Below are 56987 nucleotides of genomic sequence, written 5' to 3'. Positions count from 1 at the left end.
CGGCGCATTCCCGAAAGCGCGTCGGCAGCCCCCTCGACCTCGGGGTGCGCGCACTCAACACCTTCCTCACCTGCTGCCGCGGCCAGCGGCTCGGCATCTTCGCCGGCTCCGGTGTCGGCAAATCGGTGCTGCTCTCGATGCTGGCGCGCAACGTTGACGCGGACATCACCGTCATCGGCCTGGTCGGCGAACGTGGCCGCGAGGTGCAGGAGTTCCTGCAGGACGATCTCGGCGAAGAAGGTCTCAAACGCTCGGTCGTGGTGGTCGCGACCTCCGACGAGCCGGCACTGATGCGCCGCCAGGCCGCTTATCTGACGCTTGCGATTGCCGAATACTTCCGTGACGAGAACAAGGACGTGCTCTGTCTGATGGACTCGGTGACGCGCTTTGCCATGGCCCAGCGTGAGATCGGCCTGTCCGCGGGCGAACCGCCGACCGCCAAGGGTTACACGCCGACCGTGTTCACGGAATTGCCCAAATTGCTGGAGCGCGCCGGCCCCGGCACCGGCATTGGTTCCATCACCGCGATCTTCACCGTACTGGTCGACGGCGACGATCACAATGAGCCGATCGCGGACGCCGTGCGCGGCATTCTCGATGGCCATATCGTGATGGAGCGCGCGATCGCCGAGCGCGGCCGCTACCCCGCCATCAACATCCTCAAATCGGTGTCGCGCACCATGCCGAAAGCGGCCGACCCGGCCTTTTTGCCCGTCATCATGAAGGCGCGCCAGGTGATGGCGACCTATGCCGACATGGAGGAACTGATCCGGCTCGGCGCCTATCGCCCGGGATCGAGCAAGGAAGTCGACCGTGCCATCCGGTTGCATGAGCCGCTGGAAACCTTCCTGCGCCAGGCCAAGGACGAGGCCTCCGGCCTGCAAGACGGCTATCGCAGACTTGAACAGATCCTCAAGGATTTGGAAACGGAACGCTAACTTTGTCAGGCCATCATTCACCCCAAGTGTTTTTGGCGGGGGCCCCTGCGGCAACCCGCTTCGTCCCGCGTGTGAATTGGGACTTCTGGGGAGTATGAGTCGATGAAGTCACGCGAAACGCTGATCCGCCTGAAGAAATTTCAGGTCGACGAGAAGCGCCGGAGAGTTGCACAGATTGAAAGCATGATCGCCGATTTCCAGCGCATGTCGGCCGATCTCGAGCGCGAGATCCTGACCGAGCAGGAGCGCGCGGGCATCAATGATCCCTCGCATTTCGCCTATCCGACCTATGCGAAGGCCGCGATCCAGCGCCGCGAGAACCTGCTGCGCTCGGCCGAGGAGCTGCGCACCCAGCTCGATGAGGCCAAGGGCCTGCTCGGCGAAGCCTTCGAGGAATTGAAGAAGGTCGAACTGCTCGACGAGCGCGACCAGGCCCGCGAGCGCGCCGAGGAGAACGCGCGCGAGCAGGCGGATCTCGACAGCATCGGCTTGATGCGCGCCCGCCTCGGCGTCATCGCCTGATCGCCGGCCCAATCAATCGCACCATTCAGGAAGCCCGGACCCGCAAGGTCCGGGCTTCTTGCGCAATTGGGCCATCCACAACCAGGAGGCCCGGGCAACCGTAGCCTTGGTGCCGCCAGCGACGGCAGGATATGCTAGCCATACGCTCAGGCGGAGAGGTGAACCGCGTGCCGCGCTGGGTTACTAATCTCGGTCAAAGGACGGCTCGCACCTGTATGACGCGAATGGGGCAGCGCGGTTGGGGGGACGCCTGAGATGACGCCGGCAGAGCTGGTCTGGCTGATCGCGGCGGTCGCGAAGGGAGACGAGGCGGCTTTCGAGCGCCTCTATGCCGCGACGCGCGCGAAACTCTACGGCGTCGTGCTGCGTATCTTGCGCCGACAGGATCTCGCAGAGGAGGTCATTCAGGAGACCTATGTCAAGATCTGGAACAGCGCAGGCCAGTTCAATCCGGCGCTGGCGTCGCCAATCACGTGGATGGCATCGATTGCACGCAATCGTGCCATCGATGTGGTGCGCAAGAAGAGCGAGCTCTCTCTTGAAGACGAGCCCGATGCGATGGAAGTCGCAGCCGACAGTCCCGATCCACTGGCGCGCCGCGAAATGACGGAGGAGCTGAAGCGCCTCCTGGAATGTGTCGGCCGGCTCGAGCCGGACCGGCAGAAGCTCGTGCTTCTCGCCTACTACAACGGCTGGAGCCGCGAGCAGCTCGCCGAGAAGTTTGCAAGCCCCGTCAACACGATCAAGACCTGGCTGCGTCGCAGCATGCTGGATATTCGTGAGTGCCTTGGACTTTGAATGATGGCCCATAGCGAAGACGATATCGCGCTTGCTGCGGAATATGCGCTCGGTACGCTCGAGGCGGACGAGCGCGCGCGGGCCGAGAGCATGATGGCGGCGGATGAGGCGTTCGCCGGTCTCGTGCACGCCTGGGAGTGGCGGCTTGGCGTCTTGAACCAGATGGTCGGCCTGGTCGAGCCGCGTCCGATCGTGTGGGAGAATATCAAGGCAGCGATTGCCCAATCCGTGCCGCAAGCGCCGCAGGTCGCGCCCGCTGCACCGCCGTCGCTGCCGCCGACGGAAGAAGCTGTAGTGGCGCCGGTCGCGGTGCCGCCCGAGTCCGCCGCGCCGTCGCCCGAGCCTGGACCGCTGCGGCCCGAACCCGTGGTGCGGCCCGCAGAGGTTGCGCCCGTTGTCGATGAGTCAAACGTCATCCCCCTCAGCACCGAGGCGCGGCGCTGGCGCGGCGTCGCCCGCGTGGCCTCGGCGCTCGCAGCCGCACTGATCGCCATGCTCGGGTTGCAGATCTTCGCGCCCGACTACCTGCCGGATGTGCTGCGCCCGGCGGCGCGGACCAAGGTGGTGCAGGTAAGGACACCGGCGACACCGACGACGCCCGCCGCGCAATATGTCGCACTGCTGCAGGGGCAGGGCGGCGGCCCCGCCTTCATTCTCACCGTCGACGGCGCGACCAGGACTTTCACCGTGCGTAAAGTGGACGCGGCGCCGGCCGATGCTGGCAAGTCCTACGAGCTCTGGCTGATCTCCGACAAGCTCGGCCGCCCGCGTTCGCTGGGCGTGATCGGCGCCACCGACTTCACCATACGTCCGGCGCTCGCCTCCTACGACCCTGATATCATCAGCAACGCGACCTATGCCGTCACCGTCGAGCAGGCCGGCGGCTCCCCCGACGGTGCCCCGCATTCGACGCCGGTCTATACCGGCAAGCTGATCGAGACCGTGCCGCCGCCGGCAGCGGTGCAACAGCAACAGAAGCGATAGCAGCGAAGTGCCGAACTTCTCCCTTGCTCCGCTTGCGAGCTAAGGGATCTCACCCGCTCGCCTTGCAGCTGACCGGGCCGTTGTCGAGCATGATCTCGTTGCCACCGCTATCGGTCAGGATCTGTCCGTCATAGGTGGCCTTCCCCTTGCCGCGCTGCGCCGAGATCACGACCCGCACCCGCGATTTCGATGCCTCGTCCATGGCGACCAAAAGAAGATTGTCGTCCCGGAAACTGAACTGCGTCACCTTCGAGGGGTAATCGAACTCGATCGGCGGTATGCCGCCGAGCTTTTTCGGCACGTCGAAGGTCAGTTGTTGTGCGTTGGCATAAGTGCAGGTGATCGATTTCGCCGTTGCCGCGGTGGCGAGCTGGTGAAAGGCAATGAGCGAAGCAATGCAGAGCGTGGCAAATCTCATGGATAAAAATTCCGTTGTGATCCCGCTTCTGTCGCGCCAGGCCGGCGTTGCGTTCAGCGCGTGCAGTCTAACGGAGCGGACGCTCCCCCTTGGCTACCCAAACGTCTTGCTGGTCGCCCGCAGGCGCTGCGCCAGCACCCGCATCACCTTCAGGGCGAAATAGGGCGTCTGGCCTACCATGAACAAAAACTGCTTTTCGCTCACCGGCACCAGCTCGACATCGGTGACCGCGATTGCGGTCGCGCTGCGGGGCTCGTTGTCGATCAGGGCCATCTCGCCAAAGATGGCGTCGGCGGAAAGCTCCGCCAGCGTGCGGTTGCCGAGCTGGATCCGCACCTGGCCGCTCCTGATCACAAACATCTCGTTCGCCGCATCGCCTTGATGAAAGATGATGCTGCCGGCCTTGAAGAACCGCGTCTCCACATTGTTGCCGGTCAGCACGCCAAAGTTTGTGTCTTGCATCAGGAAAGGCCCCATATGACAGTTCTGCGACATGGTAAGGCGACGCCGCGGGCAGGGCAAGAAATAGCCGTGAAGAGGGTGCTAGGTTTTGTGGCTTCGCCCGGATTGGCAACTCACGCAGCGCAAAGGCAAATCGGATGCGCCCGATCTTACTGGCGGGCTTGTTGCTTCCAGCGCAAATCCTCGTCGCGCTTGCGGCGCAGGCCGTGGACCAAACCATAACCCCCGCTCCACCCACCGCACTGGCGCCGGGGCAAGCGCCGCCTTTGCCCACGCCGGGGCTTTTGGCTGAGCCGCGATCGTCGGCACAGGCGGGCTTTCCCACAAGTCTGACCGCGTCGGTCGTTCCGCCGGGTACTCAGACGCCTGCGATTCTGGCTCTGGGCGAAAAACTGTTCTTCGAACCGCGTCTTTCGGGTGACGGCACGGTCGCCTGCGCCACCTGCCACGATCCGGCGCGCGCTTTCACCGACGGCCGATCCATGTCGGTCGGCATCCACGGCCACACCGGTCAACGCAATGCGCCGACCATCCTCAATGCACTGTACAACAAGACCCAGTTCTGGGACGGCCGCGTCGACACGCTGGAAGAGCAGGCAGCCCTCCCGATCACCAATCCCGACGAGATGGGCGCGGTCGGTCTCGATCAGGCGGTATCCGCCATCGCGGGCGACAAGGACTATCAGAGCGCGTTCATGCAGGCATTCGGCCGCGCCGCGAACACGCAGGACATGCTGAGCGCGATGGCCGCCTATGAACGCAGCCTCGTCTCATTCGATGCACCTTTCGACCATTTCATCGCGGGCGATGCCAACGCCATTCCCGACTCCGCCAGGCGTGGCTGGGAATTGTTCAACACCAAGGCGCGCTGCAACCTCTGTCATGCCCTGCTCGACAATCAGCGCGACGTGACGCTCTTTACCGATAACGACTTCCACGACATCGGCATCGGAATCCTGAAAGCAGGTGTGGGTACCTTGGCGAGCCATGCCCAGAGCATTCTGAAGCAGCAGGCTCCGCTGGATGTCGATAAAGCCGCGATCTCCGGTGAAGTGTCAGTATTGGGACGCTTCCTCGTCACCAGAAAGACGGGCGATATCGCCGCGTTCAGGACGCCGGACCTGCGCAACGTTCTGGTCACCGGTCCTTACTTCCATGACGGATCGATGCAGACGCTCTGGGATGTGCTCGATCATTACAACAAGGGGGATGGCATCACCGACCCCTGGCTCGATCAGGACATGCAGCCGCTGGCGCTGACGGAGACCGAGATCGACGACCTCGTGGTCTTTCTCGCCTCGCTGACAAGCCCGCAATACAAAAAGTTCGGCGAAGAGGAATATGGACGCCAGCTGGCCCTGTCCCGGACGACCCGCCCACAAAGGGATACCGCGCGTGCTTTCGCCCCGAAGCATCCGCAAGCGCCGCCGCCGTTCTGATGATCCCTTGCGGGCGCATCGCTTGGCGGGTTGCTCGTGATCTCGACCAGCGCGACGCGTGCGCGGTAGCGCAGGGATAGCCGCATCCAGATGGTCAGCGCACCATCACCCAGGCAGGCTGCAGCCATGGATAGGCGATCAGGCCGATCACGGCGGTTAGCGCGATCGGGGCTACTTGTTTCTCAAGCGTTGGAGAGTAAGGCGAGCGATGGCGGAGGGGGCCTCATCTGGGACTGCGAAAACGGAGCTTACGTTGATTTCGCAAAGCACATAGGTGTCTTCGCCCATGGTATTCCTTGGCCCATATAGAAAGTCTGCGTCCCAGATGATGGGAAGTGAATCTCTCTCAAGCCCGAGAACTTCCATCATCCGCGGCGTCCACTCCGCCTCCATCTTGGTCCGTAGGGCCTGAAATTGCGATGCATCGGGCCCATGCATATTGCGCGGGCCGGGCTGCGCAGCAAGTGCGTCCGGTCCTTCGGGCGGAGGCGGGATCAGCGCCTTTATTTTCTGATGTCCGAAGCCGACGACCTTGTCGACGCCCATGTAACAGCGAATCATCCCATCGGGCAGCCGGGACTGAAAGGGTTGATCGATGATGCACCCGCCCCAACCGAAATAGGCTTCGCAGCGCGATATGAAGTTTTCAAGCGGCAAGGTTTCAGGCATGCTGCCGCGGCGCGCCTCCAGTACTGTAATAACAGATGCGGTGCTGGCCGTCCGCTCGAGCCATTCGACCTTCCAGACGCCCTGACCGGCATTGCCGCGATTCTGCTTGATGACGCGTGGGCCTGCCGTGTGGAGCTGCTTCGGAAAGCTGTCACGAAATTCTTTGGCGCTGCGGTAGAGATGCGTGTCGGTGCCCCAGCCGAGATGTTTCGTTCGGTGCAAGACCTCCTTGACACCCATTCGCAGGATTACGTCGGGATGCGCGCTAATAAGGCGTCCCGTTGCCGCCACGTCGCGTAACAGCGCATCCAAATTCTCCCGCGTGCGGTCGCCTTCGAGTGGATTGACCCAGACCAATGCGCCCTCGGTCGTCATGAGCTGCGCGCGAAACTCGTCCTGCACCTCCTCGCAGTAGACGGCGGGTTCTGCCGTGATGCCGAGCTTGAGAAGCTCGGAAAAGATTTCGTGATAGCGATTGTTCTCAGGCGTTGCGGCCGCCCGCGAAGCGGGATCTCCCCGCCAGACAATCGCTATTTGGTGCCTCATGATTGCGTCTCCAGATAGGTGTGAGGATACGCAAGTTGAAAGCCATACACGCGCTTATCTCCTCAATGGTGATGAAGTCATCAATGAGTGGCACGACCGTCGAGAAATCGAAGTGGAAAGCCAAATGTCAGCCCGGCGCGCAGCTCGTTCACCGGGTGTCCGCCCATGAGTGCGTGCCGGAATGCGAGGTCGAAACTCAGATTGTCGCGCACTTGCCAGATGAGGCCAATCAGACCTGATATCGTTTCCTCCCTGCCGAACTCGTTCTCGTAGAAGATTTCAGCGACCGGCCTCACCGTCCATTTCGACGGCCCTTCCAGAATGGTGCTGAAAAAGACGTCGCCGTGATGGTCGCGGGTGACCGCGGTTTCTGCGTTGAAGTGGATCGTCCCCCAATCCCATCGCTGCGACACGATGCCGGCAATGCTCGCGCCAACGCCTGAATCGCCGGTACTGTCCGGAAGCAGCACACCGAACTCCGTCGCAACGCTTGGCCCGGTCTTATCCTGCAAGCTTCCAGGCACCACGACATGCTTGAGAAAGGCCCCCGCCGCCGTCAGGCTCGTGGGGCCGGAGGACGATAGCGGCGTTTCCCCCTGGCCTTCGAGAACAGCTTCCCAGCCCTCGCTCAATCCGTAGTTGAAGACGGTCGCCGGTGCGATAAGGGTCGTGCCTCCGACGTCACGCCGTGGTCCAGCGGGCTGCAGCTCGATTTCAACTTCTCCTGGAGCTGCGACGGCGGCATCGGTGCCGTCGAAAGGGCGGTAGGCCCACGCAGAGGAAGACCAGGCCGCCAAGCCAAACATGATCGCGGTGCCCGACATAAGAAGTTTTTGGAGACGCCCTTGCAAGCACTGGTTGGGTGTGGACATGTGCCTGTCTCACGGCCACGGGTTCTACGGAAGTGGGCGGAATACCAAGATCGCTGCCGGCTCGACGGAAGTCGCGCGAACGGCGACGAGCAGTCGATCCAGCTCCGGAGCAAAGAACGACGTGCGGGCGCCTGGAGCGGTTGGTATGCGGCTCATCCGGCGGTAGGCGGCGCCGCTAGTTTCGAACACATCGACGAAACCAGCGCCGCAACTGACATAGACGCGGTTGCGCTTTTGATCGATGAAGAGATCGTCGACGTCGCCGCAAGCATCGACGGCCGCAATTCGTTTCCCGTCTGTCATCGCAAAGACGGCGAGCTGAGGCGGGCTGCGGAAGACCACGAGAAGCTGGTTACGATCGCGATCGACGGCCATTGCAAAGTTGCCGCCCTTGTCCATCGGCCAGCTTGCCAGCTGTTTCCCGGACGTGCCGTCCACCACCACGACCGCACGGGCATTAGGCAGGTTGACGAAAATCCTGCCGCTGTTGGAGTCGAGCTGGAAGCTTTCAGGATGCGCCTTCAGGGCAACGTTTTGGACCTTGTTGCGGGTTGCAGAGTCAAGCACCGCAAGGCCCCCCTCTCCGTAACCGATGATGACGCGCTTGGCAGCCGCATCAATGCGAATATTGTCGGCATCGCTGCCAAGATCGATACCTCCGGCTGCCTTATAGGTGTCTCCTTCGAAGAACTTCACCGATCCATCGCGCGCATTGGCAACAAAGAGCGTGTCGCTTGATGGCTCGTAGCCAACGCCCTGCGGCTCCCTCAATCCTGTAATTCTCTGAATTACGCGATGTTTGGCAAGATCGACGACGCTCACCGTATCGTTGCCGAGCTCGGCCACGATCAGTCGCTGCCGCTTCGAATCGATCGCCATGTGGTCAATTCGACCGTGCACGTCGCCCAGCAAAATCTTGGCTTCGACCTGCAGGACATCGTTTTCGGTCGACTGAGGAAAGGCCGGTGTAGCGGCCAACATAGTGACGCAAATTGAGACTGCCGGGATCATTCGGAACGGATATTTCATCACGTCCCCCTACTTGTTCTTCCTAATGCACCATTACCCAGGTCGGCTGCAGCAACGGATATGCAAGGAGGCCAACAACAGCGGTCGCTGCGATCAGCAAGGGATTGCTGACCTTCCAGCGGAACAGCACGGCAAGCGACACCACGCCGATCAGCGCTGTGAGCCAGTCGCCGATTGCGATGCGGCCGAGCAGGATGCAGGCGCCCAGAATGGTCCCGATCGCAGCCGCATAGGCGCCTTTGACGAATCCCTGCACATTGAGGTTGCCGCGATGACGCGCCAGCAAGGGCGCTGCGATCAGCACGAGCAGGAACGACGGCAGGAAAATGCCGATGGTCGAGACGAGCGAGCCCCAGAAGCCGGCGACGAGATAGCCGACAAAGGTCGCGGTGATCACCACCGGCCCTGGGCTGATCATGCCGATTGCAACCGCAATCAGGAATTGGCGCTCGTCGAGCCAGCCGAACTGCTGCACCAGCCCTTGCTCAAGGAACGGCACGATCACGAGACCGCTGCCGAAGGTGAGGGAGCCGGCCTTGAGAAAGAACAGCAGAAGCTTGCCGAGAATTCCTGAGATCATCGAGCCGGAGGCGGTCGGCGCGATCTGGGCCAGTACAGGCGTCGCGACGGCAGGCAGCACGGGCGGCGTGCGCTTGAACAGGCTGCCGTAATAGAGAATGCCGACGATGCCGGCGCCGATGAAGAGCAGCGCCACTTCGGCCTGCAGGATCACGGTCACTGCAAGGCAGACCGCGGCGATTGTCCATTGCAGCCAGTCTTCCATGCCGAGCCTGGCGAGCCGGTAGCAGGAATGCAGGATCAGTGCGATCACCGCGGGGCTGACGCCATAGAAGATCGCGGTGACCGGCTGCAGGTCGCCCAGATAGACGTAGAGTGCGCCGAGCGCTGCGACGATTGCGAAATTCGGTAGGATGAACGCCCAGCCGCCGGCCCATGCGCCCCAGAAGCCGCCGCGCAAATAGGAAATATAGATGCCGACCTGGATCGCGAGCGGTCCCGGAAGCGACTGGCAGATGGCGATGGCCTCGCGCATCTGCTCCTTGCTGAGCCATTTCTTGCCGTCGACCAGCTCCCGCTCCATCTGGCCGACAAGCGCGACCGGTCCGCCAAAGCCGAGACAGCCGAGCCGCAGGAAATAGCGCACCAGCTCGCTGATCCGGCCACCGTGAATTGTCGTCGTTGTCGTGGTCAAGCCGCAACCTCTCTTGCGTGCGCCATCCCGGCCGCGTTGGCCTAGGCTTCTCGGCTATATTGCTCGTACAGCCTGGCGGCGTTGTCCCATCGGATCGCTTCCATGTAGACGTCGACATAGCGCGCCGCCGCGGCACCGTAGTCCATGTGATAGGCATGCTCATACATATCGAGCACGAGCACCGGACGACCGCCCGCAAGCGTCGTCGTGTGGTCGGCCGCCCATTGGTTGACCAGCCGCTTGTCGCGCGGCGAGTAGGCAAGGATCACCCAGCCCGAACCGCCGCCTTCGGCTTTGCCCATCGCGGCGAACTCGGCCCGCCAGCGCTCCATGCTACCAAAATCGCGCGCGATGGCGTCGGCCAGCGGGCTGCTCGGCTTGCTGCCACCGCCGAGCCCATCGAAATAGATCTCGTGAAGGATCATCGAGTTCGAGGCGATCAGCTCTTCGCGCTTCAGGCCGTTGACCATGAAGTTCGGCGCTTTCGCGAAATCGAGCTCGGCAAGCTGCGTGCCGATCGCATTGAGGCGTTTCACCGCGCCGACATAGTTGTTCTCATAATGGCTGACCAGCACCTTCTCCGAGATGCCGGTGATGGATTTCGGATCGAACGACATCGGCTTGGGCTGATAGGACATCACGTTGCCTCCTGCCTGCGGATTGCTCTCGGAGCGTGCTTGCGTGCCCGCAAGCATCGCCGCTGACGCTGCGATTGCACCAACGCTCTTGATGAAATCGCGGCGTTCGGTATTCGCACTCATTGGTTTCTCCACTTGTTTTCGCCCCGGGATGAGAAGGCAGGCCCCGTGCTCAGCTCTTCGTGCTTGCGGTCTTGTCGAGCGCGGCACGCAGCAGCCGCCCAGCGCCAAGGCCGCCTTGATCGTGAATCCCTCAAGCGTGACCGAGAGATCGGTGCCGTGATCCATGGAATGGTGCGCATTGTTGCGTCTCCTTGCTCGATTGTGGTGCAAGCTGTTGCCGAGGCAGAAAACGCGAGGCTTATTCCTGCGTGAGACCGACGATGGTCTTCGCACCGCCGCTGTTTTCCACGGTGACCTCGACCTGATCGCCAAAGCGAACCGAGTTGAACACGAGGCCATCTCGAACCTTGAAGTCCTCGACCTTGAAGTCCTCGCTCTCGTCGTTCGGCAGTCGTAACGTAATCCGGTCGTTGCGCTCGTCGATAGCGGTGACCATGCCTCGAACCGTTTGCTTGGGGTGGGCCGCCAGTGCCGCAAGAGTAGGTATTAGATCGTCGATATGGCGGGTGATCACATCGCGCGCCGCGGCATAGTCCTTGGTGGCAGGTGGGACGTCGGACCAGTAGCTCACCTCGGCGACGCCTCTGTTGTCGTCGGGCACCGAATCGAAAGCGACGACCTTGATGGCGCGGCCGGCTTCGGCGGCCGTCAGCGGACGCGGGACTTCGTCCGTCGGCGCGAGCCCGTCGGAGTTCAGGCGGTTCCTGATGCTTGCGGGTATTGCGGCATCGACTTCGATGCCGCGCGAAACGGCCGTGTAGGGAAGACCGCGTTCCCTGGCGAGTCTGTTGAAATAGGCCGCGGCTATCTGGCTCTTCACCGAGCCATGGACACATACGAATACGATCGTTTTGTCTTCGGGCTCGATGCTGGCAGCATAGGCCGGTGGCGCCAACTGCAGCACGACGCCCAGCGTGAGTACCGTGAAGAGGTGTTTCATCGTTTTTCCTCCCTTCACGGCTTCACTTTGTTGGTCGGCCAGTTGTGGGTCTCCTTGGTCGCGTCGCGGCACCAGCGGTAGAACGCGTCGTAGAGCGGGAGGCCGGCATCAAGCTGCCTGAGGTCGTCGTCATACATCCGCGACAGGCCGAGTGAGGCTGCGAGCAGGCCCGGCGCCTCGGGCGAAAGGTCAAGCCGCGCGGTGTCCGCCGCGCGCACCATGGTCGCCAGCCGTTCCAGCGCCGGCGTCGACAGGCCGAACTCCTTCACCATCACATCGAAGGTGCAGAGCTCGCCGCGATGGCTCCAGAACACGTTCTCGATGTCGAACGGCGCGGCGTTGAAGCGCTCGGCAACGGCCTCGACTTCGGGCGAGGCGACAAACAGGAAAACGGCGGTCGGATCGACGAAGCGCCGGATCAGCCAGGGGCAGGCGATGCGATCGATCTTCGGCCGTTCCCGCGTAACCCAGACGGTGCGACCGCGCCCGTCGCGCTGTGGAACTTTGTCGGCTGGAACGGTCGGTAGCCCCGCCTCTCTCCAAGCGGCGTGACCGCCTTCAAGGGTCTCGGCGGCGATATTGCCGTGTCGAAGCCAGGCTGCGGTTCCTTCGCTGAGCTTCTGCCCCTTCTGGCAGATGACGACGACAGAGCGGCCGGCGAGGCCTTGCGCCCAGTCCTCTACATCGAGATGCGAGCGCCGCCTTGCGCCGGGGATCAGGCGCGGATCGGCGGCGAAGTCCTCGTCGAGGCGGACATCGATGAGAACCGGCGCATGAGCGGTGCCAATCAGTCGAGACAATTTGTCGGGAGAAATCGAGGTATATGAAGACATGCTGCGTCCCTCCGTAGAAGCAGGACGCGATTCTTGGGCATGTCGCCTCGCGGGGGGATCGCAAGCCCCCGTGCCACAAGTAAACTGCCAGCGGCCTCGGCTGTCAACGGTCTCTGCCGATCACAAAGATTGGAAATGATTTTCCTTGAGCGGCCCAATTGAGAAACCGGGTGGCGCGAACGATGGCAGGCTCAATCGTCACATTTGTTGTAGTAGCTTCTCGACTGCCGGTAGTGCGCACCTGACAACGTAAACTCCTCGTGGAGGCAAAGACCCGCCTCTCGATACATTGGCCTTCCTTCGCAATTGAAGTGCTCAAAATGCAGTTTCACTATTCTCGCATGATCGAGGTAGGTCGCAAAATAGTGCGCTGCGTCCGGCCTGGTCCTGCACTGTGAAGCACGGAGTCCCGGATTTCCGGCGGGAGACTGTCGATGTGCTCCGGATTCCACGGACTGTCGTGCGATAGCCCGCCGCTGCGCGCAAGAACGTTCGACTGAGTACAAGCGACGAGCAGGAGAACGCACGTAGCAGCAAATCTGTTAAACCGGTGCGGATTTCCAGCGGTCATGGCGCGCCGCCTCCACGGGCCTAAGCTACCAACAGCAAGTGCTCAAAGCCAGCGGCGAGATCGCGCCTGGCAGGCTCTCCATCTCGCAATTGCAACAGGGTTGCGGAGGGAGGCTCCGACTCCAGAACGCAATCAGGTGGGCGCGGCGCAAAAAGCGTCCTCGCCCACCTGCGGACTGGATGTCGGGTTAGCGGAGTTCAGTATGGTTTGGCTGAAGAGGCGTGCCGCGAGTGACGCGGCTGCACCGCCAGTCTCAAGCCGCCGACGTTCCGATCCGGCGATAGCTGAGCGGCCATCGCGTCGGTGGGCCGCGGAGGGTTCAGCACGTCGGCATTTGGATGGAAGAACGCGTAATTGCCGGGCTCGTCGATCACGGCTTGCGCGAGCACGGGCGTTGCGAACTGCGCAGACACGATCAGGGCTGCGCGAACGAGTGTGTGGCTTATCGTCATCGATCTTCTCCTGTCAGCGGCCCCTGGCTGCATGCAGCGCGACCGCCTGTGGACTGGACCGATCTTTGTGCGCCGGCATTCCCGCCAGCGGAGCAACGCTCATCACTGTTCGGCGAGCGAAACGTTATCGCTTGCATGATGAGCAGGCAGCTCTCGCTTCGTGATTTGCCCGACGGGTGCCCATCACAAAGCCTTGTCAATCCTCGTTCCCAAAAATATTTCTGTTTTCCGTAAAGAAGAATCAGTCGTAGATCACCGCCTGTACCTGTGGTTTTCGCGCTCGCGGAAATTCCTTTTGCGCGGGAGCCCCGGGTGCAGCGGCCCCCCGGCCTTCCCTGCGCCCTCTGACTTTGGTGAGGGTGTTAAGAGATGCAAAGCTCGGGCGCAACGCGTCGCGTGAATGCGAACGTGTATCTCCAAGCCACTTCGAGGCTCATGCTTCGAGATGCAGCCTGTCGCCGCCCCTCAGACATCAGGCGTGGCTCGTTGCGCGAAGCTTATTGCGGCAAGGCGCGTCAGCGCGTTCGCAAACCGTGAGGCCCGTAAGTGGACGATGAACAACGTTTGGCTGTTTGAATGTTCAATCTGGAATGTTGCGTGCCAGGCGCGCACGGTGCCCCCAAAAAGAAAACGGCCCCCAAAAAGAAAACGCCCGTGGGGAGCGGGCGTTTTCCGTAGTCGACTTGGGGGTAGTTGGGTCTTCTACATATCCACGGGGCGACTTTGGGGGGCTGGTAAAGAGCCTCGTGAATTCCTTGAAACTCCTCTTTGACTTCTCCTTAGCGAACCATCGAGGTGTTTGAACTCGTGACCGTGACCGGCTTGCCGGCCTTGATGACGTGCGCGGTCTGCGTGTAGCCGTCATCGGAAGTGGACAGGCGGGCGGAGATCGACAGCCCCGTGACTGCCACCGCGGCAACCAGAGCCACGACCACGATCTTCAGATGAGTCGCCCGATCGGCGCTGTAGATCGAATGGTTCATGGAAGTCTCCTGCCGCCTTTCTAGTTTTTGCTCGGGAATCTGCGCCCTACATTTGGTCGAACAGTTCAACCAGAAGGTTCAACTCTTCGCACGTCACAAACGTAGGAACCGAGCATCCAGTTCCCAATATGCAATCACAAAGCAGTGATAATACGTGAATGGTCGCGAGTTACCGTGTGCGCCGCGGCGATAAATCAATCAATTGATTCAATTAATTAACAGAAATTCATCCGGTGCGGGTCGTTGCCGGGCCGATGCCAGCCAAAAGCACAGAAATCGGTTGCCTGTGGCGCAAAAGCACGGTCGTAAAAACTGCTTCGCGATCAAGCGGCTACACGCTGCCGACCGTCTTCAACCGGGCGCGGGGGTGGATTTCGGCCTGCGAGAGCACCGTGGTTTGGGCGCGGAACCGCTCGACCAGCGAGCGGACATAGGGACGGATGCCGGCCGAGGTCACGAGCACCGGCGATTCGCCCTCGCGGGCGGCGCGCTCGAAGGCGTCGCGCACCGCAGTCATGAACTCCGAGAGCTTGGTGGGCTGCATCGCCAATGTCCGCTCGTCGCCCTGGCCGACCAGCGCCTCCGCGAAGGCCTGCTCCCACTTCGCCGACAGTGCGATCAGCGGCAGATAGCCGTTGTAGGAGGTATTTTGCGCGCAGATCTGGCGTGCCAGGCGGGCGCGGACATGTTCGACCATGGTGGTCGGGTTGCGCGAGACCGCCAGCGCGTCGGCCACGCCCTCGAGTATGGTCGAGAGGTCGCGGATCGAGATGCGCTCGGCGAGCAGGAGTTGCAGCACGCGCTGGATGCCGGAGACCGTGATCTGGCTTGGCGAGATATCCTTGACGAGCTCGGCCTGCTCCTTGGGCAGCTCTTTCAGGAGCTTCTGCACCTCGCCATAGGAGAGCAGCTCGCTCATGTTGTTCTTCAAGAGCTCGGTCAGATGGGTCGACAGCACGGTCGCGGCATCGACGACGGTGTAGCCCTTGAGCGAGGCCTCTTCCTTGAGGCTTGCATCGACCCAGGTGGCCGGCAGGCCAAAGGTCGGCTCGGTGGTGTGGATGCCAGGGATCGAGACCTGGTTACCGGCGGGGTCCATGACCATGAACTGGTTCGGCCAGATCTTGCCGGAGCCGGCGTCGACCTCCTTGATCTTGATGACATAGGTGTTGGCCTCGAGCTGGACGTTGTCGAGGATGCGCACCGAGGGCATCACAAAGCCCATCTCGATGGCGAGCGAGCGGCGCAGCGCCTTGATCTGTTCGGTCAGCCGGTCGGTGCCATCGGGACCGTTGACGAGCGGCAAGAGCGCATAGCCGAGCTCGATCTTGAGGTCGTCGATCTTCAGCGCGGCCGAGATCGGCTCCTCGGCGGCGGCGGCCTTGGTGGCCGGCTCAGCGGCGGCCTTGGCATCGGCCGCAGCCTTGGCGCGCTTCTGGTTGCGGGCCTGCCAGGCCAGCGCACCGGCGCCGCTGGAGAGCGCAAGGAACGGGATGGTCGGAATGCCCGGCAGCATCGCCAGCACGAACATCACGGCCGATGCCATGCCGAGCGCCTGCGGATAGCCGGAGAACTGGCGGATCAGCGCCTTGTCGGCGGCGCCGGAGACGCCGGCCTTCGAGACCAGGAGGCCCGCCGCGGTCGAGACGATCAACGCCGGCACCTGGGTGACGAGACCGTCGCCGACGGTGAGCAGCGTATAGGTGCGGGCAGCCTCGCTGAACGAAAGGCCCTGCTGGGCGACGCCGATGACGATGCCGCCGATGATGTTGATGAAGACGACGAGGAGGCCGGCAATGGCGTCGCCGCGGACGAATTTCGAGGCGCCGTCCATGGCGCCGAAGAAGCCGCTTTCGTCCTCCAGTGCCTTGCGCCGCTCGCGGGCCGCCTTCTCGTCGATCAGGCCGGCCGAGAGGTCGGCGTCGATGGCCATCTGCTTGCCAGGCATACCGTCGAGGTGGAAGCGCGCCGCGACTTCGGCGATGCGGCCCGAACCCTTGGTGATGACGACGAAGTTCACGGTGACCAGGATCGCGAAGACGATGATCCCGATCACGAAATTGCCGCCCATCACGAAATTGCCGAAGGCCTCGATGACGTGGCCGGCGGCGTCGGTGCCCTCATGACCATGGGAGAGGATGAGCCGGGTCGAGGCCAGGCTGAGCGACAGCCGCAGCATGGTCGAGATGAGCAGGATGGTCGGAAAGGAGGAGAACTCGAGCGGTGCCTGGATGAACAGCGAGGTCATCAGGATCAGGATCGAGAAGGTGATCGAGATCGCCAGGAACAGGTCGAGGACCATCGACGGCAGCGGCATGATCAAGACCACCAGGATGGTCATGATGCCGAGCGCGAGCGCGATATCGCCTCGCTTTAAGATATTGACGAGCTCCTGAAGCGAAAATCCGCCTGTCGCTTCCGCGCCCTGGCCTGCCGTGACATCGACCATGCTTGCCGCTTCCCCTCGCGAATGCCGTTCGCGCGCCCCAAAACCTTGTGCGGCGGCCGATGGGCCACCGCTTCGAAAGTGAGGCACAGCACTGGCGTCCACGGAGAGCCCCCCGTTTTACGCGGCCGACGACACTCGACTCCACCCGGCAATTTTTGCCCGGTGTATGGTTAGGAAACGGTTAACGGAGCGGCATCCGGAGGCCTCCGGAGCGGTCTCCGGCCGGCGGCGATGCGGCACTCCTCGCATGCCTAATATCGCGTCATGGTGCTTGACCGGTAGGCTGCCAGCGGGGAAGTTGCAGCGGCAATGCACGCACCTGCGAACAAGAACAAGGAAACGCCCGCCTTTGCGCCTGACTCCCGTCAGGCGTGGCTGCGGCTCGTGCTGGCGCTTCTGATTTCCTCGATCGGCTCGGTCGGCATGTGGTCGGTCGTCGTGGTGCTGCCGGTCGTGCAGGCGGATTTTGCCGCGACCCGCGGCGCCGTGTCGCTGGCCTTCACCGCGATGATGTTCGGCTTTGGGGGCGGCGGTATCATCATCGGGCGGATCACGGATCGTTTCGGCATTGTCAGGGCAATGACGATCTCGATCGCGCTGCTCGGCATCGCCAATCTTTTTGCCGGCTCGTCCGCGTCGTTGTGGCAATTCGATGCAGCCTATTTCCTGGTCGGGCTCGGCACCTCCGCGCTGTTCGCGCCGCTGATGGCGGAGGCGTCGCACTGGTTCGAGCGCTACCGAGGTCTTGCGGTGACCATTGTCGCCAGCGGCAATTATGTGGCGGGCACGCTGTGGCCGCCGCTGGTCAATTGGGGCAGCGCGACCATCGGCTGGCGCGCGACTCATGTCGCGATCGGGATTTTCTGCGCCGCGACCATGGCGCTGTTACTCCTCGTGCTCCGCGCGCAGATCGGCAAGGACGCGGTGCGTGACCATGTCAACGCGCCGCCGCCGCGGCTCGATCTCAACCTGTCGACCAACGCACTCACGGTGCTGCTCTCCATCGCCAGCATCTGCTGTTGCGTCGCGATGTCGATGCCACAGGTCCACATCGTCGCCTATTGCGGCGATCTCGGCTATGGCGTGGCCCGTGGCGCCGAGATGCTGTCGCTGATGATGGCGTGCGGCATCATCAGCCGCATCGGCTCGGGCTTCCTCGCCGACAGGATCGGCGGCATCCGGACGCTTCTGATCGGTTCGGTGGCGCAGGGATTTGCGCTGCTGTTCTATCTGTTTTTCGACAGCCTGAGCTCGCTCTACCTGATCTCGGCCATGTTCGGCCTGTTCCAGGGCGGTATCGTGCCGAGCTATGCCATAATCGTGCGCGATGCGATGCCGGCTCGCGAGGCGGCGACGCGCGTGGGCATCATAATTTCCGCGTCCGTGTTCGGCATGTCCTTCGGCGGCTGGGTGTCCGGCGTGATCTTCGACGCCACCGGCTCCTATGCCGCAGCCTTTGCCAACGGGCTCGCCTGGAACGGGCTCAATATCGCGATCGTGCTCGGGCTGTTGCTGCGCACGCGCATGCGGCTCGCAGCGGCCTGAAGCATGATCATTTTCCGAAAAGATCAGCGCGATGACGCCTCACCAAATCGCATCGCGATTTAGGCACTACACGGCCTGTCCGGCCTTGAGCAGGGTGCAGCCTGTGATCTTCAAACTGCCGTCCGGCTCGCGCTCCAGCGTGTAGAGCGCCTCCCACATCTCACCGTTGGCATCGACGATGTGCACAAGTTGTGCGATCCAGTCGCCTTCGGTTGTGGTCTCGCCGAACTCGAAGCTCCTGTGCCGGTACACGGGCGTGTAGGCGTTTCGCACCATCGACATGAAGATGTCGGCGCCTGGAAACCGTTCCCTGATTGCGGGGGCGGCATAGGAATAGGCGGTAGCCGCGTCGTCACGGCCGAAGGCTTGCTCCTGTGCGCTGATAACGCTTTGCGCGGCTGCGGTGTCGTCGGCGCGGGCCGGCATGACCAAGACAAATAGCAGGATGAGAAGCAAGGCCAGGCGCATCGGGACGCTCCGCTGCTCGCTTACGTTTACGGCCCATCGTACCAATAAAAGCTCGCTCGCGCAGCTGCGAGGCTGAAGCGGCGTGTCGAGCGATCTCGCAACTATCGCTTCTTCTTCGCGCGCACGGCCGTCTTTTTCGCGCCACTGGCTCGCCGCGGCGCCGCCTTGCGCGGCGTCTCGGGCTGCACGCGCAATCCATCGACGAACACGTCCATCAAGCGGACCACAGTGCACTGCCAGCCCGGCTGGTCGTGCAAATAGCACATACCAACCAGCGCACGTAGCAGGTCATCCGGACCAACATCGGCGCGGATCTCGCCGGCCTTGACCGCGCGGTCGAGCAGCACGCCAACGGCCTGGGTCAGGCGTTCAAAGGAAAAACTGTGCAGTTCCGGCGAGCCGTGCGCGGCGAGCGCAAGCGCGGCCGCCATGCCCTTTTTGGTCGCGACGAACTCGATATTGGAGGAGATCCAGCGCCGTAGCGCTTCGACCGGCTTGGCTTCATCCTTCAGCGCGTCCGCGAGCTCGCCGAGCTGCTCCACCTCGCGCCGGTACACGGCTTCGTATAGCGCCTCGCGGGTGGGGAAGTGTCGATAGAGCGTGCCGATGCCGACGCCGGCGTGTTTGGCCACCGCCTCCAGGCTCGCTTCTGCGCCGCCGGCGCTGAACACGGCCTTCGCCGCTTCCAGCACGCGTTCCCGGTTGCGCACCGCGTCGGCGCGGGGTTTCCGAACAGTGGCCTCGGTCTCGACGCTCATCTCAACTCTTCGTGCGATTCTGCAGCATGAAATGGTTCAGAAACAATCATCCAGCTCTATCGTCTTGTTCGAGCATGAACTTTTCGAAAAGACCGGCATTGGCCCTCCCGAGCATGCCTGGCGCCCCTTGTAAAACGGAGGATCCCTCCGTATATGCGCCACCGCAACCTGGCGGCAATCGTCGGCCTTTCACCGCGAGTGGGAGCGCGCTTCCGCTTGACCATAGCACTGATCGGAGCCTTGCATGAACCACTCCATCAGCCTCACCGTGAACGGGGTGCGGCGCGATATTGCGTTGACTGACCCGCGCGTGACGCTCCTCGACCTCTTGCGCGAGCAGTTGGACCTGACCGGAACCAAGAAGGGATGCGACCGCGGCCAATGCGGCGCCTGCACCATCCTGGTCGATGGTCGGCGCATCAATTCCTGCCTCGCACTTGCCATCAGTCATGATGGCGCCTCCATCACCACCATCGAGGGTGTGGCGCGCGGCGATGAGCTGCATCCGCTACAGACCGCCTTCATCGCCCATGACGGCTTTCAATGCGGCTTCTGCACGCCCGGCCAGCTCATGAGCGCGCTGGGCCTGATCGACGAAGGGCAGGCCGGCTGCGATGCCGAACGCATCCGCGAGGGCATGAGCGGCAATCTCTGCCGCTGCGGCGCCTATGCCGGCATCACTGACGCCGTGCTGGAAGTGCAGCAGAAGCTAAAGGCGGAGAAGGAAAGGCGCGTGGCATGAAAAGCTTCGATTATGTGAGGCCTGCAAGCATCGGAGAAGCTATCGCGGCCGCGCGCGCACCGGGCGCTGCCTATCTTGCCGCCGGCACCAATCTGCTCGACCTGATGAAAGGTGGCGTGAGCCGGCCCGATCGACTGGTCGACGTCACGCATCTTCCCGGGCTCGATACCATCGAAAAGCTCCCCGATGGCGGTTTGCGGATCGGCGCGCTGGTGCGCAATGCCGACCTCGCGCATGACGCGGCCTTCGCCAAGGCCTATCCGGCGGTGGCGGAAGCATTGCTGTCGGGCGCATCCGCACAGTTGCGCAATGCCGCGACTGTCGGCGGCAATCTCCTCCAGCGCACGCGCTGTGCCTATTTCTACGATGTGGCCAGTGCCTGCAACAAGCGCGCGCCTGGTTCCGGATGTGATGCGCGCGGCGGCGACAACGACATGCATGCGGTGCTCGGCTGGAGCGATGGTTGCATCGCCACCCATCCATCCGACTTCTGCGTGCCGCTGGTCGCGCTGGATGCCATGGTCGAAATCGAGGGCAATGGCGGACGGCGCCAGGTGCGGCTGGAAGATCTGCACCGGCTGCCCGGCGCTACGCCGCAGCAGGAGACAGTGCTCGAAGCAGGCGATCTCATCGTGGCGCTGAATCTGTCGGCCGAGGCGTGCAACTTCGCCTCCCATGCGCGCTATCTGAAAGTGCGCGAGCGCACCTCTTACGCTTTCGCCATCGTCTCCGCGGCCGCACATCTTTCGCTTGCGAACGGCCGGATCGAACAGGCGCGCGTCGCGCTCGGCGGCGTCGCCGCAAAGCCCTGGCGTGCGCGTGAGGCCGAAGCATTGCTCGCAGGCGCGGAGGCGACAGCGCAAAACTTCCGCCGCGCGGCGGAAGCAGCACTTGCCGGCGCAAAGCCGTCAGGAGACAACGCGTTCAAGATCGAGCTCGCGCAGCGCATTCTCGTTCGCGCGCTCGCGCTCGCCAGTGCCGGCACGCCTGAGCGCATTCCCGCTTTGCCCGCTTCTCCCTTCTCTATCCATTCCGGAGCGTTGCATGACGCCTGACATCCGCCTCAACCAAGCTCCCGCCCATCAGCGACATGGCTCGAACATCGGCCAGCCACTCACCCGTCGCGACGGCATTTTGAAGGTGACCGGCAAGGCGCCCTATGCGGCCGACCATCATCCGAAGGGCATGCTCTATGCCGTGCTCGCAACGAGCAGCATCGCGCGAGGCCGCGTCACCTTCCTCGATATCGCCGCGGCCAAGCGCCATCCCGGCGTCGTCGACGTGATGACGCCGTCGCACAAGCCGGCGCTCGCGGAAGACCAGGACGCGAAGACCAATCCCTTCATGTTCAAAATGGAGTTGCTGCAGAGCGACGCCGTCCGCTACGCCAACCAGGCGATTGCGGTCGTGATCGCCGAGACGCTGGAGGCGGCGACCGAGGGCGCGGCGCTGCTGGCGCCGCAATATCAAGCGTTGCCGGCGCGCGTTGGCCTCGATGCCGACGAAAGTTTTGTGCCGCCTGCCGTCGGCCTTGGCCATCCCGCCATCGTCGAGCATGGCGACACGGAGGCGGGGCTCGCCAACGCGACTTACGCGATCGACGCGACCTACGAGACGCCGGCGCAATATCACAATCCGATGGAGCCGCACGCCATCATCGCTGAATGGGATGGCGACAAGCTCTCCATCGACACGCCGAGCCAGGGCATGGCGATGGCGCAGATGCGCATCGGCGGCCTGTTTGGCATTCCGCCTGAGAACATCCACATCCGCAGCCCGTTCCTCGGCGGCGGCTTTGGCTCCAAGGGCTTGATTTCGGGCCCGCAGATCCTCGGCATCATGGCGGCGCGCCTGGTCGGGAGGCCGGTCAAGCTCGTGCTTCGCCGCGATCAGATGTATGGCCCGGTCGGCCATCGCTCGCCAAGCCGGCAGCGGCTGCGTCTCGGCACCGACGCGGCGGGCCGGCTGACTGCGATCGAGCATCAGGCCAGAATCGTCACCAGCACGTTCGACGATTTTTACGAGCCGGCGGCAGATGTCTCGCACACGCTGTTTGCCAGCCCTGCGATCAGGACCGCGCACGAGGCGGTGCGCATAGACAGCGGCACGCCGCTGTTCATGCGTGCGCCGGGCGAGGCGACGGGGTCGATTGCGCTCGACGCCGCGATCGACGAGATGGCCTTTGCGTCCGGCGTCGATCCGCTGGAATTTCGTATCAGCAACGACGCGCCGGTCGAGCCGATCACCGGCAAGCCGTTTTCCTCAAAAGCTCTGCGGGAATGCTATGCGCAAGGCGCCGCGCGGTTCGGATGGGCCGGGCGTCCGCTCAAGCCGCGCCAGATGCGCGACGACAAGGGCTTCCTGGTTGGCTGGGGCATGGGCACCGCAACCTTCCCCGCACTGATGTTCGCCGGCAATGCCCGCGCCTTGCTCCGCGCGGACGGCACGGGGGCGATGGAGACGGGGGCCCATGACATGGGGCAGGGCGCCTCGACCGCGCTTGCACAGGTTGCAGCCGAGGGGCTCGGGCTCGATCTCGACCGCGTCGAGTTCAAGTCTGGCAGCTCCGATTTGCCAGATGCCGGCATCGCGGGCGGCTCGGCGCACACGGCGACGGTGGGCACCGCCATTCACAACGCGGGTGCTGCCGTGATCGCAAAGCTCGCGGACCTCGCCATGCGCGACGAGCGTTCGCCGCTGTTCGGCGCGGGCAATGCCGGCGTGGTTGCGCGCAATGGCCGGCTGCACCGCCGCGACGACGACGCGCGCAGCGAGGCCTACGCGGATATCCTGACGCGCGCCGGACTCGCTGAGATCGAGGCGTCCGGGACGGGTGCCGCCGACCCGGCCGCGCAGGCCGAATATGCGATGCATGCTCATGGCGCGGTGTTTGCCGAGGTGAAGGTCGATCCCGATCTCGGCCAGATCCGCGTCACCCGCATGATCGGCGCCTTCGCGGCTGGCCGGATCGTCAATCCCAAGCTGGTACGCAGCCAGCTTCTGGGCGGTATGATCTGGGGCGTGTCCTTTGCACTACACGAGCAAGCGGTGACGGACGGCCGCTCGGGCCGCATCATGAATGCGAACCTGGCGGAATACCACGTGCCGGTGAACGCCGATGTGCCGTCAATGGACGTGTTGACGGTGCACGAGCATGACCCGCATGTGAACGCGCTCGGCATCAAGGGCGTCGGCGAGATCGGCATCACCGGCAGCGCTGGCGCCGTAGCCAACGCGGTCTGGCACGCGACGGGTGTCAGGCCGCGGCGGTTTCCGATCCGGATCAGCGATCTTGTGACGGCGCGGTAAAAGCGGGTGCTCTCTCTGCTCCCTCCCCCCACTTGCGCTGGGAGAGGGGGCAGCGGAACGCGCTCAGTTCCAGCTGACACGCCGTAACAGTCACTACCGACCCTGATGAGTTACCGATGGTGGCGCGCGCATCAGGCTCGCACTCGACCGTATCCGCTGCTGAAAGGTTTATCGCGCCTTGCTGACGTGCTCGATCGCCGGCCTCGATAGCGACGGTGATGCGGCGAGTCTCGACTGGTTGCGCGCGAACAGGGCTGTCCCGGCGACCAATGCAGCGATCACGGCGACAAGCGCCAGGAACTTCATCTGTGTCCCTAAGGAATTTTGGCGGGCCCTGATCTTGTGTCTAGTCCGGGCGTTACGCCAATTAACAACGCGAAAGCATGCTACTACCTTCGTCGCACGATGCGAGGCGGGCTCAGCCCTCGGCCACGGCCTCGGCCCAGGCGTGAAACACTTCGGTCGCGCCGCTGTTGATGTCGCCCTGCCGCAGCACCATGCTCGGGAAGGCGAACTTGCCGGGCCAGCTCTGTACGCGAGCTTCCTCGTAGTCGAATTGTTTCCGCAGCGCCTCGCGAGCCTCGGTGGGCAGCCGTACATCACCGATGACGATGGAGCCCTCGCTGGCATCGATGCGCGGCTGGTGGATCGCTGCATCGAGGTCCATGCCGAAGTCCATCACAAAGGAGATCAGCTGCGTGACGGCGGGCAGGATGCGCCGGCCGCCGGAGGCGCCAACGGCGAAGCGGCGTCCATCGGCCGCATGCGCGACCACCGGCGTGTAGTTGCAGAGGCAGCGCTTACCTGGCTCCAGCGAATTGGCGCCGCCCGGCGTCGGATCGAACCACATGATGCCGTTGTTCATGGTGATCCCGCTTTGCGGGGTGACGAATTTGGAGCCGAATGTCGACAGCAGGGTCTGCGTGACCGCTGCCATGTTGCCGTGACGGTCGACCACCGAATAATGCGTGGTGCAACTCGGTGCCAGGTGCTCCGCGCCTAGCGCGCGGCGGCCGTCGGCATCGCCCATGTCCTTGAGCCGCTCGCGATAGGCCACCTGTAGTGCCTGCGCGTAAGCGTTGTAGGCGGTTGGGTCCGGACCGTTCTGGCCTGCTTGCAAATCCTGCAGTGGCCGCAACGTCTGTGCCAGCGTCGGCCCGGCCGTAAGCTCCGGCGTCGCATAGACGGTGCCGCCGCGATGGGGAATCTTCAGAGGCTCGCGCCAATGCGCCTCGAACGCGACGAGGTCTTCGAAAGACAGCGAGCCGCCGGCTGCCTTGATGTCGGCTGCCATGCTGCGCGCGAGGTCGCCTTCGTAGAAATCGCGCGCGCCCGCTTCGGCGAGATGGGCGAGCGTCGTCTTCAGCCGCTCCTGCGGCAGGCGCATCACCGAGCGGATGCCCCATTGCGGTTGCGGCGGCAGGCCGTCGCGCAGGTAAATGGCGGCACTCGACGGATAGCGCCGTAAATCCGTGGCCGCGCTGCCGATCGAGAGCGTCGTCCACCAGTCGACCAGCAGCCCTTCGGCCGCAAGCGAGATGCTCGGCGCGACCAGGTCGCGCCACGGCAGTCTGGCATACCGGCGGAAGGCCTCCTCATGGCCCGCCAGCACGCCGGGCACCGCGATCGAGGACGGCCCATGCAGATTTCGGTCGTCCTTCACCCGCGGCCAGGGAAAGATGTCGGAGGCCGCGCCATCGCCGGTCAGCGGATAGTCCTCGACGCGCAGGCTTTGCGGCGCGCGCATGCCGTAATCGATCACCTCGTAGCGATCTTCCTTGGCGCGGTAGAGCACCATCGCGCCGCCGCCGCCCATGCCGCTCATCCAGGGCTCCAGCACGCCGAGGGCAAAGCCGGTCGCAACCACCGCATCGATGCAATCGCCGCCCGCGGCCAAAACCTCGGCGCCGATCTCGGCGGCACGGCGCGATTGTGAGGCCACGATGCCACCTTTGGAGGTGACGGCGGGTTTACGAATCTGCTGGCGATTGGAGAAATGGTCGGACATGTATAGGCACCGGTGTTTCAGGCGATCGAATGGCGTAACAGCCGCGCCAAGCGTTTGTCCAGATCGGTCCGGACCGAGCAGCAATGCGAAGATAGAGATTTCCAAGCGGCGCGACATAAGGGCCGCGGCAGGCGCGTGCTAGGAAGGATCCGTGGAGGCCCTCAGCAATATCGGGGCGATCCGTGCCCCCACGTGATCTCGGCACGATCAAGAGGCGGAACGGAGCTCGCGCTGAAGGTGAGATGAGGCGTCGCTCTACCCACCCGATCATGGCCTCTGCATCACGCCGCAAGCCGCGCCAGCCCTTGCCAGTCGAACTCGATGCCATGGCCGGGGCGGGCCGGCGCGAGTGCCTTGCCGTCTTCGAGCTCCAGGGGATGCGCGATATAGCGGTCGAGCCCGAAGCCATGCGCTTCGAGATAGGAGCGGTTGGGGCAGGCCGCGAGCAAATGCACGGTGATGTCGTGTGCGCCATGGCTCGTGACGGGTAGATTAAAGGCTTCCGCAAGCCGCGCAATTTTCATGAAAGACGTGACGCCGCCGCAATTGGTGACGTCGGGCTCGGGATAGGACACGGCGCCTGCCGCGATATAATTCTTGAACTCCCACAGCGTGCGCAGGTTCTCGCCGGCCGCAATCGGCACGCCGCCGGCCGCGATGATGCGGGCATGGCCTGCAACATCGTCGGGAATGATCGGCTCCTCGAGCCAGACGAGATCGAAGGGAGTGAGCGCACGGGCGGCGCGCACGGCCTCTTCGACCGTCCATTTCATGTTGGCGTCGGCCATCAGCGGGAAGCCGTCGCCGAGATGTTCGCGCATCGCGCGCACGCGCGCGACATCGGAGGCGAGATCAGGCCGTCCTACCTTCATCTTGATGGCGCGAAAGCCCTTGCGCAGGTTCTCGTCGCTCTGAGCGAGCAGCGCCTCGACCGGCAGGTCGAGATCGATGCCGCCGGCATAGCAGGGCACGCGATGATCGAAACCGCCAAGCAGCCGCCACAGCGGCAGCGAGGCGCGATGCGCCTTCAGGTCCCACAGCGCGATGTCGAGCGCGGAGAGTGCAAGCACCGTGGGCCCGCCGCGACCGCCATAATGCAGGCCCCACCAGACATGCTGCCAGATCGCCTCGGTGTCGTCGGCCTCGCGGCCATCGACCAGCGGCGGCACCTCGCGCCGCAGGATGTCCGCGATCGCACCGCCATTGCGGCCGACCGTGTAGCTGTGGCCGACACCTTCCGCGCCGTCGGTGTCGCGCACCCGCAGCGTGATCAACTCGAACGCGGTGATCTCCCCATGCGTGCTGTCGGACAGCGTGACGGAAAGGGGAATCCGATAGTGCCCGGTCTCGATCGATTTGATGCGTGCCATTGCGCGTCCAACCACTGTGTGATTTTTGCGCAGGTTAGGCGTGCGGCGACGACGGGGCAATCGGATAAGAGGCAGCGCAGCGTTGTCGGATGGGCGGAGCGAAGCGAAACCCATCGCGTGCGCGGCTGCTAATGATGGGTTCGCTGCGCTCCACCAATCCTGCGGGTTGTCGCCACGGCGCGTCTACGGCTGATGTCGCCTGGTGATCGCGACCTGGGCAGCCTGACCGTAGAGGCTCGCGAGCAGGTCCATCTGGACAGCCGTCGTTTCGAGATTGGCGCCCCAGCCGTCGAGCGCATCCAGCATCGGCGGCAGCGTGGTGCCGCGCAAGGCGGCATAAGCTTCGGTGACGGCGCGGCCCTTTTCGGTGGCGCGGTAGCGCGTTTCCTTGCGCGAGGACGAGCCTTCGGTCTCGATCAGGCCGGCGCGCACCAGTTTTCGCGTGGCATATTGCAGATTGGGAACGTCGACGCGGTTGAGGAGTTGCCCGACCTCGGAGAGTCGCTTCGGCTCGTCGCCCATCCGCACCACATTGAGCACGGCGACGTCGTCGCCCGTGAGCGGCACGTCGCAGACCGCGGCAAGGCAAGCCGCCTTCCAGCGGTAATAGGCCTGCGCCAGCCGCTCCAGGCGAAACTCGAAGTCGCTCAGCTGCTTCTCCGTCTCGGTGCGCGCGAGATGCCAGGCACCCGGCCGTTCCGCGGCGATAGGCCCGCGTTTCGGCTTCGCCGCAGCTGCTGTTTGCCTCGCGGCCGTCTTCTCCGTCTTCCTCAAAACGGTCTCCCGATTCGCCTTCCCGCTCAGCGCCTGGGCAGGCTGTGGTCAATGAATGCCATTTACAAGTTGAAATCTTACATTAAAAATTCAATTAAGAAAGTAGGATGAAGCGTCAAGACCAAGCTCGGACCTGGCATCAGGACTTGTCATCAGAACTTGGCATCAGAGATGACAGGCTTGTGAGCGTCGCTTTGGACGTTTCGACAGAAACGTCTCGATGAGTGAGGAGGACTATGCGGTGGAAGGACAGTGGATCGACATCAAGGCCGCGGATGGCGGCACGTTCAAGGGTTATCTCGCCATTCCCTCCTCAGGCTCCGGTCCCGGCATCCTGCTGTTGCAGGAGATATTCGGCGTCAACGCGTCGATGCGCGCAGTCGCCGATTACTATGCCGAGGAAGGCTATGTCGTACTGGCGCCGGACCTGTTCTGGCGCATGGAGCCGGGTATCGAGCTCAGCTACACCGAGGCCGATTTCGGCAAGGCGATGGGCTATTACCATCGCTTCGATGCCAAGCAGTCGATCAAGGATTCCGCTGACGCGCTAAAGGTGCTGCGGGCGCGGCCCGAATGCACCGGCAAGGTCGGCGCGCTCGGCTTCTGCCTCGGCGGCAAGCTCGCCTATCTCGTCGCCGCGCGCACCGATGTCGATTGCGCGGTCTCCTATTACGGCGTCGGCATCGAAGCCGATCTCGGCGAGGCTGAGAAGGTGAAGGGGCCGATGGTGTTTCACTTTGCCGAGCTCGACCGTTTTGCGCCGGCGGAAGCCCGCGCGCAGATCACGGCAGCCTTCGCGAAACGCCCCGACGTCGAGTTCTATCTCTATCCCGGCTGCGACCATGCGTTTGCGGCGCCGGAGCGCGCGAGCTTCAACAAGCCAGCGACCTTGATGGCGCATTCGCGCTCGATCGCGCTGTTCCGCAAGGTTCTCGGTCCGCATTACGATCTGTCCTCGCTGTGGGACAAGCATACCGAGCTGGAGTTCGCCATCCGCTCCGCGGAAGCGACCATGGGCACCATGGTGGCCGAGCCCTATGTCAACCACATCCCGACCATGACCGGCGGCGTCGGCTATCGCGATCTGCTGCGCTTCTACAAGAATCATTTCATTCCGAAGACACCGAAGGATACCAAGCTCATCCCGATCTCGCGCACCATCGGCGCCGACCGTGTCGTCGACGAGATGCTGTTTTGCTTCACCCATGACATCGAGATCGACTGGATGCTGCCTGGTGTGCCGCCGACTGGCAAATATGTCGAGATCCCGCTGGTCGCGATCGTCCGGTTCCGCGGCGACAAGCTGTACAATGAGCACATCTATTGGGACCAGGCCTCGGTGTTGGTCCAGATCGGATTGCTCGATCCGAAAAAGCTCCCGGTTGCCGGCGTGGAGACCGCGAAGAAGCTGGTCGAGGAGTCTCTGCCCTCGAATACGCTGATGGTGCGCTGGGCAGAGAGCGCACCGAAGACAGGCTGATCGCAAAACTGACTCGACGGCGTCGGCTTCACGGCGCCGCTCTCGCATAGGAGAGTGTTGGTCATGGTGTCTTGCTCATTGTCGCGTCGTTGGCTGCTACCAGGCGCGCTCGATCATGGCACTGCAGATCGGCTGCGTCATCGCCAGGCGTGATCGGACACCCCAACAGCAAGGATCAGCCGCGTGATCGAGAGCATCAAGGGGTCTGTCGTCTTCATCACCGGTGCCTCCGGCGGGATCGCGCAAGCGCTCATCCCGGCGCTTGCTGCGCGGGGCGCGGCCAAGATCTACGCGGCGGCGCGTGACATATCCTCGCTCGCGGGTTCCCCCACGGTCATGCCGGTGAAGCTGGATGTGACCAGCGACGACGACGCTGCCAAGGCCGCGGCGCTGGCAACCGACGTGACGCTCCTGATCAACAATGCCGGCGTCAACCACAACACGGGCTTCATGCTGGCCGCCGATGTCGCGATGGCCCGCGAGGAGATCGAGATCAATTACATCGGGCCGCTGCGTGTGACGCGGGCGTTTGCGCCGGTGCTGATCAGGAACAAGGGCGCGGTGCTCAACCTGCTGACCATCCTCGCCCGGGTCAATCTGCCGTTCATGGGCTCGTATTGTGCCTCCAAGGCGGCGGCGCTCAGCCTCACCCAGGGGTTGCGCGCCGACTTGGCTCCGAAGGGTGTCCGAGTTGCAGCCGCCTTTCCCGGTGCGATCGACACCCGCATGACGGCGGTGCTGACGATTCCAAAGATGACGCCGGCCGATGCCGCCACCGAAATTCTCGACGGCTTCGAGGCCGGCGAGGAGGATATTTACGTCGGCGACATGGCGCGCGGGCTGGCCGAGGGCCTCAAGCACGATCCCAAGGGCATCGAACGTCAACTGGCGTCGGGCTGAGTGAAGTCGCTGCCGTGCAGCATCACCGAGCCGATGAAGCGAGAGCGCCAATAGGAGTGATCGTCCGACGAGGGCCGGGACGACCATGCACTATGCGGCCTCACGGCGTTTTGCCGAGATCTTGCTTCCCGCCATCGTCGTGTTCATCCTCCGGCTCCTGGATCAGCACCGCCGGTTCGTCGTAGCCCGCGCGGCTAGAGTAGAAGAGCAGGGCCATCAGGCCGATTCCGACGGCAAGCGAGAAGATGACGCCGAAAGCCATGGCAATGTAGCCAGAGATCGGCACGCTGGTGTCCGTGCTGGTCCAGCCGAAATAGCCGATGGCCGCGGCGGCCACCAACAGCAGGACCAGCACCGTCAGCACGATCCATGTGCCGATGCGGTTACGGGGCGGATTCGATGCGGGGCCGGTTTTCCGTCCCTCCGGTGCGTTCTCTTGCATGGGACATGCTCCTTGATCGTGACAACGGATGGTCGCAGCTGTCTAGTCGACGTCGACCACGATCTTGCCCCGTGCCGAGCGATCCTCAATCGCCCCATGCGCTGCGTCGACACTGGACAGGTCGAAACGGCGCGGATCGAGGCGCGGGCGCAGTTTGCCGGCTTCGACCAGGCTGGCGGCTTCGCGCAGGATTTCGCCATGATGAAGGCGGCCTTCGCCGGTCAGAAGCGGCAGCAGCGTGAATACGCCGGAATAAGTTCCGGCACGAAACGACAGCGGTGCCAGCGCATGCGTGCCCCATCCGAGCGCGCTGACGACGTGGCCGAAACGCCTGACAGCGTTGAACGAGGCGTCGAGCGTGGTGCCGCCGACGGTGTCGTAGATCACGTCGAAGCCTCGCGCTGCGGTGTGGCGTGTGACGTACTGCTCGACTGTCATTGCGCCATAGTCGATTGCGGTTGCGCCGAGCTCGGTGATGTAATCAAGGCTCGCGGCCGACCCGGTGGCAAACACTTGCGCGCCGCGCGCCCGGGCCAACTGGACCGCGACATGGCCGACACCGCCGGCGCCGCCATGGATCAGCACTGTCTGCCCAGCACGAACGCCGACGCGATCGACAAGGCCTTCCCACGCCGTGATCACGATCAAGGGTAGGCTGGCCGCATCGCGCATTGAGAGATTCCTGGGCTTTCGCGCCAGCAATGTCGCATCGACGGCGGCATATTGGGCGAGCGAGCCGGGAATGCCCCCGACGCCGCCTGTCATGCCGTAGACCTCGTCGCCGGCGCGGAAGGCCGTAACTTCAGAACCAACGGCCTCGACGGTGCCCGCGAGATCGATGCCGAGAATGGCGGGAAACGGATGGCGCGCATGCGCGGCCTGGCCGGCGCGGATCTTCAGATCCAGCGGATTGACACCGCTCGCGGCAATCCGCACCAGCACTTCGCCCGGCGCAGGCCGGGGCCGCGCGACCGATGCGATCCGGAACGGCTGCCTGGCCTCGTCGAGAAGCGCGGCCCGCATCATGTCTTGTTCTGCTTGAGCCATGTCCTTTGTCTCTATTGGAATCTGCCCGAACTCGCGGACCAGGCTCAGATCATCCTCTATGTGTCAGTTCTCGAACAGCCGTCCAGCGCGACCAAGCTCATGGTGCTTTCGCTGCCTTCTCGGAAATCGCTTTCAGCGCGCCCGACAGGGCCTCGATCGTAGCCTTTGAGCCGTCATCGAGGCCGTGGCGCAGCGCCAGAAAGTGGGGATCATTATAAGAGAGAAAAGTGACGCCCGCGGCGTCCTGCCAGACCAGCGCCTTCAGCGGCAGGTCGATGCCGATGGTCTGCGCCGCCTGCATCAAGGGCGTGCCGCCTTTGGCATTGCCGAAGATCAACAGATCGGTTGGCCGCAACGGGAGGCCGACGGCAGCGGCGCCTGCGGCATGGTCGATATGGGCGAACACTGTCAAGCCCTTGGCGCTCACTTCGGCCTCGAGCCGTTTCATCGTCTCTTCCGGTCCGAAAGCACTTCGTAGGGTGATCAGTCCCTCTGTAGCCATGGCTCGCGCTCCCGTTAGCAATATCATTGCAGCTAGTGCAACGGCCGCGACTATCGCCGTCCTGGCGAGATGCGCCATCTCACTTTTCCCTGAACAGTCGGGCCGGATCGAATTCCGGATCGGGGATGAAACCGTCGCGATTGGGCATCTTGACCTGGGGCAGCGACGCCTTGTCGAGCTTGCCGTCCGCGGGAATGATTCCGTTTAGGCTCAATATATACGCCGTAACCGCATAGGTGTCGTCGACGTTCAGCGATCCCGGCGACGTGTAGGGCATGGCGCGGTGGATGTAGTCGAACAGCGTCGTCGCATGGGGCCAATAGCTGCCGACGGTCTTGACAGGCTTGTCGGACGAGAGCGTGCCCGCACCGCCAACCAAGCGATCCTTGATTCCGCCTACGCCGGCTTCACCGTGGCAGGCCGCGCAATTCTCCGCGAACACCTCTTTGCCATTGGCGACGGTGCCGCGGCCCTCGGGCAAGCCTTTGCCGTCGGGGCGCACGTCGATGTCCCACAGTTTGATTTCGTCCGGCGTCGCGGGACGGCCGAAATCATAGGCCAACGCCGGCGCGATCAGTGTGGTTGCGATGGTCAGGCTCAGGACAAGCTTGCTAGGCGAGGACATTGCGAACCCTCCCTGCCTCATCGATGCTCCAGGTCTGCTGCGCGCTATAGTGAAACAGTGCGTTGGTCCCGTTCCGTGCAATGAAAGACGCTCGGTCCGGCTGCAGATTGCCCTTGTCGTCGGTGGCGCGACTGACGATCTTGGTTGGCTTGCCGTCCCAGTCCCAATCGATCTGGAAGCGGGTCTGCGCCTTCGGCAGCACGGGATAATTCAGCTGGGCGACCTTCCAGCTTTTCGTGCCGTCGGTGCTCACCTCGACCTTCGCGATCTTGCCGTGACCGCTCCAGGCAAAGCCTGTGATGCGGTTATAGCCGGGCCGGATCTCCATCATGCCCGACGGCTGGGTGATGACCGAGTTGGTCTCCATGCGCAGCTGGAACTGCCGCGCCTTGCCATCGGCGAGCAACTGGGTGTAGCGCGCCGTCTCCCAGCGGGTCATCCAGGGCTGGTCGCCGAACTTAAGCCGCCGCAGCCACTTGATGTTGAGGTTGCCCTCGAAGCCCGGCATGATCAGCCGCATCGGAAAACCGTGGGCGGGTCGCAGCGGCTCGCCATTCTGGCCATAGGCGACAAAGGCCTCGCTCAGGATTTCGTCGGTGAGCGGGATGCTGCGATCGACGCCGGCTCCATCGCCGCCTTCGGCAAGCATCCAGTTCGACCCGCGCTCTTTTCCGACGAGATCGATCAAGAATTTCAGGGAAACGCCGGTCCACTCATTGGTGCTGATGAGACCGTGCGTATGCTGCACGGTGAGATCAGGGTCGGCCTTTTTCCAGTTTTCCCATCCATTGCCCGTGCATTCGATGAAGACGACGCGCGACACTGACGGCATCGCCTTTAGGTCATCGACGCTGAAGACCAGCGGTTTCTGCACCATGCCGTGGATCAAAAGGCGGTGCTGGGCGGGATCGATGTCAGGGACGCCGGCATGGCTGCGTTCGTAATGCAGGTCAGTCGGCGTGATGTTGCCGACCAGCTTTTGATGTGGCGTCTTGGCGTTGATGGCGTTGTCCGGATCGACATTGCGCATGCCCGGACCGGCTTCGGGTACCCGGTCGATCTTGACATATTTCGATCGTTCGCTGTGTGAGCTAAGGTCGGCGCCGGGCTCGCGCGGCGGCACGTCGGCAAGAGAGTCGGCGGCTGCGTGACCCGCGACGACACTTCCGGCCAAGCCGGTGGAGGCTGCAATGAAGCCGCGGCGTGACAGCGTTCGCGGGACGCCCGCGGTGCCTGTTTCGTTTGTGGCCCGCGCTTCGGTCTCCAACGTGTCGATGGTCTCTTGTGGTCTGGAGGACATCGGTATCGTGATCAGCCCGTCTATGGCCAAGGCTCGCCCTCCCTTAAACCCGATCAAATCACGCGGCTCTTTCGCCCCTTGCATGCACCATGACCGGGCGCTTGCGGCCTGACGAGTTAGAAGTTGTTAGGAGTTGCGAGGATTTTTTTGGCTTTCCGTTGCCGCGCCGCATTAGCGTGATGTGGCCTCGGCGGAGACGAGGGGCCGCTCGAGGTTGGCGCGCAATCGCGGTGGTCGGTGCGCTGGCCGATGCGGGACTGAAATTCGTATGGAGCCGGTCACCGATGCGCTTCTTTTTTGATCGCCTGGGGCGTGAAGGCGTGGTTTACCTGCGCCAGGTCAAACTGGGAGCGCCGGAATGCCGTCCGTCGATTTGAACTCCGACCTTGGTGAGGGCTTCGGTACCTACACTTGTGGCGATGACGAGGCGATGCTGTCGATCGTCACCTCGGCCAATGTTGCCTGTGGTTTCCATGCCGGCGATCCCGAGGTGATGGCGCAGACGTTTGCCACAGCCCGCAAGCACGGTGTCAACGTCGGCGCACATCCGGGTTTTCCGGATTTGTGGGGGTTTGGCCGCCGCCGCCTGCCATTCTCGGCAGCCGAAATCGAGCGGCTGGTCGCCTATCAGATCGGTGCGGCCGCAGCGCTCGCCGCCTATTCCGGACACCGCATCACATATGTGAAGACCCATGGCGCGCTCGGCAATATCGCCTGCGAGAACCGCGAGATTGCGTACGCAGTCGCCCGCGCCTCGCGCGCGGTCGACCGCACGCTTGCCTGTCTCGCGCCTGCGCTCAGCGAGTTGATCGCCGCAAGCGAGGCCGCCGGCATTGCGGCGTACCAGGAAATCTATGCCGACCGAGGCTACACCGAGACCGGGCAGTTGATTCCGCGCGGGCAGCCAGGTGCCATGATTCTCGATCCGGAGCAGGCGGCCAGCCGCGTGATCGACATGATCAAGGCCGGTGCGATCATCACCGCGCGCGGCACGCATCTTTCGACCTCGGTCGACTCGATCTGCGTGCATGGCGATTCCGTTCATGCGGTCGAGACCGCGCGCCTGATCCGCGCGCGGCTTGAGCAGGCGGGGATCGTGTTGAAGCAGTTCGCAACCGGCAAGGCATGATCAAGGCATGATGCCGCAATCCGGCGCCGTTCCTGAATGGCCATTTTGACCGTGCATTACCGGCCCGATTGTGCCACGGAGGGCGCTCCGCGGTCGCGATTCGGCTCCCGCATTCGGCCTGCCGGCCGGCAGGCCGATCGAGCCTTGGCTTTGCAGGCCGCGCCAATTACATGCAGGCAGGTTCAAAAGGGGCCAAAGCCAGTGATGGATAGAAATTCGCTCGATTCCCAGCTGTCCCTCGCAAAGGACAAGATCCGCATCCTGCTGTTGGAGAACATCAGCGAGACCGCGGTGAATGCCATGCGGTCCGCCGGCTACACCAACATCCGCCACCTGCCGAAGGCGCTCGACGGTGATGCCCTGAAGGAGGCCATTCGCGGCGTCCATCTGCTAGGCATCCGCTCGCGCACGCAGGTCACCGCGGAAATTGTTGAAGCGGCGGATCGGTTGATTGCGATCGGTTGCTTCAGCGTCGGCACCAACCAGGTCGATGCCGATGGTGCTCGTCACGCCGGCATCCCCGTCTTCAACGCGCCGTTCTCGAACACGCGCAGCGTCGCCGAGCTCGTGATCGGCGAGATCATCATGCTGTTGCGTCGGATCCCCGCGCGCTCAGTCGGTGCGCATCAGGGGCGCTGGGACAAATCGGCGGAGCGCAGTTTCGAGGTGCGCGGCAAGACGCTGGGCATCATCGGCTACGGCAATATCGGCTCGCAGCTATCCAACCTCGCGGAAGCTTTCGGCATGAAGGTGATCTATTACGACCACACCGACAAGCTCCGTCACGGCAATACCGAGCCGGTCGAGAGCTTGCAGGAGTTGCTCGCACAGAGCGACGTGGTGTCGTTGCACGTGCCTGAGACGGCGGCGACGCAAGGCATGATTGGTCCTGACGAGATCGCCGCCATGAAGGAAGGCGCCTATCTCATCAACAACAGCCGCGGCACGGTCGTCGATCTCGATGCGTTGGCTGCAGCCTTGCGTGAGAACAGGCTCGCCGGCGCCGCGGTCGACGTATTCCCGGTCGAGCCGGGCTCAGCGGCCGAGCGCTTCGCCTCGCCACTGCAGGGCCTCGACAATGTGATCCTGACTCCGCATATCGGCGGTTCGACCGAAGAGGCGCAGGAACGGATCGGCTCCGAAGTCGCGCGCAAGCTCGTCGACTACAGCGACACCGGCGCGACCATGGGGGCTGTGAACTTCCCGCAAGTGCAGCTCCCGGCGCGCCCGATGGGAACGCGCTTCATCCAGGTTCAGCGCAACCTGCCCGGCATGCTGGGCCAGCTCAACGGGGTGCTTGCTCGTCATTCGGTCAATATCGCGGCCCAGTATTACGAGGCGCAGGGCGATATCGGCTATATCGTCCTCGATGCCGATGCCTCGACCGCTGATAGCCGCAAGGTGCTAGCCGATATCCGCGAGCTCGAAGGCACGATTCGTGCCCGGCTGCTCTACGAGCGCGGCAGATAAGGACCTCGTGACGTCAGGCTCGCGTGGCCGGTGGGAATGGCTTCCACCGGCTCCAGCGGCAATGAGAACTGAAAGATCGCGCCCCGCGGCTCGTTCGCGGTGGCCCACAGCCGTCCGCCATGCGCCTCGACGATCGAGCGGCAGATGGCGAGCCCCATGCCCATGCCCTCGGCCTTGGTGGTGTAGAAGGCCTCGAACAGGCGGTCCGCTTCTTTCGGATCGAGGCCGGTTCCGGTATCCCGCAAGCTGACCACGATGCTGCCAGCGCCGTCTCTGGCGGTCGTGATCAATAGCTGGCGCGAACCTTCGGCGACCGCTCTCATGGCCTCGATGGCGTTGATGATCAGGTTGAGCAGCACCTGCTGCAGCTGGACCCGATCTGCCTGAACCGGCGGTAAGCCGTCCTCGAGCTGCGTCCGCACCGCGACACGGTTCTTCAGGACTTCGCCACGGGTGAGGGCGGTGACCTCGAGCACCGTCTTGTTGATCTGGAGACTCTCCTTTTTCGGCGGCGCCTTCTTGATGAGAGCCCGGATTCGATCAATGACTTCGCTGGCGCGCATGCCGTCGCTGACAATGTAGCCGAGCGTCTGCCGGACCTGCTCCAGATTGGGTGGCTCTGCGCCGAGCCAGTCCAGCCCGGCCTGTGCGTTGGTCACGACTGCTGCGATCGGCTGGCTGATCTCGTGGGCGATCGAGGCGGTGAGCTGCCCCAGCGTGCTGACGCGGTTGGCATGCGCGAGCTCCAACAGGGCTTCGCGGTAGCGCCGTTCGTTCTCGCGTGCCTCGGCTTCGGCCCGCTTGAGTCCGGTCAGATCGAGCACGAAGCCGACGCCCTGATTGCTGTTTTCTCCGAACATGGCCCCGCCGATCATCACGGGTATGCGGGTGCCGTCCTTGCGGAAGTACTCCTTCTCGAACGGGTTCATGATCCCCTGCACTTTGAGCGACGCGACGTTGCGCGCGTCGAGGTCGTGCCACTCCGGCGGCGTCAGCTCCATACGGTGCAGGCGCCCCGCGGCGAGATCCTCCCGGTCGTAACCGACGATGCGGAGGAACGCGTCGTTGGCCTCGAAAATATGGCCTTCGATCTCCCAGATGATGATGCCGATGATGTTGGAATCGAACAGTCGCCTGATCTTCCTGTCGCGCTCCTCGATATCGCTGTAGAGCTGGATGTTCTCATCAGTCGCCTTGCGCCGTCGGTTTGCCTCGAGCCGTGCCAGCACCAGCGCCATGACCGCGAAGGCCGTGATGATGATGACGGCGGCCGCGACCAGCCAGGTTCTGCGCTGATCGAGAGCGTCGGCGCGTCTCTCCCGATCCACGAGCAGGTAACGCTCATGGTCCGCCATCAGGTCGATTTGCGTCCGGATATCGTCCATGGCACGGATCATGGCCAGCGCCGCCAGGCCGGAAGTGCCGACCGCCGTCTTGACCATCTCGTCGATCTCGCGAAGCTTTGCCGAGACGATGAGCGCCAGGTGTGTGGCTCGAAGACTCTGCAACGGGTCACCGGCCACCAGAGCCTGCAGGCCCTGGATCTCCCGTCGCGCGTTCTCGTCGGAAACGCCGTAGGCCTTCAGATAGGACGGGTCGAGAGTGAGCAGATAACCGCGCCTCTCGCCGTCCAGGTCGATGATGATGGTGCGCAGCCGGTCGAGCGTTTCGAGTACCTGTCGATCGTGCTCGATCGCGAAACTTACCGACTGCCGGTCCTGCCAATAGCGGAGGCCAAAAAACGCGGTCGCGGCAAGCAGCGTCAGAAGCACCGCGCCAGCCAGGATTGGCGGACGCATCAACCACTTCAAGATATGGCCCGGAGCAAGGACTGACATTTGGCCGCAGGCATTCGAGGCTCGGCCGGCCGGCACCGTTGTGGTGCCAAGGCCCGAGTATGGCTAGAATAGTAGCATGGACGGGGGGCCGTACAGGCGAGCCGGAACCCGATATCCTCGACCGCGCATATTTCACCGGATTCGGAGTCGGTCGGCTCGCGAAGGCCGCGACGTCACAGCTCAAGGTCCTGTGGCGGGGCGTCGCGAATGACAGCCCATGGTGAGGAGGGCACCGGCATGGCGCGGGATGGAAACTCCACGGGCGATCGCGTGCGGACGAGCCGGCGTAGTTTCGTCAAGGGATTGGGCGCAGCAGGCGCGCTCCTGCCGGCGCTCACCGCGTCCTCGCGGCGGACCTTTGCCGAGGACGCCTTGGCGCCCTATGCCAGTGCTGCGATCGACTGGAAGCAATTTGCGGGGCAAACAATCACGCTCGCTGGCGCCATCCATCCGTGGTCGAACGCGATCGCGCCACTCCTGCCGGATTTCACAAAATTGACCGGCATCAACGTCGCCACCGATTTTCAATTGGAAACAAACTACCTGGGAACGATCCCAATCAGGCTTGCTCGCGGAGGCAGCGCGCCAGACGTCTTCATGTTTGCGACCTATGGGCAGGGCATCTCGGGCGGATGGCTCGAGCCGCTGAACGCCTATTTCGCCAACAAATCGCTGACCGATCTCGATTGGTATGACGAGAGCGACCTTCTCAGGACGGCGCTGGCCTTCCCGCTATGGTCGGACGGCGAGCGCTACGCATTCCCGATTACGTCCGAGGCCATGACCCTGTTCTTCAACAAGGATGCGCTGGCAGCCAAGAACCTGACGGTGCCCCAGACGTTCGACGAGCTGTTTGCGACCGCCAAGGCGGTCAAGACCGACGAGATGTCGGGGATCGCGATGCGCGCCCAGGCCGGCGGCAATTCCACCCCACCCGCGATGGGCTTTGTGTTCTCTTACGGCGGAGACATGGTCAAGGACCATATGGCCGCTTTCGCAAGCCCGGAGGCCGTCGCGGCGGTCGACATGTATGGACGGCTGCTCAGCCAGGCCGGCCCTGCCGACGTGGGCAGCTATGAATGGTACCAGGTGCTGGACGATTTCCTGCAGAGCAGGACGGCAATGGCCGTCGACAGCAGCAACTTCGCCACCGACATCTCCAATCCAGCGAAGAGCCGTGTCACTGAGCAGGCCGGCTTTGCAACCTTTCCGCATCTCCCGGGACGCTCGCCGGTTCCCTTCATGTCGCACTGGCAGGCGTGCATCAATTCCAAGTCCCAGAATAAGCGAGCGGCTTTCCTGTTCCTGTTGTGGGCGACCAGCAAGCCGACCTCGCTTAAGACTGCCGCAGGGGGACTCGCGACGACGCGTGCCTCGGCGTGGTCGAGCGAGGGCTTCAAGAAGGCGTTCGGCGCGCAAGCCGCGGAAGCCGCGCTTACCAACCTGCAAGACGCCGATGTCGATCGCGCCAAGGCAATCCTTTTCCATCCGAAATCGAGAACCATCCTCGACGCCTTCATGATCGGCGTAAACGAAGTGATCTCCGGGGAAAAACCGGCGAAGGTCGTGATGACCGTCGCCGCCGAGAAGGCCAATGCGGCGATCCGCGGGTAGTGGGGCGCGCCTTCAAGGAATTGCGCCAGCCGGGAAATATGCTTGGCACGGACTCGCAGCATTCCTGACAAGCGAGCCCGTGCTATAGACTTTCGGCAGCATTCCTCCTATCGCAAATGCAAGGTTTCCCGCTTCCTCGGCGGATACCGATCACCAAAGAGCGCTGGACATAGGGAGTTGAATTTCGTGGCAGATCAGCGGCCCTCGGCCACACCTCTGGCCTCCATTGAAGCGGTCGAAAGCGGGCTCGCCGCGCAGGGCTATATCGCGAGCCGCCAGATCGCGACCGCCGTTTATCTGTCGGAAAAGATCGCAAAGCCGATCCTGGTCGAAGGTCCCGCCGGCGTCGGCAAGACCGAGCTTGCCAAGGCGATCGCCTCGTGGCGTGGGCTGAAGATGATCCGCCTGCAATGCTATGAGGGGCTGGACGAGGCCAAGGCGCTCTATGAATGGAAATACGCCAAGCAGCTGCTCTATACCCAGATCCTCAAGGACAAGCTGGGCGAAGTGCTGGGTGGCGCGCAAACGCTGCACGCGGCGCTCGACCAGCTGCACGATTTCGGCGACGTGTTCTTTTCCAAGGAATTCGTCGAGCCGCGGCCGCTCCTGCAGGCACTGGAACAGCCCGGCGGCTGCGTGCTCCTGATTGACGAAATCGACAAGTCGGATGCGGAGTTCGAATCGTTGCTGCTCGAGATCCTCTCCGACTTCCAGGTCAGCATCCCCGAGCTCGGCACCATCGCCGCCGCGATGCCGCCGACCGTGATCCTGACCTCCAACAGCGAGCGCAATCTCGGCGACGCGCTGAAGCGGCGCTGCCTGCATCTGCATATCGGCTTTCCCGAGCAGAAGCTCGAGGAGCGCATCGTGGAAAGCCGCGTGGCCGGCATCTCGCAGACCCTGCGCCGGCAACTGGTCGGCTTCATCCACGAGATCCGCACGCTTGATCTGAAGAAGCAGCCTTCGGTGAGCGAAACCATCGACTGGGCCCGTGTTCTCGTGCTGCTCGAGGCCACCGAGCTCGGCCATGACATGGTCAGGGACACGCTCAACGTGCTCCTGAAATACGAATCCGATGTCGAGGCCGCGCTGCCGCATGTGACGACCTTCGTGGCCAAGGCCGCCCGCCAGAACGTTTTTGGCTGAGCGCCATGAAGGAGAACCTCCATCGCTTCTTTCGCGCCGCGCGGGGAGCGGGGGTTCATGTCTCGCCGGCCGAGAGCATCGACGCGATGCGGGCCGTGTCGACGGTAGGCCTGTCCGATCGCGGCCTGCTGCGCGACGCATTGCTGCTCACGCTTGCCAAATCCGAGGACGAGAAGAAGGCGCTGGGCGCGTGCTTCGACCTCTTCTTTGCGTCTGCCGAGCCGTCACAAACGGACGATGAGGCGGCGGCAGGCGACGAAGCTGGGGAAGGAGAAGACGAGTCGCGGGACGAGAGTGGTCAAGCCGTACCGGATCACAGCGTGGAAGGCGCGGATGACAGCCGGCTCGCCGGGCTTGGCGCGCTTGCGCAGATGCTGTTGTCACAGGACCGGGCCGCGATCTCGGCGGCGATTGCCAGCGCATCGGCTGCATCCTCGCTGTCGGATATCAGGTATTTCACCCAGCGCGGCATTTTCTCCAGCCGCATTCTCGAAGAGATGGGCATTGCCCGACTGAACGATGATCTGGAGACGCTGACGGCGACCAATCCTGCGCTGGCCGAACGGCTGTCCGCCTTGACCGACGGCTTGCGCGAGAATGTGCGTGACGCAGTTGCGCAGGCGCTTCTGCTCTACGGGCGCGAGGAAGCCGAAAACCTCCGCAACGAGATCCTGCGCAATGCGCCGCTCGCGCGGATCGAACCGCAGCGGATCGAGGAGATGCGCGCCTTGATCCGGCGGATCGCGCGCCGCCTGCGCGAGCGCTATGCCAAGCCGAGGAAGCGCCAGCGCCGCGGCCATCTCGATGTGCGTCGCACGTTGCGCAGAAACGCCGCCTGGGGCAGCGTTCCGTTCCTCACCGCCTGGAAGCGCAAGCATCGCGAGCGGCCCAAGGTGATAGCGCTTTGCGATGTCAGTGGCTCGGTCGCCCGGGTCTCCGATTTCTTCCTGCTGCTGATCCACAGCCTGCATGAGGTCGTGTCCGACGTCCGCTCCTTTGCCTTTTCCGGGCACCTGATCGAGGTCAGCGAGGTGCTCGAGACCAAGGGTGCGGAAGAGGCCATGCAGGACATCATGTCCAGGGTCGGATTTGGATCGTCCGATTATGGCACGTCGTTCGCCGACTTCGAGCGGCAATGGATGGAGAGCGTCACACCGCAGACGACGGTGATCGTGCTGGGCGATGCGCGCAGCAACAATCTCGATCCGGGCGCCGATATCCTGCGCCGCATTTCGGAGCGCGCCAAACGGCTGGTCTGGCTCAACCCCGAGGGCCGCATGACCTGGGGATTCGGCGATTCCGAGATGCCGCGCTACGCGACCTTCTGCAACGTGGTGCGGCAATGTGCCACCGCCCAGCAGCTCGAACGCGCCATCTCCGATATCGTCGCGACCTATCATTAACGCGTCGTCATTTTCTGTCGCGGCAAAGTGATAAGATGACAGCGGTCATTCTATTGATGAGCGCTGCGCTGCGACTACGTCAATGCACAGGTCAATGCCTCATCATGGAGAAGTGCAATGACGAAGAAATCTGGAAAGCAAGCTCTATATCGCTATGAACTGGTGCACGGCGATGATGCTGACTTCGTGGCCTACCAGCGACTTGGCGGCGACGGCGCCTGGCAGACGTTTTCGACATGGATGGTCCCGCCGAGTCCCTGTAACTAACCGCTTTGATCAAGGTCCGCCGCCGCTCGGGGCGTGCAATGCCCGGGCGGCCGCGCTATAGCGGTATTGGCGGATCGAAGGCGCGAACCGGCGGAAGGTTGCCTGGGAATTTCTCGCACTCGACCACGGTGACCTGACCGCAGCAGCCTTGTGCGAGCCGCGATGTGCCGATGTCGCGGGTCAGCATGTTGGGATTGCCATGAACGCACATTGGCTCTGGCTCCCCGCCCGGCTCCGGGTCATACCAGGCGCCGGTTGAGAGCTGGATGACGCCGGCCATCACGTCATCAGATACGATCGCTGCGGCAAGGCAGGCGCCGCGGTCGTTGAACAGGCGAACGATATCGCCGTCCTTGATGCCACGGCGTCCGGCATCGACCGGGTTGAGACGCACCGCTTCGCGTTGCCTGATCTTCTTGGACTGGCTATAGGCGCCGAAGTCGAGCTGGCTGTGCAGCCGGGTGGAGGGCTGGTTCGCAATCAGCGTGAGCGGATGGCGCTGCGATGCAGGCTCGGTCGACGGCAGAAAAGCCGGGTGCGGCGGACAATCGGAATAGCCGAACGTGGCGATGGTCTTGGAATAGATCTCGATCCTGCCGCTCGGCGTCGGCAATCTGTTCCTGTCGGGATCGTCGCGAAAGGCGCGTAACGAACCGCCATCGTCGGGATCGGACGGCAGGATGAGCTCGCCGCGCTGCCAGAATTCCTCGAAATCGGGCGCGTCCCAGCCGCCTTCTGCTAGTGCCCGCCGCGTCGGCTCATAGAGATGGGCAAGCCATTGCCGGCTGTTGCGTCCCTCGGTGAAGGCCTCTTCCACGCCGAGCTTGCGCGACAGGTCCGCGAAAATGTCGAAATCGTCGCGCGCTTCGCCGATCGGATCCGCGACCTTGCGCATCGCAATCAGGCGCGGATCGGTCGCGCAGGCGCCGATATCGTCGCGCTCCAGCGTCATGGTCGCGGGCAGCACGATGTCGGCGAATTTCGCCGTCGGTGTCCACGCGCTCTCATGCACCACGACCGTCTGCGGCATGTTGAAGGCGCGGCGCAGGCGGTTGATGTCCTGGTGATGGTGGAACGGATTGCCGCCCGCCCAGTAGACTAGCTTGATGTCGGCGTAGCGCAGCGACTGTCCGTTGTAGTCGAACGGCTGACCTGGATTGAGCAGCATGTCGCTGATCCGCGCGACGGGAATGAAGTCCCGCACCTCGTTCTTGCCCTGCGGCAGCGTCGGTATCGGAACGGCGTTGACGCGCCGGCCGGTGTGACCGAGCGAGCCGAGTGCGTAATTGTAGCCGCCGCCGGGAAGACCGATCTGGCCGAGCATCGCCGCCAGCACCGCGCCCATCCACACCGGCTGCTCGCCATATTGCGCACGCTGCAGCGAGTGCGACACCGCGATCAGCGTCCGGCCGCGCGCGATCCGGCGCGCGAGATCGACGATCGCCGCAGCCGACATGCCGGTGATGCCAGCCGCCCATGCCGCGTCCTTTGGCGTGCCGTCGTCGCGCCCGAGCAGATAGAGCTGGAACGGCCCGAAGCCTTCGCAGTAGCCCGCCACGAACGCCTTGTCCCAGAGGTCTTCGAAAAGAAGCGTATGCGCGAGCGCCAGCATCAGCGCCACGTCGGTGCCGACCTTGATCGGCAGCCAGGTCGCATTGGCCTCATCAGGCAGGTCGTCGCGCAGCGGGCTGATGCAGAAGAATTTCGTGCCACGCCGCGCGGCGCGCGTCATGGCGTCGCGCTCGATGTGGCGGCTGAGGCCGCCGCTGGCGACCGCCGTATTCTTCAGCGCCATGCCGCCAAAGGCCAGCACGTTATCGGTGTGCTCGACGATCTGGTCCCAGGTGACGTTGCGCCGCGAGTGGTTCTCATAGCCGCCCATGACATGCGGCAGGATCACCGCCGATGCACCTGCGCTGTAAGTGTTGACCGAACGTACATAGCCGCCGAACGCCATGTTGAGGAAGCGATGCACCTGGCTCTGCGCATGGTGAAGCCGTCCGGCGCTGGACCAGCCATAGGAGCCGCCAAACACCGCGCCGCCGCCATACTCATTCCGCACGCGAGCGAGTTCGGCCGCGAGCAGGCTGGTCACCTCGTCCCAGGAGCGTTCGACAAAGTCGGGTTCGAAATCTCGTGTCCCGCGCGCCTTGCCCTCGAGCCAAGTCTTGCGCACCATGGGTCGCAGGATGCGAGCCTTGTGCCGCAGTGCATTGGTGAAATTTTCGAGGATCGGCGAGGGCGCCGGGTCGTGCTCATAGGGCGTGACGTCGAGCGTCGTGCCGTCCCAGCGCGCGGAAAATGCGCCCCAATGCGCGCTGTGTGGGCTCCAGGTCGCAGGGCGCTCGTTCATCCATCGCTCCGGATTGCGTCCCGCCGATCATCGCGAAGGATTAACGTGAGGTCAATGGTCCTGCGGCACGGGCTTTGCTTTGCCGCGAGCTTCAAGAGCGACGTCGCCATTGATGTCGCCTCGTGGGATGATTTATGGCCCGATCACCGGTAGGATGAAGGGCTCGGCGCTATGCGCCGGAGGACATGTGGCCATGACATGGCTGATTGGGATATGGCTGATTGGGATATGGCTGATTGGGATATGGCTGATTGGGATATGGCTGATCGAGATAGGACTGAGCGCGATGGAGGCGTTGGCGTAATGAAGGGCAGGCCGAATGATCTGGCGGAGCGGTTGCGCGAGGCCATCGATCGCAATTTCGAGGATCAGGTCACCTTCCTGGGGCGCATGGTCCAATTCCCGAGCCTGCGCGGCAGGGAGCAGGCCATCCAGCAATGGCTTGCGAAGCAGTTCAGCGAACGCGGCTACAAGGTCGATCAGTTCAGTCTCGCCGATATCGACCTTGCAAGTCATCCCAAGGCCGCGCCGATGGATGATATTCCGCTCGAAGGCTCCCACCAGGTTGTTGCGACCTATGAGCCGCAGGACAAGGGTCAAGTGAAGGGCCGCAGCCTGATCCTGCAGGGTCATATCGATGTGGTGCCCGAAGGCCCCGCGGAGCTCTGGAGCTCGCCGCCTTTTGCGGCGGTGATCAAGGACGGCTGGATGATGGGCCGCGGCGCGCAGGACATGAAGGCCGGCGTCTCCGCTATGATCTTTGCGCTCGACGCGATCCGCACCGCCGGCTTCGCGCCGGATGGCCGCATCCATCTTCAGACCGTGACGGAGGAAGAGAGCACCGGCAACGGCGCGCTCTCTACCATCATCCGCGGCTATCGCGCTGACGCCTGCCTGATCCCGGAGCCGACCGCGAACACGCTGTCGCGGGCGCAGGTCGGCGCCATCTGGTTCCGCCTGCGCGTGCGCGGCACGCCCGTGCATGTGGCCTATTCCGAGACCGGCACCAGCGCGATTCTCTCGGCCATGCATCTGGTGCGCGCCTTCCAGGACTACACAAAGGCGCTCAACGCCAGGGCGGTCGAGAATGCCTGGTTTGGCGAAGTGAAGAGTCCGATCAAGTTCAATGTCGGCATCATCAAGGGCGGTGATTGGGCGAGCTCGACACCCGCCTGGTGCGACGTCGACTGCCGCATCGGCCTGCTGCCGGGCGAGACACCGGAGCAGGCGATGCGCGGCATCGAGCAATGTCTGGCGGATGCACAAGCGGCCGACGAATTCTTGAGGGACAATCCCGCCGAGCTGATCTGGAGCGGTTTCCAGGCCGATCCCTCCGTGTGCGAGCCCGGCAGCGAGGCTGAGGCCGTGCTCGCCGCTGCCCATCAATCGGTGTTCGGCAAGCCGATGGAGGACCGGCTGTCAACGGCAGTGAACGACACCCGCTACTACAAGGGCATGCCTGCGCTGTGCTACGGCCCGAGCGGCATCGGCCCGCATGCCTTCGACGAGCGCGTCGAGCTTGAAAGCGTCCGCAACACCACGCTTGCCATCGCGCTGTTCGTCGCCGAATGGTGCGGCCTGCGCGAGCTGTGAGTTCGAGATGATGCCGACGCTTTCCGGAGCGACCAGGCTCTATGTCATCATCGGCGATCCGATCGCCCAGGCGCGCGCACCTGGCGGCGTCACCGCTGCCTTTGCCGCGAGAGGCCAGGACGCGATCCTCGTTCCGGTTCAGGTCGCAGTCGCGGACGTGCATGATTTCCTCTCGGTTGCGGCGCGGCTGAAGAATCTCGACGGCATCGTGGCGACCATTCCGCACAAATTCGTGTGCTACGAGGCGTGCGCCGGCGCGAGCGACCGCGCGCGCTTCCTCCGCGTCGTCAACCTGATGCGCCGCCGCGCAGACGGCAAATGGCATGGCGACATGATCGACGGGCTTGGCTTCGTCGGCGCGGCAAGAGCGAAGGGCATCGATATCAAGGACAGGCGCGCGCTTCTGGTCGGGGCCGGCGGCGCGGGATCAGCGATTGCGTTGGCGTTGATCGACGCCGGCGTCAGCGAGCTTGCAATCCACGACAACGAGGCTGCGCGACGGGACGGGCTGATCGAGCGGCTGAACACGCTGGGCAAGGCGCAAGTGAGGATAGGCACAGCCGATCCTCGTGGCTACGACCTGGTCGCGAATGCAACACCGGCCGGCATGCAGGCGGGCGATCCCCTGCCTGTCGATGTCACCAGGCTAGCGCCATCAGCCTATTGCGGTTGCGCAATCACAAGGCCCGAGGTCTCGCCGTTCATCGAAGCCGCGCGCAAGGCCGGTTGCGTCACGGCGACCGGTACCGACATGTATCAGGCACAACAGGAAATGATGCTCGATTTTCTGCTCGCGGAAGACGGCCAGGATTGAGCGTCGCGGACACCGCGTCCATATCGGGCTCCTCACGCTCTTTTGAGACAAGTCCGAAGCTACCGCTTTGATGCCTAAGCATAGTAGTATGCGGCGGGATCGACTTGAATGTACGCCCACGCTCAACCGAGGTGGCACTGTCGTTCTGGCGGAGGATCGCCAAGACCATGAGAGCGCAGCTCGTCCTTGCTTCAGTCGCCATGCTTTACGTGGCGCCGGCCTTTGCCATCACCAACGGCGACGTGCATGCGGCACTCGAGCAGCGCTTCAAGGGCGATCGCACGGGTGCCTGTGTCGCGGCCGGCGTGATCGACGACGGCGCAATCGCGACTGCCTATTATTGTGCTAATCCGAATTCACAGCGGCCGTATGATGAACATACGGCGTTCGAAATCGGCTCCGTCACCAAGACGATGACCGCGGCGTTGCTTGCCGAGTTCATCGCGCGCGGCGAAGTCGCGCTCGATGATCCGATCGCCAAGCTGCTGCCGCCGGGAACGAGCGTGCCCTCGTTCAACGGCCACGACATCACCATCGGCGAAATCGTGACCCACAGCTCTGGGCTGCCGGCGATCCCGCCCCAGTACCACGCGCCCGACACCAACAACCCCTATGCGCACGCGACCGAGCGCGACCTGCTTGATGCCTTGGCCGCGACGCAGCTGACGCGCGAACCGGGCTCGAAATGGGAGTATTCGAATTTCGCGATGATCGTGCTGTCCTATTCGCTCGCCAAGCGCAGCGGCAAGGACTACGAGACATTGCTGCGTGAGCGCCTTCTCGTTCCGCTCGCGATGAGCGAGACTTATGTGGCCCAGCGTCCACCACAGGTTCATTTGGCCCAAGGTCACCTGTCCACCGGAGCACCTGCGATCCCCTGGGATTTTCAGCCTGACATGGCCGGGGTCGGCGGCGTGCGAGCGACCTTGCCGGACATGCTGCGATATCTCGAGGGCGAGCTTGGCACGCGCGACAGCGCGATCACGCCGGCGTTGGCCCGAACGCAGGACCTGGTCGCCACTATCGGCGGCCACAGGATGGGCATGAACTGGAATCTGTCCACCATGAACGGACACACACGCATCTTCCACGAGGGCGGCACCGGCGGTTACTCGTCTTTCGCCGGATTCGATCGCACGGCGAAACGGGCCGTGGTCCTGCTCAGCGATACCGCGCTCACGTCGCTCGGTGGCCTAGGATCGCTCGGCCTTCACCTGCTTGATCCGTCCGCTCCTGCTGGCGCGCCGCGTCTGGCTGCTGTGGCCGACGCCAAGCTGATCGACGCAATCGTCGGCAAGTATCGCTTGCAGGGCGGTCTCGGCATAGAGTTGCGGCACAAGGACAGCGGATTAACCATCCAGGCGGATGGTCAGCCTGAATTCGAGATGGGTTACGACAGTGCGGGTGACTTCTATCCGCTCAAATTCGATGCGCTATTGCGGCCAAAGCGCAAGGCGGACGGGAGTTACACGTTCACCTGGTTTCAGCTTGGCGGCGCCAGCGAGGCCGAGCGCATGGGTCTTCCCTTGGCGATCGCGAGCAAATGGACACCGACTGAAGCGCAGCTCATGGACTATATCGGCAGCTATCCGCTGACGCCCAACTTCGGGCTGCGTGTGTTCGCTGCAGGCGCGAAGCTCTTTGTGCAGGGTACCAACCAGGCATCGCTCGAACTGTCGTCAGTCGACAAGGATATTTTCGTCGCGGAGTCCGTCGCCGCCGAAATCGATTTTGCCCGCGACGCCGGCGACAAGGTAGTTTCACTGACACTGAAGCAGCGGGGGAAAGTCCTGCAGGGCGAGCGACATTAGGCGGGTAAAATGGCAATTCAGGTTTCATTGCGTAAGAGCGTTTGCGTTGGGCTTGCCATGCTTTGGACGGTCTCTGCGTTTCCGGCCCTCGCGCAAGCGGCATCGACCGACCGCGTCTCTCTCTCGGAGTCCGCGATCACGTGGAGCACGGTCAAATACGCGACCGACGCGCAGAACGGCTTCGTTCGCGGTTCGCTGGACGAGAAGACGATTGTCGACCGTACGTTCAAGACCTATGTGCTCGAAAACAAATATCTGAAGGTGACGCTGGTGCCGGAATTCGGCGGGCGCATTCTGTCCATCATCTACAAGCCGACCGGCCATGAGGAGCTTTATCGCACCGAGGTCGGCGTGCCCTATGGGATCGGCGCCGGCAATTTCTACTACGACTGGCTGATGGTCTATGGCGGCATCTTCCCGACTTTTCCGGATCCCGAGCATGGCAAGACCTGGCTGAAGCCGTGGGCTTTCAAGGTGGTGAAAGAGACCGACGACGAGGTGATGGTGGCGATGTCGCTCACCGACGATTTCGCCTTTGCTGCGGCCCCGCCAAAATTCAGACGCGGTTCGACGGGCATCGAAGCGACCTATTTTGTCACGCTGAAAGCCGGCCGTGCCGCGCTCGACGCGCGTGTCGTGCTGAAAAATCCGCAACGCGAGACGATCCAATACGAATACTGGACCTGCACCACGCTTGCGCCGGGATCGGATCCGAACAATCCCAGAACCACCGGCGGCGCCGAAATCATCGGGCCGATCGAGACCTACACCACGCCCGCCTGGTCGGCCGATATCGCCGAAGGCGATGCAAGCGCCGGCGCGGGCATGCGCCGCTTCGAGAAGTTGCGCTACTTCAGGAACTGGCCAGCGCTCGGCATCGCCTATGCCGCGCCCGATATGCAGGGCGGAAATTTCTGGGGCGTGATCAACCATGACAACGAGGAGGGGATCATCCGCATCGCGGATAACAGGATCACGCGCGGCCTGAAAATGTGGACCTGGGGCTTTCCTTCATTCACGAATGAAGCCGACTCGCGCAAGGCGCCGCGCGAACAGCAACCCTATGTCGAATTATGGGCGGGCGTGTCGGATCAGTTCTTCCACAGCGCCGACTTTCCTGCGCTTGGCGAAGTCTCCGTTTCCGAAACCTACAGCCCGACCGTCGGCATGAGCAACGTGACCGATGCCAACGACAATATCCTGGTCAATCTTGCGGCCGAAGCGGGTAGTGTCACCGTTCAATTCATTAGCCTCGAACCGGCAACGCCGTTGCACATCACATTGAAGCGCGGTGAGGCCGTGCTGCTTGACGACGACGTGAAGGCCGACCCCAAACGAGGCAACCGCATTGCGGCGGCGATTCCCGCCGGCATCAGCGGCGACCGGGTCCGGCTGACCATCAGCGCAGAGGGCAGGGAGCTGATTTCGGCCGAGACGAGCATAAAGTGAGTTCGCTCGGGAGAAGCAGGCTTGCATGCCGGCTTCCGACTTAACGCGCACATCGAACCAAACGGCCGTTTACCAATCGTTTACCGGTCGCTATCTTCGATCATGGCCACGATCCGCACCGTGCTTCTTGACCTCGACGGCACGTTGGTTGATTCGAAGCCCGGCATTGCTGCAAGCTGTTTGGCGGCGCTGTGTGCGCTTGGACACAAACCAGACGAAGCGATCGATGTGAAGCGCTTCATTGGGCCTCCGCTCGAAGAGATGATGCAGGTTTTGCTGCGGTCCTACGGTGATGACAGGGTCGGCGAGGCCGTGGTGGCCTATCGAGAGCACTATGGCGAAAGCGGCCTGCTCGGAAGCGCGCCTTATCCGGGAATTGTCAACGCCCTCCGGGACATGCGACGGGCCGGATTGCGAATTTATCTGGCCACGTCAAAGCGTGAAGTTTTCGCGCGTCGCATCTTGCAGCACCTGGAATTGGCGCCATACTTCGATGGCGTCCACGGCTCAGTGCCGGGCGGTGAGCTGGATCACAAACCAGAATTGCTCGCCCACATCCTGTCCACACAAAATCTAGAGGCTTCGCGCAGTCTCATGGTCGGGGACCGCCGACATGACATCATCGGCGCGCACGCGGTTAAGATGCGCAGTCTTGGTGTGCTTTGGGGATATGGTAGCCGAGATGAGCTTGAAACGGCCGGCGCGGACCAGCTGGTGGAATCGGCTTCGGATCTCCCTCGCGCAGTCCTGTCAACGGTAGCCGAGAAATAGCCTCTGGCTGCGGGCCGGTTCTGGCCCATCAGCCAAGTGGCGCCGCGCCTCAGGCTTGCAATGTTGAGTTCTCCGCATTTTGACCGGATGCTGTTCGCACAAGCGAGCAATAGCGATCGGCGGCGACCGTAGCGTCGAAGAGCCGGGCGAGAACCGGCCGTCGGTTGACCCCGGGCTTTCCTCGGACAAGCGCTCTGGACCAGAAGCCGCCCTCCCTGCGAAGTCGCGTTTTGGAAGGCCGTCCCCTGGGTTCGTCCGTATGGTCGCGCGCACTGGCCGGGTCGCCGAACTATCTCAAGATCGATTTAAGGATTTTTGGAGATAAGTTTGATGGGGCAATGGCTTTTCGAGGACGCGGGTGGGCATCGAACTTGGACGACTCATGCTGCAAGGTGCAATACGCCTTGCGATCTGCGCATTAGTTGCGCTGTGTGTAGTCGGCTTTCTGTCGGCATTGTCGGGACCAAGCGACGCGCGTCGTGGCAGCAATACTGGGCGGTGCAAGGCTAGATATTGCATTACAAATGCTAAGACCGGCACAAATACCAAGACCGGCGCGGCTGACCGAAGTGCCAGCTATCATTAGCCGAGCCAATTCGAGCTAGTTATTGCCGTGCTGCCATGCCTCCCCCGACGGCGTTAGGGCCAACTTGGCGCAAGCGTTCGGCCGGCTTGGGACTTCTATGCGCCTGCCGCGGGAAGGTCATTCCCGAAGAGGTCGTGCGGCCTGCATTCGCGCCTACCAATCTTAGCGACTATGCTTTTTGGGCTTTGTCGATGGTGGCGCTGTCGCTTGGGCGCGAGCATCGTGCATTCCATTGGCCGATGCCGATGTCACTGGCGTCTCACTTTTGTCCTGTTCGACTTCGCGGCGCGGCCAGGTAAAATCGTCGGCACGTCCGGCGGGCGGCGACAATGGCGCACCTTCTATCATGACCCGGGCGGCAAGCGCGTCGCCCGCCGCCGGCGGCGTCCCCCGATCGCCGAGCAAGTGATCGCTGGCAATGGTCGGCGCGACCAGCGGCACGACTGGCCCCGCGAGCGGTCGCGGCGCGGGCTGACCAGGGATTATTTTGGAGTCGGGGGTCGCAGGCTCGGTAGGGAACGCAATCGGTCCGGACCGCGCGGCGAGCAGTCGGGTGACCTCGCGCTCGACATAATGGGCGAGTTTGCGCGCGCCGGGCTTGGTGAAATAGACGCCGTCATCAGAACGCAATTGGCGGACCTGGCCTTCGAAATCGGGGCCCTTCTGCATGAAGTGCCCGGCCTCGTCCACGAAACCATCCCAGATATCGACATAGGTGATTCCAGCGCGACCCGCGGCGTCGCGGTAGAGCGCGTCGAGAAACAGCACGTCCGCGGTGTTCTTCTGTCCGGAGATCGCGGGCAATCCGACCCAGACCACCGGCAAGCCTTTCGACTTCAAGACCGTGATCATCTCGTCGATCTTCTTCTCGTAGAGTTCGACCCAGCGATCGTCGCGGAACTGGTAGATTCCATTCGGTGAGTGCGCGGCCTTCTCGGGTGCCAGGGCCTCAGCATCGTCCTGCGGTAGATCGACGTCGGTGGCGGTCTTGTCGTCTGGCTTGGCCGCGGAATCGCCATCCCCTGCCGATTTCGAGTCGACCGCCGGCTTGCGCGCATTCTTCTCGGTCTTCTTGTCCTTATCGCTCTTGTTCTTGTCAGTTTTTTCTAGCGCCGGCTCGCGGAGCGGGATGCGGTCGTTGAGGCCGAGCATCACCACGATCACGTCCGGCTTCTCGGTAGCGATGATGCCTTTTGCAGCGGTCATCCAGTCGGCAGGCGCGCCCTTGGACTGGTACTGGATCAGGCCGGAGATGGTTTTCACCTTCCGGATCACGCCTATGTCGGGCTGCTCGGCGTAGGCGTCCTCAAGGCCGTAGGCGAGCCAGTCGGCCATGGCGTCGCCAAGCACGAGCACGTTGTGTTTAGGCACTGTGTCGCGCTTCTCAGGCGGCGGGGCCTTTGAAAAATCCTCGCGCACCGGCGTCGAGGCCCTCCGTCTATCCCATCGAGGCCGAGGCTCGCGGCGGCGAAACGGACTGAACGTGTCGTTACCAAACCAGCCGCCGCCGAACCAGCCGTTACTTCGTTGCGGCGCCGGCTGCTGAAATCCGCCAAAATTGAAGAACTGCGCCGCGGTGGGTCCGCTAGCGCTAAGCAACATCACCGCGGCAATTGCCAACGCGATAAGCGTTCCGCCTCCCGCCAGCAGACCTCCTCGCTTGTCCGACATGGCTCTTCCAGCGCACTGAGAGCCTGCCCTGATAGGTAGGATAGCACTAAAGGTCTCGTAACGACCGTCAGATCACCGTGATGTGTTCGCTAAGCTCGGATCACGTAAGCAGAGCCTGATTGGATGGAACCCTTCACCCGGACAATCGACGCGGCAAAGAAGCAAGGCTTCGGCCGCTGGCCGACGCCTTTCGCGGGACTATCGAAGCATGTCGGCTTGAAGCTCGTGAACTGGCTGGAGTTCAGCTCGGGGGCGCGCCACAAGCTGTCATCCCCGCGAAGTCGCGTTTTGGGCCCAACGCCGACGTGGGCGCCGTGCAATTACAGGTTGGCTGGCCTGAGGTCCCGGTTCATCACCGCCGGACATTTGCCGTGGACGTCGGAGGCGTGGCGTACCCTGATTCGGCCGTCGTGCGGGCGCGCACTTCCGGTGTCTGGCCCGGAACGGACGCCACCGGCGTGAAGTCAGGGGTCTGGTCGTTGCCAACCCTTATGCCGGAATAGGCGACGAGCCCGTCGGTGGTGGCAAGCACGTCGCCCGGACGCAGCGACCCGTCCAGCGCAAGATCGACTGGCGCAAGACCGGCAGGATTGTGGCCGTTGCAGGTGCAGTCGGCGCGCAGTGCCTTTCGATAGGCATAGGCGTTTTCGCTATCGGCGTAGCGTTCGCCGCTTGCAGCATAGGCGTTATCAATGTTGGAACCGAAGAACACTCTGGTCGGGCTTGCCGGACAGAAGGCCTGGCAAATTTGCGCCGGCGAGGTGGCGCCGCGCAGCAGCGGAAAATATTTGCCGTCGCAGCTGCGCACGCAGAAGGCAGGTCCAGAACTTGCGACAACCTGCCGCTGCGGCGGTGAGGGTTGCGGATTGTTGTTGAAAAGATTGGCAAAAAACGAGCTCTGGTGCTGCTGCTTCTGGCCGCCGCCGAAGAAGAAATCGAGCAGACCTTCGGCCGAACTGATCTGGGGTGCCAGCGCCACGGGACCAGCGATGGCGCCCGCAATAACCATGCGGCGCAGCTTGCGCTGAAAGAACAATTCGGTACGCAACGCTTGCTCCACCCGACGCAACGAACCTCCCTCGCAGCACGAGGGGGCGCTGCAAGGTTCTCGTTCACGATAAGCTTGGATTACAAACGCGCTCTAAGCAGGGCGGAGAAGGGGAAAGAAATAGGCCGGCGGACACGGCGAGCGCCACATTCTCTGCCCGTCATCACCCCTGCCTGGACACTGACCGCCGGCTCGGCGTCAGGTCGGGTAGGCTTCGGCTGCGCGAGATCTGAGCAAGATCCTTCGGACAGCTGGTCCTGGAGTAAATCGTGGACTGCCGCGATGCCAATCGATCAGATCGCGGCGCAGGGCGAGGCGTTAGTTCAGGGCGGCTTGATCGAGGGGACGCCTTGCCGGGCAGTGACTCCGCCTGGATTGCCGAGGTGAGCAACGATTTTCTCCCAATGGCCTATGCCTAGTGAGCTTGGGATCGATGTAAACGAATCGGTCATGGTCCAGGTCGTAGCGTTGGTGGATTTCGTCACGGGCGAATGCTCATACAATGCGGAGGTCTTGCGTTCCGCGAGCGACCGGCACCCGAACTCCTCGGGCGTGCTCCGCGCACGCAGTGTGAAGACGGCCTCCGTCGCTGAGCAGACGAGCGCCTGCGCCGCAATCTATGCAACTGCAGGTCGGTCGCGCCTGATCTGTATTTCGACATTGCGATCGGAGAAGGACAGGGTCCTTCTAAATTCGAGCGCGGCCACATTCGGATCGAGCAAGAGTTGCACGGCGAGCTTGCGCATTTTGGCCCGCTAGATCGAGCCTCTCGAGTTGAGCGCCGCGCCTGTCACTGTCCATAAAGACAGTTCTCAACACTGCGGCTGATCTGACAAGGTGGCTTTCAGCGGACTGATACTCTTATCTCTACAATGATGCTCGCCCTCATTTTTGATCTGGAGCAGTGGCTGCCTGCCAAACTCTTGCTAGAGACACCGACGTTGCATCACATTTGGCGCCGCGCCGTGGGTCGAGATCGAGGCGATGGGATCGGTGCAGCGCTAAATTTTGAAAGCCGCTTTGTATTTTCAATGACGGATTCCAAGTCGACCGTTGAGATGCCGGACATGGGACACTCCATGGCTAGATTGATTGCTTCGATGTTATGAGGTGTCGCTCAGGCGCTTAATGTCCGCAGGGCGCGTTGATATGCTCGCTCGTACCAAAATGGATTACGGCGGCTCAGCCGCACACTGATGATGAACTGTGTTAGCTCAACATCACAGTACGAGTGTCGGCTAGCAATCTGCGATATGCTGAGTCGTATCAACGTTGAGTTCGACCTCTTGAGCCCATATCTGCCAGACATACCTGGTTGACAGCGGGCAATCTCCCATCCCCTGGCCGCCCGCTCAACGGTCCCGGCGCCTAACAGGTAATACGTGACGTCGGGACCGTTCGTCGCGTCTTATCGGCGCAGGGAAAGGCGGGGCTGGGGAGTTGGCAGCCATCTTGCCAAACGTCGCCGCGGGGGACCTTGATGCGGCGACCGATCGGTGAGCGTGAGAATAACTGTGGAGTCGTTCCCAGCTTGCGGCGTAGGAGAGGCCGGGCTGCCGGGCTGCCGACCGGCTCCATTCCGAAGCGGAATGAGTTGGTCCGGCGCGCGCCGCGACGATGGGCCGCAAAAATCGGAGTGGTCCGGATTGGCATTCGCGGACGCGCAATCGCCGGCGAGCAGGAAGCTCGCCGGCGACGCATCACCATCAGCAGAGTGTCACCCTATTGCTGCGTCAGGCGAATAACGTCCTGCCTCAGGAGGTAGAACGAAACAGCGAGAAGAACGACATCCTTCATCAGGAAGGGTACGTTGCCGGTCATTGCGGGGAAACCTCCCGCGGCGACGTCCCAGCCCTCCGGCATGAACGGAATGAT

50 protein-coding genes (1 of these 50 running past the window's edge) are annotated in these 56987 nt (G+C 63.1%); 22 read left to right on the top strand and 28 right to left on the bottom strand.

What is annotated here, in order from left to right:
• The 4 genes from fliI to A3AI_RS0137380 form a co-directional block, all read left to right on the top strand.
• Positions 1-938, top strand: partial view of a flagellar protein export ATPase FliI gene (gene fliI, locus A3AI_RS0137395; protein ID WP_024520419.1) — the 3' portion only. The gene continues 388 nt to the left of window position 1, outside the view; 938 of the gene's 1326 nt are visible here — the last part of the coding sequence; the start codon falls outside the window, past its left edge; the stop codon is at positions 936-938.
• Positions 939-1040: 102 nt separating this feature from the next.
• The gene (gene fliJ / locus A3AI_RS0137390) at positions 1041-1460 is read left to right on the top strand and encodes a flagellar export protein FliJ (RefSeq protein WP_024520418.1); all 420 of its coding nucleotides are present in this window, start codon (positions 1041-1043) and stop codon (positions 1458-1460) included.
• Between the two features lie 255 nt (positions 1461-1715).
• Positions 1716-2258, top strand: coding sequence for a sigma-70 family RNA polymerase sigma factor (locus A3AI_RS0137385; protein ID WP_024520417.1), 543 nt, complete (start codon positions 1716-1718; stop codon positions 2256-2258).
• 3 nt (positions 2259-2261) lie between these two features.
• A complete protein-coding gene (locus A3AI_RS0137380) occupies positions 2262-3242 on the top strand; it encodes an anti-sigma factor (protein WP_024520416.1) in 981 nt (326 codons plus the stop codon).
• A 49-nt stretch (positions 3243-3291) separates the two neighbouring features.
• Here the strand turns inward: A3AI_RS0137380 and A3AI_RS0137375 are convergent, their stop codons facing one another.
• Both A3AI_RS0137375 and A3AI_RS0137370 read right to left on the bottom strand, forming a co-directional pair.
• Complete coding sequence (locus A3AI_RS0137375) at positions 3292-3660, bottom strand: hypothetical protein (protein ID WP_024520415.1); 369 nt, start codon at positions 3658-3660, stop codon at positions 3292-3294.
• A 93-nt stretch (positions 3661-3753) separates the two neighbouring features.
• Positions 3754-4122 (bottom strand): cyclic nucleotide-binding domain-containing protein, encoded by a 369-nt coding sequence (locus A3AI_RS0137370; RefSeq protein ID WP_036051147.1) that lies wholly within the window; start codon positions 4120-4122, stop codon positions 3754-3756.
• A gap of 137 nt (positions 4123-4259) precedes the next feature.
• On the opposite strand from A3AI_RS0137370, the gene A3AI_RS0137365 reads away from it, so the two are divergent.
• A complete protein-coding gene (locus tag A3AI_RS0137365; protein ID WP_024520413.1) occupies positions 4260-5561 on the top strand; it encodes a cytochrome-c peroxidase in 1302 nt (433 codons plus the stop codon).
• A gap of 171 nt (positions 5562-5732) precedes the next feature.
• Here A3AI_RS0137365 and A3AI_RS44295 read toward each other — a convergent pair whose 3' ends face one another.
• The 10 genes from A3AI_RS44295 to flhA form a co-directional block, all read right to left on the bottom strand.
• Positions 5733-6776, bottom strand: coding sequence for a Cj0069 family protein (locus tag A3AI_RS44295; protein WP_036051115.1), 1044 nt, complete (start codon positions 6774-6776; stop codon positions 5733-5735).
• An 80-nt stretch (positions 6777-6856) separates the two neighbouring features.
• The gene (locus A3AI_RS0137355) at positions 6857-7582 is read right to left on the bottom strand and encodes a hypothetical protein (protein ID WP_036051144.1); all 726 of its coding nucleotides are present in this window, start codon (positions 7580-7582) and stop codon (positions 6857-6859) included.
• A 90-nt stretch (positions 7583-7672) separates the two neighbouring features.
• Positions 7673-8677, bottom strand: a complete 1005-nt coding sequence (locus A3AI_RS0137350) for a YncE family protein (protein ID WP_245287040.1) — start codon at positions 8675-8677, stop codon at positions 7673-7675.
• 22 nt (positions 8678-8699) lie between these two features.
• Positions 8700-9890, bottom strand: coding sequence for a chromate efflux transporter (chrA, locus tag A3AI_RS0137345; protein ID WP_024520410.1), 1191 nt, complete (start codon positions 9888-9890; stop codon positions 8700-8702).
• Between the two features lie 41 nt (positions 9891-9931).
• Positions 9932-10528, bottom strand: coding sequence for a superoxide dismutase (locus tag A3AI_RS0137340; RefSeq protein WP_024520409.1), 597 nt, complete (start codon positions 10526-10528; stop codon positions 9932-9934).
• 361 nt (positions 10529-10889) lie between these two features.
• On the bottom strand, positions 10890-11591 hold the full coding sequence (locus A3AI_RS45605; protein WP_024520408.1) for an arsenate reductase/protein-tyrosine-phosphatase family protein: 702 nt from the start codon (positions 11589-11591) through the stop codon (positions 10890-10892).
• A gap of 14 nt (positions 11592-11605) precedes the next feature.
• Positions 11606-12424, bottom strand: coding sequence for a chromate resistance protein ChrB domain-containing protein (locus A3AI_RS0137330; RefSeq protein WP_024520407.1), 819 nt, complete (start codon positions 12422-12424; stop codon positions 11606-11608).
• A gap of 768 nt (positions 12425-13192) precedes the next feature.
• Positions 13193-13447, bottom strand: a complete 255-nt coding sequence (locus A3AI_RS0137325) for a hypothetical protein (protein ID WP_024520406.1) — start codon at positions 13445-13447, stop codon at positions 13193-13195.
• Between the two features lie 779 nt (positions 13448-14226).
• Positions 14227-14430: a hypothetical protein gene (locus tag A3AI_RS0137320; RefSeq protein ID WP_024520405.1), complete on the bottom strand. Its 204-nt coding sequence runs from the start codon at positions 14428-14430 to the stop codon at positions 14227-14229.
• Between the two features lie 331 nt (positions 14431-14761).
• Entirely contained in the window at positions 14762-16879 is a 2118-nt protein-coding gene (gene flhA, locus A3AI_RS0137315; protein ID WP_024520404.1) for a flagellar biosynthesis protein FlhA, read from the bottom strand.
• A 309-nt stretch (positions 16880-17188) separates the two neighbouring features.
• Here flhA and A3AI_RS0137310 point away from each other — a divergent pair, with 309 nt between their 5' ends.
• Positions 17189-18424, top strand: a complete 1236-nt coding sequence (locus A3AI_RS0137310; protein WP_024520403.1) for an MFS transporter — start codon at positions 17189-17191, stop codon at positions 18422-18424.
• A gap of 66 nt (positions 18425-18490) precedes the next feature.
• Here A3AI_RS0137310 and A3AI_RS0137305 read toward each other — a convergent pair whose 3' ends face one another.
• On the bottom strand, positions 18491-18892 hold the full coding sequence (locus A3AI_RS0137305; RefSeq protein ID WP_024520402.1) for a DUF4864 domain-containing protein: 402 nt from the start codon (positions 18890-18892) through the stop codon (positions 18491-18493).
• Between the two features lie 101 nt (positions 18893-18993).
• Positions 18994-19650 (bottom strand): TetR/AcrR family transcriptional regulator, encoded by a 657-nt coding sequence (locus A3AI_RS0137300; protein WP_024520401.1) that lies wholly within the window; start codon positions 19648-19650, stop codon positions 18994-18996.
• 244 nt (positions 19651-19894) lie between these two features.
• Here A3AI_RS0137300 and A3AI_RS0137295 point away from each other — a divergent pair, with 244 nt between their 5' ends.
• The 3 genes from A3AI_RS0137295 to A3AI_RS0137285 are packed head-to-tail and all read left to right on the top strand — an operon-like array spanning position 19895 to position 23701.
• Positions 19895-20392 carry a (2Fe-2S)-binding protein gene (locus tag A3AI_RS0137295; RefSeq protein ID WP_024520400.1) on the top strand — a complete coding sequence of 166 codons (498 nt, stop codon included), beginning with the start codon at positions 19895-19897 and terminating at the stop codon, positions 20390-20392.
• Entirely contained in the window at positions 20389-21447 is a 1059-nt protein-coding gene (locus tag A3AI_RS0137290) for an FAD binding domain-containing protein (RefSeq protein ID WP_024520399.1), read from the top strand. Before A3AI_RS0137295 ends, A3AI_RS0137290 begins: the two co-directional genes overlap by 4 nt.
• Complete coding sequence (locus tag A3AI_RS0137285; RefSeq protein ID WP_024520398.1) at positions 21437-23701, top strand: xanthine dehydrogenase family protein molybdopterin-binding subunit; 2265 nt, start codon at positions 21437-21439, stop codon at positions 23699-23701. Before A3AI_RS0137290 ends, A3AI_RS0137285 begins: the two co-directional genes overlap by 11 nt.
• Positions 23702-23869: 168 nt before the next feature.
• Here the strand turns inward: A3AI_RS0137285 and A3AI_RS48390 are convergent, their stop codons facing one another.
• The 4 genes from A3AI_RS48390 to A3AI_RS0137265 form a co-directional block, all read right to left on the bottom strand.
• Entirely contained in the window at positions 23870-24007 is a 138-nt protein-coding gene (locus A3AI_RS48390) for a hypothetical protein (RefSeq protein ID WP_156928122.1), read from the bottom strand.
• Between the two features lie 112 nt (positions 24008-24119).
• The gene (locus A3AI_RS0137275; protein WP_024520397.1) at positions 24120-25709 is read right to left on the bottom strand and encodes a gamma-glutamyltransferase; all 1590 of its coding nucleotides are present in this window, start codon (positions 25707-25709) and stop codon (positions 24120-24122) included.
• Positions 25710-25990: 281 nt separating this feature from the next.
• Positions 25991-27079 (bottom strand): mandelate racemase/muconate lactonizing enzyme family protein, encoded by a 1089-nt coding sequence (locus A3AI_RS0137270; RefSeq protein ID WP_024520396.1) that lies wholly within the window; start codon positions 27077-27079, stop codon positions 25991-25993.
• Between the two features lie 183 nt (positions 27080-27262).
• Positions 27263-27853: a helix-turn-helix domain-containing protein gene (locus A3AI_RS0137265; protein WP_024520395.1), complete on the bottom strand. Its 591-nt coding sequence runs from the start codon at positions 27851-27853 to the stop codon at positions 27263-27265.
• Positions 27854-28073: 220 nt separating this feature from the next.
• Here A3AI_RS0137265 and A3AI_RS0137260 point away from each other — a divergent pair, with 220 nt between their 5' ends.
• Positions 28074-29333, top strand: coding sequence for a dienelactone hydrolase family protein (locus tag A3AI_RS0137260; protein WP_036051110.1), 1260 nt, complete (start codon positions 28074-28076; stop codon positions 29331-29333).
• A 183-nt stretch (positions 29334-29516) separates the two neighbouring features.
• Positions 29517-30233, top strand: coding sequence for an SDR family oxidoreductase (locus A3AI_RS0137255; protein WP_036051107.1), 717 nt, complete (start codon positions 29517-29519; stop codon positions 30231-30233).
• 100 nt (positions 30234-30333) lie between these two features.
• On the opposite strand, the gene A3AI_RS0137250 is transcribed toward A3AI_RS0137255, so the two are convergent.
• From A3AI_RS0137250 to soxC, 5 genes are all read right to left on the bottom strand, one after another.
• Positions 30334-30675 (bottom strand): hypothetical protein, encoded by a 342-nt coding sequence (locus A3AI_RS0137250; protein ID WP_024520392.1) that lies wholly within the window; start codon positions 30673-30675, stop codon positions 30334-30336.
• Positions 30676-30717: 42 nt separating this feature from the next.
• Positions 30718-31722: a zinc-dependent alcohol dehydrogenase family protein gene (locus tag A3AI_RS0137245; protein ID WP_502685787.1), complete on the bottom strand. Its 1005-nt coding sequence runs from the start codon at positions 31720-31722 to the stop codon at positions 30718-30720.
• 97 nt (positions 31723-31819) lie between these two features.
• Complete coding sequence (locus A3AI_RS0137240) at positions 31820-32224, bottom strand: DUF302 domain-containing protein (RefSeq protein WP_024520390.1); 405 nt, start codon at positions 32222-32224, stop codon at positions 31820-31822.
• A gap of 79 nt (positions 32225-32303) precedes the next feature.
• Positions 32304-32849 carry a c-type cytochrome gene (locus A3AI_RS0137235; RefSeq protein ID WP_024520389.1) on the bottom strand — a complete coding sequence of 182 codons (546 nt, stop codon included), beginning with the start codon at positions 32847-32849 and terminating at the stop codon, positions 32304-32306.
• Entirely contained in the window at positions 32836-34179 is a 1344-nt protein-coding gene (soxC, locus tag A3AI_RS44285) for a sulfite dehydrogenase (RefSeq protein ID WP_245287039.1), read from the bottom strand. The genes A3AI_RS0137235 and soxC overlap by 14 nt, the downstream gene beginning before the upstream one ends.
• A 328-nt stretch (positions 34180-34507) precedes the next feature.
• Here soxC and A3AI_RS0137215 point away from each other — a divergent pair, with 328 nt between their 5' ends.
• The gene (locus tag A3AI_RS0137215) at positions 34508-35278 is read left to right on the top strand and encodes a LamB/YcsF family protein (protein WP_024520385.1); all 771 of its coding nucleotides are present in this window, start codon (positions 34508-34510) and stop codon (positions 35276-35278) included.
• Positions 35279-35482: 204 nt separating this feature from the next.
• Positions 35483-36748, top strand: a complete 1266-nt coding sequence (gene serA / locus A3AI_RS0137210) for a phosphoglycerate dehydrogenase (protein ID WP_036051101.1) — start codon at positions 35483-35485, stop codon at positions 36746-36748.
• Here serA and A3AI_RS0137205 read toward each other — a convergent pair.
• Positions 36730-38547: an ATP-binding protein gene (locus A3AI_RS0137205; RefSeq protein WP_349509715.1), complete on the bottom strand. Its 1818-nt coding sequence runs from the start codon at positions 38545-38547 to the stop codon at positions 36730-36732. The two genes, serA and A3AI_RS0137205, sit on opposite strands and share 19 nt — an antisense overlap.
• Positions 38548-38793: 246 nt before the next feature.
• Between A3AI_RS0137205 and A3AI_RS0137200 the strand changes: the two genes are divergently transcribed.
• The 4 genes from A3AI_RS0137200 (at position 38794) to A3AI_RS49025 (ending at position 43016) form a co-directional block, all read left to right on the top strand.
• Entirely contained in the window at positions 38794-40200 is a 1407-nt protein-coding gene (locus tag A3AI_RS0137200) for an ABC transporter substrate-binding protein (protein WP_024520382.1), read from the top strand.
• A gap of 186 nt (positions 40201-40386) precedes the next feature.
• Complete coding sequence (locus A3AI_RS0137195; RefSeq protein WP_024520381.1) at positions 40387-41346, top strand: AAA family ATPase; 960 nt, start codon at positions 40387-40389, stop codon at positions 41344-41346.
• A gap of 5 nt (positions 41347-41351) precedes the next feature.
• Positions 41352-42749: a VWA domain-containing protein gene (locus A3AI_RS0137190; RefSeq protein WP_024520380.1), complete on the top strand. Its 1398-nt coding sequence runs from the start codon at positions 41352-41354 to the stop codon at positions 42747-42749.
• Between the two features lie 117 nt (positions 42750-42866).
• Positions 42867-43016, top strand: a complete 150-nt coding sequence (locus A3AI_RS49025) for a hypothetical protein (protein WP_198030328.1) — start codon at positions 42867-42869, stop codon at positions 43014-43016.
• Positions 43017-43071: 55 nt separating this feature from the next.
• Here A3AI_RS49025 and A3AI_RS0137185 read toward each other — a convergent pair whose 3' ends face one another.
• On the bottom strand, positions 43072-45369 hold the full coding sequence (locus A3AI_RS0137185; RefSeq protein ID WP_024520379.1) for a molybdopterin guanine dinucleotide-containing S/N-oxide reductase: 2298 nt from the start codon (positions 45367-45369) through the stop codon (positions 43072-43074).
• 303 nt (positions 45370-45672) lie between these two features.
• Between A3AI_RS0137185 and A3AI_RS0137175 the strand changes: the two genes are divergently transcribed.
• The 5 genes from A3AI_RS0137175 (at position 45673) to A3AI_RS0137155 (ending at position 51807) form a co-directional block, all read left to right on the top strand.
• On the top strand, positions 45673-46962 hold the full coding sequence (locus A3AI_RS0137175; RefSeq protein WP_024520378.1) for an ArgE/DapE family deacylase: 1290 nt from the start codon (positions 45673-45675) through the stop codon (positions 46960-46962).
• Positions 46963-46969: 7 nt separating this feature from the next.
• Complete coding sequence (locus A3AI_RS0137170; protein WP_024520377.1) at positions 46970-47776, top strand: shikimate dehydrogenase family protein; 807 nt, start codon at positions 46970-46972, stop codon at positions 47774-47776.
• Positions 47777-47943: 167 nt separating this feature from the next.
• Positions 47944-49587: a serine hydrolase gene (locus tag A3AI_RS45600; RefSeq protein ID WP_051382672.1), complete on the top strand. Its 1644-nt coding sequence runs from the start codon at positions 47944-47946 to the stop codon at positions 49585-49587.
• A 9-nt stretch (positions 49588-49596) separates the two neighbouring features.
• Entirely contained in the window at positions 49597-51036 is a 1440-nt protein-coding gene (locus tag A3AI_RS0137160) for a DUF5107 domain-containing protein (RefSeq protein ID WP_024520375.1), read from the top strand.
• A 102-nt stretch (positions 51037-51138) separates the two neighbouring features.
• Positions 51139-51807 carry an HAD hydrolase-like protein gene (locus tag A3AI_RS0137155; RefSeq protein WP_024520374.1) on the top strand — a complete coding sequence of 223 codons (669 nt, stop codon included), beginning with the start codon at positions 51139-51141 and terminating at the stop codon, positions 51805-51807.
• A gap of 748 nt (positions 51808-52555) precedes the next feature.
• Here the strand turns inward: A3AI_RS0137155 and A3AI_RS0137150 are convergent.
• The 3 genes from A3AI_RS0137150 to A3AI_RS46790 form a co-directional block, all read right to left on the bottom strand.
• Entirely contained in the window at positions 52556-54064 is a 1509-nt protein-coding gene (locus A3AI_RS0137150) for an SGNH/GDSL hydrolase family protein (RefSeq protein ID WP_024520373.1), read from the bottom strand.
• 352 nt (positions 54065-54416) lie between these two features.
• Positions 54417-55073, bottom strand: a complete 657-nt coding sequence (locus A3AI_RS0137145) for a DUF2865 domain-containing protein (RefSeq protein WP_024520372.1) — start codon at positions 55071-55073, stop codon at positions 54417-54419.
• Positions 55074-56834: 1761 nt separating this feature from the next.
• Positions 56835-56975: a DUF417 family protein gene (locus tag A3AI_RS46790; RefSeq protein WP_349509696.1), complete on the bottom strand. Its 141-nt coding sequence runs from the start codon at positions 56973-56975 to the stop codon at positions 56835-56837.
• Between the last annotated feature and the right edge of the window lie 12 nt (positions 56976-56987).

Source organism: Bradyrhizobium sp. Tv2a-2 (assembly GCF_000472425.1).
In the GTDB taxonomy this organism is placed as follows: domain Bacteria; phylum Pseudomonadota; class Alphaproteobacteria; order Rhizobiales; family Xanthobacteraceae; genus Bradyrhizobium.
The sequence above is the reverse complement of the archived record's forward strand: the minus strand, read 5'-3'. Positions and strand labels throughout refer to the sequence as shown.

What these genes read in the sequence shown, in the direction of transcription:
- fliJ (WP_024520418.1), top strand. Translation starts at nt 1,041, where the DNA reads ATGAAGTCACGCGAAACGCTGATCCGCCTGAAGAAATTTCAGGTCGAC.
- A3AI_RS0137385 (WP_024520417.1), top strand. Translation starts at nt 1,716, where the DNA reads ATGACGCCGGCAGAGCTGGTCTGGCTGATCGCGGCGGTCGCGAAGGGA.
- A3AI_RS0137380 (WP_024520416.1), top strand. Translation starts at nt 2,262, where the DNA reads ATGGCCCATAGCGAAGACGATATCGCGCTTGCTGCGGAATATGCGCTC.
- A3AI_RS0137375 (WP_024520415.1), bottom strand. Translation starts at nt 3,660, where the DNA reads ATGAGATTTGCCACGCTCTGCATTGCTTCGCTCATTGCCTTTCACCAG.
- A3AI_RS0137370 (WP_036051147.1), bottom strand. Translation starts at nt 4,122, where the DNA reads ATGCAAGACACAAACTTTGGCGTGCTGACCGGCAACAATGTGGAGACG.
- A3AI_RS0137365 (WP_024520413.1), top strand. Translation starts at nt 4,260, where the DNA reads ATGCGCCCGATCTTACTGGCGGGCTTGTTGCTTCCAGCGCAAATCCTC.
- A3AI_RS44295 (WP_036051115.1), bottom strand. Translation starts at nt 6,776, where the DNA reads ATGAGGCACCAAATAGCGATTGTCTGGCGGGGAGATCCCGCTTCGCGG.
- A3AI_RS0137355 (WP_036051144.1), bottom strand. Translation starts at nt 7,582, where the DNA reads ATGTTTGGCTTGGCGGCCTGGTCTTCCTCTGCGTGGGCCTACCGCCCT.
- A3AI_RS0137350 (WP_245287040.1), bottom strand. Translation starts at nt 8,677, where the DNA reads ATGAAATATCCGTTCCGAATGATCCCGGCAGTCTCAATTTGCGTCACT.
- A3AI_RS0137340 (WP_024520409.1), bottom strand. Translation starts at nt 10,528, where the DNA reads ATGTCCTATCAGCCCAAGCCGATGTCGTTCGATCCGAAATCCATCACC.
- A3AI_RS45605 (WP_024520408.1), bottom strand. Translation starts at nt 11,591, where the DNA reads ATGAAACACCTCTTCACGGTACTCACGCTGGGCGTCGTGCTGCAGTTG.
- A3AI_RS0137330 (WP_024520407.1), bottom strand. Translation starts at nt 12,424, where the DNA reads ATGTCTTCATATACCTCGATTTCTCCCGACAAATTGTCTCGACTGATT.
- A3AI_RS0137325 (WP_024520406.1), bottom strand. Translation starts at nt 13,447, where the DNA reads ATGACGATAAGCCACACACTCGTTCGCGCAGCCCTGATCGTGTCTGCG.
- A3AI_RS0137320 (WP_024520405.1), bottom strand. Translation starts at nt 14,430, where the DNA reads ATGAACCATTCGATCTACAGCGCCGATCGGGCGACTCATCTGAAGATC.
- flhA (WP_024520404.1), bottom strand. Translation starts at nt 16,879, where the DNA reads ATGGTCGATGTCACGGCAGGCCAGGGCGCGGAAGCGACAGGCGGATTT.
- A3AI_RS0137310 (WP_024520403.1), top strand. Translation starts at nt 17,189, where the DNA reads ATGCACGCACCTGCGAACAAGAACAAGGAAACGCCCGCCTTTGCGCCT.
- A3AI_RS0137305 (WP_024520402.1), bottom strand. Translation starts at nt 18,892, where the DNA reads ATGCGCCTGGCCTTGCTTCTCATCCTGCTATTTGTCTTGGTCATGCCG.
- A3AI_RS0137300 (WP_024520401.1), bottom strand. Translation starts at nt 19,650, where the DNA reads ATGAGCGTCGAGACCGAGGCCACTGTTCGGAAACCCCGCGCCGACGCG.
- A3AI_RS0137295 (WP_024520400.1), top strand. Translation starts at nt 19,895, where the DNA reads ATGAACCACTCCATCAGCCTCACCGTGAACGGGGTGCGGCGCGATATT.
- A3AI_RS0137290 (WP_024520399.1), top strand. Translation starts at nt 20,389, where the DNA reads ATGAAAAGCTTCGATTATGTGAGGCCTGCAAGCATCGGAGAAGCTATC.
- A3AI_RS0137285 (WP_024520398.1), top strand. Translation starts at nt 21,437, where the DNA reads ATGACGCCTGACATCCGCCTCAACCAAGCTCCCGCCCATCAGCGACAT.
- A3AI_RS48390 (WP_156928122.1), bottom strand. Translation starts at nt 24,007, where the DNA reads ATGAAGTTCCTGGCGCTTGTCGCCGTGATCGCTGCATTGGTCGCCGGG.
- A3AI_RS0137275 (WP_024520397.1), bottom strand. Translation starts at nt 25,709, where the DNA reads ATGTCCGACCATTTCTCCAATCGCCAGCAGATTCGTAAACCCGCCGTC.
- A3AI_RS0137270 (WP_024520396.1), bottom strand. Translation starts at nt 27,079, where the DNA reads ATGGCACGCATCAAATCGATCGAGACCGGGCACTATCGGATTCCCCTT.
- A3AI_RS0137260 (WP_036051110.1), top strand. Translation starts at nt 28,074, where the DNA reads ATGAGTGAGGAGGACTATGCGGTGGAAGGACAGTGGATCGACATCAAG.
- A3AI_RS0137250 (WP_024520392.1), bottom strand. Translation starts at nt 30,675, where the DNA reads ATGCAAGAGAACGCACCGGAGGGACGGAAAACCGGCCCCGCATCGAAT.
- A3AI_RS0137245 (WP_502685787.1), bottom strand. Translation starts at nt 31,722, where the DNA reads ATGGCTCAAGCAGAACAAGACATGATGCGGGCCGCGCTTCTCGACGAG.
- A3AI_RS0137240 (WP_024520390.1), bottom strand. Translation starts at nt 32,224, where the DNA reads ATGGCTACAGAGGGACTGATCACCCTACGAAGTGCTTTCGGACCGGAA.
- A3AI_RS0137235 (WP_024520389.1), bottom strand. Translation starts at nt 32,849, where the DNA reads ATGTCCTCGCCTAGCAAGCTTGTCCTGAGCCTGACCATCGCAACCACA.
- A3AI_RS0137215 (WP_024520385.1), top strand. Translation starts at nt 34,508, where the DNA reads ATGCCGTCCGTCGATTTGAACTCCGACCTTGGTGAGGGCTTCGGTACC.
- serA (WP_036051101.1), top strand. Translation starts at nt 35,483, where the DNA reads ATGGATAGAAATTCGCTCGATTCCCAGCTGTCCCTCGCAAAGGACAAG.
- A3AI_RS0137205 (WP_349509715.1), bottom strand. Translation starts at nt 38,547, where the DNA reads ATGCGTCCGCCAATCCTGGCTGGCGCGGTGCTTCTGACGCTGCTTGCC.
- A3AI_RS0137200 (WP_024520382.1), top strand. Translation starts at nt 38,794, where the DNA reads ATGACAGCCCATGGTGAGGAGGGCACCGGCATGGCGCGGGATGGAAAC.
- A3AI_RS0137190 (WP_024520380.1), top strand. Translation starts at nt 41,352, where the DNA reads ATGAAGGAGAACCTCCATCGCTTCTTTCGCGCCGCGCGGGGAGCGGGG.
- A3AI_RS49025 (WP_198030328.1), top strand. Translation starts at nt 42,867, where the DNA reads ATGACGAAGAAATCTGGAAAGCAAGCTCTATATCGCTATGAACTGGTG.
- A3AI_RS0137185 (WP_024520379.1), bottom strand. Translation starts at nt 45,369, where the DNA reads ATGAACGAGCGCCCTGCGACCTGGAGCCCACACAGCGCGCATTGGGGC.
- A3AI_RS0137175 (WP_024520378.1), top strand. Translation starts at nt 45,673, where the DNA reads ATGAAGGGCAGGCCGAATGATCTGGCGGAGCGGTTGCGCGAGGCCATC.
- A3AI_RS0137170 (WP_024520377.1), top strand. Translation starts at nt 46,970, where the DNA reads ATGATGCCGACGCTTTCCGGAGCGACCAGGCTCTATGTCATCATCGGC.
- A3AI_RS45600 (WP_051382672.1), top strand. Translation starts at nt 47,944, where the DNA reads ATGAGAGCGCAGCTCGTCCTTGCTTCAGTCGCCATGCTTTACGTGGCG.
- A3AI_RS0137160 (WP_024520375.1), top strand. Translation starts at nt 49,597, where the DNA reads ATGGCAATTCAGGTTTCATTGCGTAAGAGCGTTTGCGTTGGGCTTGCC.
- A3AI_RS0137155 (WP_024520374.1), top strand. Translation starts at nt 51,139, where the DNA reads ATGGCCACGATCCGCACCGTGCTTCTTGACCTCGACGGCACGTTGGTT.
- A3AI_RS0137150 (WP_024520373.1), bottom strand. Translation starts at nt 54,064, where the DNA reads ATGTCGGACAAGCGAGGAGGTCTGCTGGCGGGAGGCGGAACGCTTATC.
- A3AI_RS0137145 (WP_024520372.1), bottom strand. Translation starts at nt 55,073, where the DNA reads ATGGTTATTGCGGGCGCCATCGCTGGTCCCGTGGCGCTGGCACCCCAG.
- A3AI_RS46790 (WP_349509696.1), bottom strand. Translation starts at nt 56,975, where the DNA reads ATGCCGGAGGGCTGGGACGTCGCCGCGGGAGGTTTCCCCGCAATGACC.